At 30.7% G+C, this 57,671-nt stretch carries 55 protein-coding genes and 1 pseudogene (1 of these 56 running past the window's edge); 9 read left to right on the top strand and 47 right to left on the bottom strand.

The genetic code is table 11. From position 1 onward, the window contains the following. A protein-coding gene (locus tag COI44_RS17300) for an AAA family ATPase (RefSeq protein ID WP_098429039.1) crosses the window boundary here: on the bottom strand, window positions 1-484 show its 5' portion. 110 nt of this gene lie to the left of the window's left edge; only the first 484 of its 594 coding nucleotides appear in the window; its start codon is at window positions 482-484; the stop codon falls past the left edge of the window. Between the two features lie 139 nt (window positions 485-623). On the opposite strand from COI44_RS17300, the gene COI44_RS17295 reads away from it, so the two are divergent. Further along, entirely contained in the window at window positions 624-1,325 is a 702-nt protein-coding gene (locus COI44_RS17295; RefSeq protein ID WP_098429038.1) for a polysaccharide deacetylase family protein, read from the top strand. An 84-nt stretch (window positions 1,326-1,409) separates the two neighbouring features. On the opposite strand, the gene COI44_RS17290 is transcribed toward COI44_RS17295, so the two are convergent. The 7 genes from COI44_RS17290 to COI44_RS17260 all read right to left on the bottom strand — a co-directional run bounded on the left by COI44_RS17290 (window position 1,410) and on the right by COI44_RS17260 (window position 7,982). Beyond that, window positions 1,410-2,513, bottom strand: coding sequence for an MGDG synthase family glycosyltransferase (locus tag COI44_RS17290; protein WP_098429037.1), 1,104 nt, complete (start codon window positions 2,511-2,513; stop codon window positions 1,410-1,412). 32 nt (window positions 2,514-2,545) lie between these two features. After that, complete coding sequence (locus COI44_RS17285) at window positions 2,546-3,118, bottom strand: hypothetical protein (protein ID WP_098429036.1); 573 nt, start codon at window positions 3,116-3,118, stop codon at window positions 2,546-2,548. Window positions 3,119-3,254: 136 nt separating this feature from the next. After that, window positions 3,255-3,902, bottom strand: coding sequence for a VTT domain-containing protein (locus tag COI44_RS17280; RefSeq protein ID WP_098429035.1), 648 nt, complete (start codon window positions 3,900-3,902; stop codon window positions 3,255-3,257). Between the two features lie 27 nt (window positions 3,903-3,929). Continuing rightward, complete coding sequence (locus COI44_RS17275) at window positions 3,930-5,285, bottom strand: sensor histidine kinase (RefSeq protein WP_142329276.1); 1,356 nt, start codon at window positions 5,283-5,285, stop codon at window positions 3,930-3,932. After that, complete coding sequence (locus COI44_RS17270) at window positions 5,260-5,934, bottom strand: response regulator transcription factor (RefSeq protein WP_098429033.1); 675 nt, start codon at window positions 5,932-5,934, stop codon at window positions 5,260-5,262. Before COI44_RS17270 ends, COI44_RS17275 begins: the two co-directional genes overlap by 26 nt. A 27-nt stretch (window positions 5,935-5,961) precedes the next feature. Further along, the gene (locus COI44_RS17265) at window positions 5,962-6,546 is read right to left on the bottom strand and encodes an undecaprenyl-diphosphatase (protein WP_179887164.1); all 585 of its coding nucleotides are present in this window, start codon (window positions 6,544-6,546) and stop codon (window positions 5,962-5,964) included. Window positions 6,547-6,761: 215 nt separating this feature from the next. Beyond that, a complete protein-coding gene (locus COI44_RS17260; RefSeq protein WP_098429031.1) occupies window positions 6,762-7,982 on the bottom strand; it encodes a serine hydrolase domain-containing protein in 1,221 nt (406 codons plus the stop codon). Window positions 7,983-8,154: 172 nt separating this feature from the next. On the opposite strand from COI44_RS17260, the gene COI44_RS17255 reads away from it, so the two are divergent. Next, entirely contained in the window at window positions 8,155-8,781 is a 627-nt protein-coding gene (locus tag COI44_RS17255) for a trimeric intracellular cation channel family protein (protein ID WP_098429030.1), read from the top strand. Window positions 8,782-8,845: 64 nt separating this feature from the next. Here the strand turns inward: COI44_RS17255 and COI44_RS17250 are convergent, their stop codons facing one another. Then, the gene (locus COI44_RS17250; RefSeq protein ID WP_069032587.1) at window positions 8,846-9,397 is read right to left on the bottom strand and encodes an NADPH-dependent FMN reductase; all 552 of its coding nucleotides are present in this window, start codon (window positions 9,395-9,397) and stop codon (window positions 8,846-8,848) included. Between the two features lie 917 nt (window positions 9,398-10,314). Between COI44_RS17250 and COI44_RS17245 the strand changes: the two genes are divergently transcribed. Continuing rightward, window positions 10,315-11,229: a DMT family transporter gene (locus COI44_RS17245; protein WP_098429029.1), complete on the top strand. Its 915-nt coding sequence runs from the start codon at window positions 10,315-10,317 to the stop codon at window positions 11,227-11,229. Between the two features lie 663 nt (window positions 11,230-11,892). Here COI44_RS17245 and COI44_RS17240 read toward each other — a convergent pair. Together COI44_RS17240 and COI44_RS17235 are read right to left on the bottom strand one after the other, a co-directional pair. Continuing rightward, on the bottom strand, window positions 11,893-12,474 hold the full coding sequence (locus tag COI44_RS17240) for a MerR family transcriptional regulator (protein ID WP_098429028.1): 582 nt from the start codon (window positions 12,472-12,474) through the stop codon (window positions 11,893-11,895). Between the two features lie 732 nt (window positions 12,475-13,206). Then, window positions 13,207-16,377, bottom strand: a complete 3,171-nt coding sequence (locus COI44_RS17235) for an ATP-binding cassette domain-containing protein (protein WP_098429027.1) — start codon at window positions 16,375-16,377, stop codon at window positions 13,207-13,209. Window positions 16,378-16,690: 313 nt separating this feature from the next. On the opposite strand from COI44_RS17235, the pseudogene COI44_RS17230 reads away from it, so the two are divergent. Next, window positions 16,691-18,293 (top strand): annotated as a pseudogene (locus COI44_RS17230) (glycoside hydrolase family 10-like protein). Between the two features lie 52 nt (window positions 18,294-18,345). On the opposite strand, the gene recQ reads toward COI44_RS17230, so the two are convergent. From recQ to COI44_RS17120, 23 genes are all read right to left on the bottom strand, one after another. Continuing rightward, window positions 18,346-20,457: a DNA helicase RecQ gene (gene recQ / locus COI44_RS17225; RefSeq protein ID WP_098429026.1), complete on the bottom strand. Its 2,112-nt coding sequence runs from the start codon at window positions 20,455-20,457 to the stop codon at window positions 18,346-18,348. Between the two features lie 40 nt (window positions 20,458-20,497). Then, window positions 20,498-20,938 (bottom strand): YaiI/YqxD family protein, encoded by a 441-nt coding sequence (locus COI44_RS17220; protein ID WP_098429025.1) that lies wholly within the window; start codon window positions 20,936-20,938, stop codon window positions 20,498-20,500. Continuing rightward, a complete protein-coding gene (locus COI44_RS17215) occupies window positions 20,922-21,638 on the bottom strand; it encodes a pseudouridine synthase (RefSeq protein ID WP_098429024.1) in 717 nt (238 codons plus the stop codon). The genes COI44_RS17220 and COI44_RS17215 overlap by 17 nt, the downstream gene beginning before the upstream one ends. 82 nt (window positions 21,639-21,720) lie before the next feature. Continuing rightward, complete coding sequence (locus tag COI44_RS17210) at window positions 21,721-22,224, bottom strand: ankyrin repeat domain-containing protein (protein ID WP_098429023.1); 504 nt, start codon at window positions 22,222-22,224, stop codon at window positions 21,721-21,723. Between the two features lie 2 nt (window positions 22,225-22,226). Beyond that, entirely contained in the window at window positions 22,227-23,171 is a 945-nt protein-coding gene (locus COI44_RS17205) for a 5-oxoprolinase subunit C family protein (protein ID WP_098429022.1), read from the bottom strand. A 4-nt stretch (window positions 23,172-23,175) separates the two neighbouring features. Next, window positions 23,176-23,931 carry a 5-oxoprolinase subunit PxpA gene (locus COI44_RS17200; RefSeq protein WP_179887167.1) on the bottom strand — a complete coding sequence of 252 codons (756 nt, stop codon included), beginning with the start codon at window positions 23,929-23,931 and terminating at the stop codon, window positions 23,176-23,178. Next, complete coding sequence (gene pxpB / locus COI44_RS17195) at window positions 23,921-24,664, bottom strand: 5-oxoprolinase subunit PxpB (protein ID WP_098429020.1); 744 nt, start codon at window positions 24,662-24,664, stop codon at window positions 23,921-23,923. Before pxpB ends, COI44_RS17200 begins: the two co-directional genes overlap by 11 nt. Continuing rightward, complete coding sequence (locus COI44_RS17190) at window positions 24,657-25,274, bottom strand: pyroglutamyl-peptidase I (RefSeq protein WP_353616019.1); 618 nt, start codon at window positions 25,272-25,274, stop codon at window positions 24,657-24,659. The genes pxpB and COI44_RS17190 overlap by 8 nt, the downstream gene beginning before the upstream one ends. Window positions 25,275-25,556: 282 nt before the next feature. Further along, window positions 25,557-26,513 (bottom strand): LacI family DNA-binding transcriptional regulator, encoded by a 957-nt coding sequence (locus COI44_RS17185; RefSeq protein WP_098429018.1) that lies wholly within the window; start codon window positions 26,511-26,513, stop codon window positions 25,557-25,559. A 594-nt stretch (window positions 26,514-27,107) separates the two neighbouring features. Beyond that, a complete protein-coding gene (locus COI44_RS17180) occupies window positions 27,108-27,305 on the bottom strand; it encodes a hypothetical protein (RefSeq protein ID WP_098429017.1) in 198 nt (65 codons plus the stop codon). Window positions 27,306-27,490: 185 nt separating this feature from the next. Further along, on the bottom strand, window positions 27,491-27,709 hold the full coding sequence (locus COI44_RS23915; protein ID WP_142329275.1) for a hypothetical protein: 219 nt from the start codon (window positions 27,707-27,709) through the stop codon (window positions 27,491-27,493). An 80-nt stretch (window positions 27,710-27,789) separates the two neighbouring features. Beyond that, window positions 27,790-27,957 carry a hypothetical protein gene (locus COI44_RS24680; protein WP_286163969.1) on the bottom strand — a complete coding sequence of 56 codons (168 nt, stop codon included), beginning with the start codon at window positions 27,955-27,957 and terminating at the stop codon, window positions 27,790-27,792. Window positions 27,958-28,016: 59 nt separating this feature from the next. Continuing rightward, window positions 28,017-28,340, bottom strand: a complete 324-nt coding sequence (locus COI44_RS24675; RefSeq protein WP_286163967.1) for a GNAT family N-acetyltransferase — start codon at window positions 28,338-28,340, stop codon at window positions 28,017-28,019. Window positions 28,341-28,622: 282 nt separating this feature from the next. Continuing rightward, entirely contained in the window at window positions 28,623-29,456 is an 834-nt protein-coding gene (locus COI44_RS17170; protein ID WP_098429016.1) for a protein-glutamine gamma-glutamyltransferase, read from the bottom strand. Window positions 29,457-30,667: 1,211 nt separating this feature from the next. Then, window positions 30,668-31,696, bottom strand: coding sequence for a Gfo/Idh/MocA family protein (locus COI44_RS17165; protein ID WP_098429015.1), 1,029 nt, complete (start codon window positions 31,694-31,696; stop codon window positions 30,668-30,670). Between the two features lie 40 nt (window positions 31,697-31,736). Beyond that, entirely contained in the window at window positions 31,737-32,705 is a 969-nt protein-coding gene (locus COI44_RS17160; RefSeq protein ID WP_098429014.1) for a sugar phosphate isomerase/epimerase family protein, read from the bottom strand. A 24-nt stretch (window positions 32,706-32,729) separates the two neighbouring features. Beyond that, entirely contained in the window at window positions 32,730-33,446 is a 717-nt protein-coding gene (locus COI44_RS17155) for a ThuA domain-containing protein (RefSeq protein WP_098429013.1), read from the bottom strand. A 43-nt stretch (window positions 33,447-33,489) separates the two neighbouring features. After that, window positions 33,490-34,236: a sugar phosphate isomerase/epimerase family protein gene (locus COI44_RS17150; protein WP_098429012.1), complete on the bottom strand. Its 747-nt coding sequence runs from the start codon at window positions 34,234-34,236 to the stop codon at window positions 33,490-33,492. A gap of 20 nt (window positions 34,237-34,256) precedes the next feature. Continuing rightward, the gene (locus COI44_RS17145; protein WP_098429011.1) at window positions 34,257-35,333 is read right to left on the bottom strand and encodes a Gfo/Idh/MocA family protein; all 1,077 of its coding nucleotides are present in this window, start codon (window positions 35,331-35,333) and stop codon (window positions 34,257-34,259) included. Between the two features lie 76 nt (window positions 35,334-35,409). After that, window positions 35,410-36,273: an AraC family transcriptional regulator gene (locus COI44_RS17140; protein ID WP_098429010.1), complete on the bottom strand. Its 864-nt coding sequence runs from the start codon at window positions 36,271-36,273 to the stop codon at window positions 35,410-35,412. Window positions 36,274-36,442: 169 nt separating this feature from the next. Next, on the bottom strand, window positions 36,443-36,817 hold the full coding sequence (locus COI44_RS17135; RefSeq protein WP_098429009.1) for a DnaJ family domain-containing protein: 375 nt from the start codon (window positions 36,815-36,817) through the stop codon (window positions 36,443-36,445). A 233-nt stretch (window positions 36,818-37,050) separates the two neighbouring features. Further along, a complete protein-coding gene (locus COI44_RS17130; protein WP_098429008.1) occupies window positions 37,051-37,734 on the bottom strand; it encodes a hypothetical protein in 684 nt (227 codons plus the stop codon). 425 nt (window positions 37,735-38,159) lie between these two features. Then, on the bottom strand, window positions 38,160-38,648 hold the full coding sequence (locus tag COI44_RS17120) for an AraC family transcriptional regulator (protein ID WP_098429007.1): 489 nt from the start codon (window positions 38,646-38,648) through the stop codon (window positions 38,160-38,162). A 217-nt stretch (window positions 38,649-38,865) separates the two neighbouring features. Here COI44_RS17120 and COI44_RS17115 point away from each other — a divergent pair, with 217 nt between their 5' ends. Beyond that, the gene (locus COI44_RS17115) at window positions 38,866-39,633 is read left to right on the top strand and encodes a HipA family kinase (RefSeq protein WP_098429006.1); all 768 of its coding nucleotides are present in this window, start codon (window positions 38,866-38,868) and stop codon (window positions 39,631-39,633) included. Between the two features lie 65 nt (window positions 39,634-39,698). Here the strand turns inward: COI44_RS17115 and COI44_RS17110 are convergent, their stop codons facing one another. Beyond that, window positions 39,699-40,187, bottom strand: coding sequence for a CcdC protein domain-containing protein (locus tag COI44_RS17110; RefSeq protein WP_098429005.1), 489 nt, complete (start codon window positions 40,185-40,187; stop codon window positions 39,699-39,701). A gap of 238 nt (window positions 40,188-40,425) precedes the next feature. Beyond that, window positions 40,426-40,866: an NUDIX hydrolase gene (locus COI44_RS17105; protein ID WP_098429004.1), complete on the bottom strand. Its 441-nt coding sequence runs from the start codon at window positions 40,864-40,866 to the stop codon at window positions 40,426-40,428. Window positions 40,867-41,091: 225 nt separating this feature from the next. Between COI44_RS17105 and COI44_RS17100 the strand changes: the two genes are divergently transcribed. Beyond that, on the top strand, window positions 41,092-41,556 hold the full coding sequence (locus COI44_RS17100) for an NUDIX hydrolase (RefSeq protein ID WP_098429003.1): 465 nt from the start codon (window positions 41,092-41,094) through the stop codon (window positions 41,554-41,556). Between the two features lie 168 nt (window positions 41,557-41,724). On the opposite strand, the gene COI44_RS17095 is transcribed toward COI44_RS17100, so the two are convergent. The 5 genes from COI44_RS17095 to COI44_RS17075 all read right to left on the bottom strand — a co-directional run bounded on the left by COI44_RS17095 (window position 41,725) and on the right by COI44_RS17075 (window position 45,903). Then, window positions 41,725-42,243 (bottom strand): hypothetical protein, encoded by a 519-nt coding sequence (locus tag COI44_RS17095; protein WP_098429002.1) that lies wholly within the window; start codon window positions 42,241-42,243, stop codon window positions 41,725-41,727. A gap of 788 nt (window positions 42,244-43,031) precedes the next feature. Next, complete coding sequence (locus COI44_RS24670; RefSeq protein WP_286163963.1) at window positions 43,032-43,295, bottom strand: alpha/beta fold hydrolase; 264 nt, start codon at window positions 43,293-43,295, stop codon at window positions 43,032-43,034. Window positions 43,296-43,416: 121 nt separating this feature from the next. Further along, window positions 43,417-44,472 (bottom strand): peptide ABC transporter permease, encoded by a 1,056-nt coding sequence (locus COI44_RS17085; RefSeq protein ID WP_098429001.1) that lies wholly within the window; start codon window positions 44,470-44,472, stop codon window positions 43,417-43,419. Further along, a complete protein-coding gene (locus COI44_RS17080) occupies window positions 44,469-45,347 on the bottom strand; it encodes an ABC transporter permease subunit (protein WP_098429000.1) in 879 nt (292 codons plus the stop codon). The genes COI44_RS17085 and COI44_RS17080 overlap by 4 nt, the downstream gene beginning before the upstream one ends. 34 nt (window positions 45,348-45,381) lie before the next feature. Continuing rightward, the gene (locus COI44_RS17075) at window positions 45,382-45,903 is read right to left on the bottom strand and encodes a hypothetical protein (RefSeq protein WP_098428999.1); all 522 of its coding nucleotides are present in this window, start codon (window positions 45,901-45,903) and stop codon (window positions 45,382-45,384) included. A gap of 219 nt (window positions 45,904-46,122) precedes the next feature. On the opposite strand from COI44_RS17075, the gene pepF reads away from it, so the two are divergent. Next, window positions 46,123-47,934: an oligoendopeptidase F gene (gene pepF, locus COI44_RS17070; RefSeq protein ID WP_098428998.1), complete on the top strand. Its 1,812-nt coding sequence runs from the start codon at window positions 46,123-46,125 to the stop codon at window positions 47,932-47,934. A 52-nt stretch (window positions 47,935-47,986) separates the two neighbouring features. Here the strand turns inward: pepF and COI44_RS17065 are convergent, their stop codons facing one another. The 5 genes from COI44_RS17065 to COI44_RS17045 all read right to left on the bottom strand — a co-directional run bounded on the left by COI44_RS17065 (window position 47,987) and on the right by COI44_RS17045 (window position 55,772). Beyond that, a complete protein-coding gene (locus COI44_RS17065; protein WP_098428997.1) occupies window positions 47,987-49,375 on the bottom strand; it encodes an amino acid permease in 1,389 nt (462 codons plus the stop codon). 252 nt (window positions 49,376-49,627) lie between these two features. Further along, window positions 49,628-50,275, bottom strand: a complete 648-nt coding sequence (locus tag COI44_RS17060) for a nitroreductase family protein (protein WP_098428996.1) — start codon at window positions 50,273-50,275, stop codon at window positions 49,628-49,630. Window positions 50,276-50,286: 11 nt separating this feature from the next. Next, window positions 50,287-52,122, bottom strand: coding sequence for an ABC transporter ATP-binding protein (locus COI44_RS17055; RefSeq protein ID WP_098428995.1), 1,836 nt, complete (start codon window positions 52,120-52,122; stop codon window positions 50,287-50,289). Then, complete coding sequence (locus COI44_RS17050) at window positions 52,103-53,842, bottom strand: ABC transporter ATP-binding protein (protein WP_286163961.1); 1,740 nt, start codon at window positions 53,840-53,842, stop codon at window positions 52,103-52,105. The genes COI44_RS17055 and COI44_RS17050 overlap by 20 nt, the downstream gene beginning before the upstream one ends. A 148-nt stretch (window positions 53,843-53,990) precedes the next feature. Beyond that, window positions 53,991-55,772, bottom strand: coding sequence for a M3 family oligoendopeptidase (locus tag COI44_RS17045; RefSeq protein WP_098428993.1), 1,782 nt, complete (start codon window positions 55,770-55,772; stop codon window positions 53,991-53,993). A 628-nt stretch (window positions 55,773-56,400) separates the two neighbouring features. Here COI44_RS17045 and COI44_RS17040 point away from each other — a divergent pair. Next, on the top strand, window positions 56,401-56,961 hold the full coding sequence (locus COI44_RS17040; protein ID WP_025671360.1) for a 3D domain-containing protein: 561 nt from the start codon (window positions 56,401-56,403) through the stop codon (window positions 56,959-56,961). 12 nt (window positions 56,962-56,973) lie between these two features. Here COI44_RS17040 and COI44_RS17035 read toward each other — a convergent pair whose 3' ends face one another. Further along, on the bottom strand, window positions 56,974-57,348 hold the full coding sequence (locus COI44_RS17035; protein WP_098428992.1) for a hypothetical protein: 375 nt from the start codon (window positions 57,346-57,348) through the stop codon (window positions 56,974-56,976). Window positions 57,349-57,501: 153 nt separating this feature from the next. Here COI44_RS17035 and COI44_RS24665 point away from each other — a divergent pair, with 153 nt between their 5' ends. After that, window positions 57,502-57,636: a hypothetical protein gene (locus COI44_RS24665; protein WP_098428991.1), complete on the top strand. Its 135-nt coding sequence runs from the start codon at window positions 57,502-57,504 to the stop codon at window positions 57,634-57,636. Window positions 57,637-57,671 lie beyond the last annotated feature (35 nt).

Raw genomic sequence — 57,671 nt, 5'->3', positions numbered from 1 at the left:
AATCTTTTTCATATTCATATAATTTCATATTTTGATCAAATGAACTTCTTCTTTTTGTCAAATCATTTTGTTTTCTTCTTTCAAGAGTTTCAAATTCAGTATCTAAATAAATAATTAGATCTGATCTGCATTTTCTAAGTCGATTTAATTCATCTTTTAAATAATATTCTATATCCCATGAATAACCGTTTGCGATAGGAAAAAAGAGCGTATAGAATTCAATATCTTCTGGACCACGATCAAAAAGAATATTTTCATTATAAAAATGATTAAATCGCTTAATTTCTGCTTCAATAAATAATTGCTGATTTTTTATAAACCCCTCTAATGTATGTATATCAAGTTTTAAATTATTCCTACTTTGAACAATTGGATAAGGATTTTCATATATTACTTGAAAATTTTTTAATTGATTTTCTAATCTTTTCGCAAGTGTTGTTTTTCCACCAGCCATTGGGCCTTGGATTGATATAATCTTTCTCATTTTATCACTTACTCTCTTTTCGATAATACAATCTTATTTCATCATAATATTATCTGCATTTAATTACCAACAAAATGTAAAATTGGACTATACTAATGTTATATGATTATTATTATTTAAAGTTAGTTAAGGAGAATATATGCTTAGAATTTTCATCATAATCGGAGGTTTACTATTAATATTATTTATTCTTTATGGTCCAATTCCGAGTTTACTAACACGTTTATTTAAAATTTTTTCAATACATCGAGTTTCTTCTAAAAGTCAAAAACGAATTGCTTTAACTTTTGATGATGGTCCACATCCAGTTTATACGACTTTACTTTTAGATTTACTCCAAAGTCATTCGATTAAAGCAACTTTTTTTGTATTAGGTTCAGCGGCAGAAAAGCATCCTATGATCATTAAAAGAATACATGAAGATGGTCACTTAATTGGAATACACAATTATAAACATAAATGTAATTGGTTTCTCAGTCCAAAACACTTAAAAAATCAAATCGAAAAAACTGCAAGCATTATTAAGAAAATAACGAACAGTGATCCACTTTATTATCGACCACCTTGGGGGTTAGTTTCATTGCCACTCCTATTTCAAAATAAGCTCAAAATTATTTTATGGTCTGTAATGGCAAATGATTGGAGTAGTAAAAACGGAAGCGAAGGCATTTATACTCTTTTGTTAAATCAAACGAAACCAGGATCAATTATATTGTTACATGATAATGGAGATACATTTGGTGCTGATGAGGATGCTCCTATTCATACAATAAAAGCATTAGAGAGATTTATTGAACATTGTTTACAAAACCAATATCAATTTGTAAGGATTGATCATTAGCTATTTAATAAAAACAAACACCACAAGGATTCCCATACCTTGTGGTGTTTTTACGTATTAATAAAGTTTATAGTCATAAAGCTTCTAAGAAATTGAACTAAAAATATCATTGACAATTAATTGAGAACTAAATCCTTTATTTAATGCGGTTAATGATGATTTCATTTGTTCTAAATGATTTGATTTGAAAAGAATTCGATTAATATAAAAAGTTAATTCATTTAACGACTTTACTGTAACTGAAGCACCAGCATTTTCAAATATTCGGGAATTTTCTTTTTCTTGGCCTGGTGTTGGTTTATATAGGATTGTCGGTAAATTACATGCAATACATTCTGATAATGTAATACCACCAGGTTTCGTAATTAAGAGATCAGATTTTTTATACAAATTACGTATATTATTTACGTAGCCAAATACTTGTAGCCGGTCTTTGTATTCTTCATTTAACTTACATAATTTATTATAAAGTATGCGATTATATCCACAAACAACTGCTACATTAAGTTTTGTTTCAGCAAGTAACTGCTTGGCCATTTTTTCTACGTCCTTTAATACTCCAACTGCCCCAGCAACTATTAAGATTTGGTCGTTTGATTTCGAATCAATTGTACCTTCATTCAAAAAATCTACTTCTTTAAATTCTTGGCGAAGAGGTATACCAGATACAAATATTTTCGATAAAGAAACGCCTAAATTCACCATTTGATGTATTAATCCTTCTGTCGCTATATAATAACGATCGATTTCATTATGAATCCATGAACGGTGAATATAATAATCGGTAACAACTGTATATAATTTACAAGGATGTGATGAATATTTTTTCCATTTTGCTACAGACCCAACTGGAAATGTAGTAATGATAATATCAGGCTTCTCTTTTTGAAGAATACTTTTTATATTCTTTCCGCATAATTCTAAAAGCCTGTCAAAAATAACTGTACTGAATAATTTCTCAGTCCCATAGAAGAACCATTTATAAATTGTTTGGGCATGTTGGAATAATTGCAAATGAATATTTTTTGCAAATACATTTATTGTTGGATATGCTTCTTCGTATATATCAATAATTGTTACATCGTTAAAGTTAATATGTTCAAACTCACTTTTTAACGCTTTTGATACTTCTTTATGCCCATTTCCAAAACTCGATGTAACGACAAGTATTTTAGGCTGCAATACCATACTAATCAACCTCTTTTGAATAGACAAATTAATTAAACGAATGTATGAATTAACATTGAGATTACAACTGCAAATGAAAGATAGTAATGCCAGTTTTTATCTTTTCGTTTATATCTTAAAAAACCGAATATGCCTAACGGAACTAGGAGTAAATAAGTTATAACACCTGAAATATAAACAGCATTTGTTTTCCATTCAAAAAAAGTCATAATCACAGAGTGGACTGTAATTAAAGCAAAAGTAATTAACGAAATTGGGACATGTATTAACTTGCACCATTTCAATAATTTACCTAAGTATTTCTTAAATTGCTTTTTGTCATTTAATTTTTTAAATCTAATTAAAAAATAAAGTGGAAAGAGTATAAATGCCGCAAATACACCTATTCTTCCAAGGGAACCTTTATCTTTCGCATACATTTTTAAAGGATTCGTTTTATGAATGCCATGTTGTATTCCATTTTGAATATGAGGTCCAATATTCGTTAATAATTCAGTTCGATGCGAAACTTTCCATCCTGCAATGATGAAAATAATGATCGAAATTACTAATGCTATATAAATTAATTTTCTCTCAGATTTATTTTTTATCCAAATACTAATCATTTTGATATGTTCCTTTCAAGTTTTGAAAAAATATTAGAAAATACATTATCCATTTTCCCCTCCTTTTATCTACAACAAATGTACAAAATGAAAGTGAAAATTTAATGAAAATAGTATTATGATTTAGTGAAAATGATTAATTTTGAGTCAAATTTCTTTTCTTACTTAATTTTTTAAGAAAATCGATTAAAATTGGAATGATTGAAACAAAAATGATCCCAATTGTTAATAGACCAAAATGATTTTTAACAATTGGAATATTTCCAAAAAAGTAACCGATTGACACCATTAGCCCAACCCAAATTGTCGCTCCGAAAATGTTATATGAAATAAATTTTGAATAGTTCATTTCACCGATCCCTGCTACAAATGGTGCAAATGTTCTAACAATCGGAATAAATCTTGCTAATACAATAAATTTAGGACCTTTTTGTTTATAAAAGTTTTCAGTTTCATGAATGTATTTTGTATTTATTTTCTTACTTTTACTAAATTTTCTTCCAAATTTCTTACCTATAAAATAATTTAAAGAATCACCTAAACTAGCTGCTATTATGAAAAGGATTAATAGTCCAAAAAAGTTCAATAAATGCAAGGAAGCAAGTGCACCTGCTGTAAAAATTAATGAATCTCCTGGTAAAAATGGTGTCACAACAAGTCCTGTTTCAAATAAAATAATGAAAAATAAGATGATATAAGTAATTGCCCCATAGTTGTGCACAAAAGTTAATAAATGTTGATCTAAATGCAATATGAGATCAATTAAATTTTTAATAATCTCCATCTAACTCTAACTCCCCCAAAATTTTTTCTATATTTTTGATTTAATTTGAAATAAATTTGATATCGGAATTTTAATTTTAAAACTGCTACCCTTTCCGAATTCGCTATTAACGATAATTTCTCCATTTAAAGACTCAATAATCGATTTTGCGATTGATAACCCGAGTCCAGTATTCCCTTCATCTCTTGACCTATGCTCTTCAATTCGATAAAACCGATTAAATATTTTGTCTTGAAGCTCTTTTGCAATTCCAATACCTTTATCATTTATTTCATAATAGAAATAGTTTGCTTTTTTTTCTGATCTTACGTAGTAATTTAAAGAAATAATACGTTCGTCTTGTGAGTATTTAATCGCATTATCAACAAAGATATTAATCAATTGTTTCAAACTTTCTTGATTTGTTTTTACAATAAATTTCTCATCATTTAATAGCTTTATTAATTGGTTTTTTTCTGATGCTTTATATTGCCATGCTTTTTGAATTTGTTCAGAAAAGACATCGATTCTAAATTCTTCAATATTAACTTTGGCTATTTGTTTATGATCAAGTCTTGCTAGAAACAGTAATTGATGAACTAGATTTCGTGTATCACTTAATTCCTTTTTTAAATCGGATAAGGTTTCTTTTCCAAAATCAGATAGACGATCTTGTTCAACGCTTAATACATCAATACCAGCTTGTAATACAGATAATGGTGTTCTTAGTTCATGTGAAGCATTTTCTACAAATTCTTGTTGTTCTTTATAAGATGCAATAATTGGTTCCATTGCCTGATTTGTAATTTTCTTGCCGAAGTAGTACGCCATAAAACAAAAGATAATTGAGAGTAAAAATGAGATACTGATAAACTGTTTTATTAAATAAATAACTGACGATAAATCTTTACCACTATAGATTGTACCGAGGTAATGATTTGATGAATCATATACCTTTTCTGCAGCAATCATTAAATTTAGTTCTTCTTTATCATTAGGTGCAATTCGTTTAATAACAACTTTATTATGATTTGGATTAATCTGTTTTAAAACTTTTTCTATATCCTTTGTATACCCAGGTGCGGTTTCATCATAGAGTTCAAATCCGTTATTTTTATTTAAAAAATAATTAAAATAAACATTTTTACGTTTATGTTTTTTTTGAGTATTATCATCATTTGGACCTTGAGATGCAGCACTCATTTTTACTTCTTTTATCTCTTGCTTTAATACTGTAATAAGATCACTCTTTTGGTCTAAGTAAATGTAAAACGATAATACAATTCCTACTGAAATATTAAATAAAATAATAAAAATCATTAAAATTCTAAGATTGAAAAATGTTAATCGCTTGCTAATTTGTTGAAATAATGAGATCTCATTTTTCGATTGTATATCCAACACCTCTAACACTCTTTATATAAGTTTTCTGATCTGGTGGATCAATTTTTTTTCTTAGATTTTTTACATACGCTTCAACGGCATTACTTGTTACCTCTGATTCAATTCCCCAAACTCTTTCAAAAATAACTTCTCTAGTTAGCACAATCCCTCTATTTTTTACTAATAAATCAAATAATTGTAATTCTCTTTGCGTTAAAATTATTTGTTCATTGCCTCTACATAAACTAAAGTTTGTCCGATTATATGTTAAGTCTTCAATCGTGATTATTTCATCTTGAAGTGGAGCAAAATTCCTTCGATTAAGTACTTTAATTCTTGCGGCAAGTTCACTAAAATCAAATGGTTTGATTAAATAGTCATCCGCTCCAGCTTCTAATCCTTCAACACGGTGGTTAATACTATCTCTCGCTGTTAACATTAAGATAGGTCCTTTAAATCCATCTCTTCTAAGCATTTTGCATATTTCTAAACCACTAATCTCAGGTAACATCCAGTCCAAAATAAGTAAATCAAAATCATAATGGGTAGCTAACTCCAATGCTTGCTTCCCATTAGTTGTCCATTCGATTTGAAATGGAGTTTGTGTTTTTAACAAATGGGTTGTCATTTTTCCTAGTTTTTGATCGTCTTCAGCAAATAAAATTTTCAATAAATGTCTCCTCTATTAAGTTCTTAATCAGGAACTTAAATTCTTTTTCGTATTAAATGGTAACTTGTTTATTATTCTTTCATAAATTTTTAATAATATTTTCATTAACGGTTCCGTTAATGATGATGTTTTTAAAACAACAATTGCAACTATACCAGCCAAAATAAATGCACCAATTATATCAAAAGGATAATGTACTCCAACAAAGATTCTTGAAATACCAACTAATATCGCCCAAACCAATGAAATCAACCCTAAACGATCTTTTCTAAACAATAAAATAAGCGCAGTAGAAAATACTAATGTCCCGTGATCACTTACAAAAGATGAATCAGATGAATGTGTAATCAGCTTCGTCACATGGTGATTAACGAATGGTCGCGCGTGGTAATAAAATTGATGGATAATAAAGTTACCACCTAGTGCTAATATAAGTGTTAAACCGATATAAAAAGCTGTATACTTACGTTCGCTACCTTTTTGAATCCATAAATAACATAATAGTCCTATTACGATTAAAATGGCAGATTTAGATAAAAATATCATTACATTATCTAATGCAGGCCAAATGCCTGCAAAACTATTTATTAATTTAAATATTAAGTAGTTCATTAAAATTTCCTCCATTTTTTTTGATCGGAAATTATTATATAAAAGTTTTATGAAAAATTGATGAAAATTTAGTTGTGATTTTATATTAAAAATAAAAAAGACCTATTGTAAATAGACCTTTTAACTGATACTACCGTTATTCAAACAATTTAAGTCTAATAGAAAGTATTTTTACTCCACGATCGAACATAAATAAAAAATTGTAGTTTTTTTAATTATTTACCATACTTCGGTTTTAATAAACGTTCTTCAATAACATGTTTATAAATAACTTCTGCTAATTCTTTTTCTACTTCAAATCTTGAATTTTCAGATAAGTCAAACTGACTTCCGTTCAAAATAAAAATTATGCCAAATTGTTCTTCTTCATGCCAATATAAGTTGCTGATTAATCCGTATGCTTCACCCGCATGCCCGATCATTTCTTTGTAACCCTGTAAAAAGTCGTGGCTAATATGAAAACCAATCCCCATTTTACTAAAAAAGTGGTTGTTTTCTACTCTAGACCATTGAATTGATTTCATTAATTTTGACGTTTTTTGTTCAAGAATTAGGTGTCCATTTATAGTCCCATTTAACATATGTGCCCGTAAAAATTTACTTAATTCAACTGCGGATGTCCTTAGTCCACCTTGAGGTTCAAATAATCCTCCATGATTACCAATGATGTATTGATCCCAATGAGTTTTCGAATATCCACTCTGCCTAACATCATCAATTGATACTTTATATTCGTTTGTATCTTTATTTTTTTCATAAATGTTTGCTAGTTCATGGCTTTTATTAAAATTAGAATACGAAAAAGCAACATCCTTCATTTCTAAGGGTTCAAAAATATTTTGATTGATATATTGATCAAATCGTAAATTAGTGATTTTTTCAATAATTGCACCAGATATGATCGCACCAATGTTTGAATACATCCATTGATCTCCTGGTTTCCAATCCCCCCATATTTCTCTCGTAAAATACTTTCCATTTTCATCTAATAATTCTGTAAGTTGTAAAGAAAAATTTGAATGTCCATCTTTAATGTACTTTGCATAAACACTATTTGAAGCATCGTCTGAGTTAAGTGAAGATGTATGAGTTAAAATTTGTCTCAACGTAATATAAGAATTAGGGAATTTAGGATTTCTTACTTTAAAACCTAAATAATGACTAATATCTTGATTTAAATCTATTAATTTTCTTTCGACTAATTGCATGATTGCTGTAGCAGTAAAAAGTTTTGAAATAGAAGCAATTCGAAACATCGTATTTTCTGTAACTAGTTCTTTTGTTTCTAATTTTCGATAACCATAAGCATCAGACCAAATCAGTTTATCTTTTAAAACCGCAGCAGCTTGACACCCGACAATATTAAATTTGTCCATTATTAATTGAATTTCTTTTGAAACAATTTTATTTTTATGTTGTTTAATATCGTTATGCATTTCAACCTCTCCAATCAATAAATTTCAAGTGAATTTTATGTAAAATACTGTAAATTTTTTATGTAAAAAAATTTTTTTAAATGAAGCGTTTTCAAAGTTATTTTAATATTGTAATAGTCCCTACCTGTTGCTAAAATGAATCATAGAAAATGGAATTAAGGGGATAGAATGGATGATTTTGATCGAGGTTTTTGTTTATGCAGGGATTATAGCTGCTAGCATTTCTGGTACTTTGGTTGGTATTCAAAAGAAATTGGACTTATTTGGTGTTGTTTTTTTAGCAGCTTGTACTGCGCTTGGCGGAGGATTAATTCGTGATATTATTTTAGGTCAAACGGTACCTAATGCTTTCGCAAAACCTCAATACTTTATCGTAAGTACAGTCGTTTCAATTGTAACATGGTTATTTTATCAACGAACAATGCAGTTCCAATCAACTTTAATCATAACTGATGCAATTGGCTTAGGTGTTTTTACTGCTGTTGGTTCATATTCAGCAATTGATCACGGTTTAAAAGGTTCTTTTTTAATTATTTCGATGGGTTTAATTACTGGAATTGGTGGTGGAATTATGCGAGATGTATTCGCAAGAGAAATTCCATTTGTATTCCGTAAAGAAATTTATGCAATTGCAGCAATTATTGGCTCTATAACAATTTTGTTTACACATGGTGAATTTACTAAACTGCAATCTTTGTATATTTGTTTTCTAATTACAACTGCAATTAGAATGATCGCTGTACGATACAAAGTAAACTTTCCTATTAGAAAGGTAAATGATAAATCGTTTTTACTATAAGCTTAACAAAAATGTTAAGCTATTTTTAATGGTCCTAACCAATAATTGATTAGGACCATTTTTATTACTTAGAAACACTATTTGATTCTATGTATTCTTTATATAAAATTTCTTTTTGTACATATTCTTTTAATTCATCAATTACTTCAGCTACTTTTGCAAAAGCTTCAGGCTTCACAACTGTATCATTTTCAAAATCAACTGGATCTAAAACTAGTTGTTTTGGTAATGCATTTCCATATACTCCACGAATTACAGTTCTCATACTATTTAAAGCGTTTATACCACCTTTTCCACCACCAGCTACTGCTAATAATGAAATTGGCTTTTTCTTAAATGGCTCAGAGCCTAATAGTTCAACTAGATTTTTTAAAGCTCCACTCATCGCATTATTGTACTCTGGCGTACAAATAACGATTCCATCAGCTTTAACTAGTAATTCTCTAATTGCTTTAACTGCTTCTATTTCTTTTTGTTCAGCTTCCCCGTTATAAAGAGGAACTTGTTCAAATGCTAAATCTAAATTTGTAAAATTATTAGAATCTGCGATTTGTTTTGCTAAGAATCTAGTTCGACCATTTGCTCTAGGTGAACCATTTACTACTACGATATTCATTTAAATTCCCCTCACTATTTAAAATAGTTGTCAAATATTGACAAATTTTTACCAATAATTCATTAAAACTACAAATTATAGTATAAATGAAATCTATTTATTTGCCTATTAATTTAAACAGAATTTAATGAAAACTTCGATTTTGAATCTCTTAAAAGGCGTGGGATTTATTATGAACTTCTTATGAGTAAAGAATTCTTAGCTTTCTGGCTTTTTACTTCCTCATGAGCCCTTTATGAGGAAGTAAATCTCATCTTTTTGCTTTTTTACTTCCTCATGAACCTTTTATGAGGAAGTATATCTCATCTTTTTGCCTTTTTACTTCCTCATGAACCCTTTATGAGGAAGTAAATCTCATCTTTTTGCCTTTTTACTTCCTCATGAACCTTTTATGAGGAAGTATGTCTCATCTTTTTGCCTTTTTACTTCCTCATGAACACTCTATGAGGAAGTTTATCTCATCTTTTTGCCATTTTACTTCCTCATGAACACTCTATGAGGAAGTTTATCTCATCTTTTTGCCTTTTTACTTCCTCATGAACACTCTATGATCAAGTATGTCTCACTTTCTTGCCTTTTTACTTCCTCATGAACCCTTTATGAGGAAGTATGTCTAACTTTCTTGCCTTTTTACTTCCTCATGAACCCTTTATGAGGAAGTTTGTCTCACTTTCTTGCCTTTTTACTTCCTCATGAACCCTTTATGAGGAAGTATGTCTCACTTTCTTGCCTTTTTACTTCCTCATGAACCCCCTATAAGTTAGTAAATCTCTTCTTCCTGACTTTTTCTCTCAAGAATACCCTATGAGAAAGGTATTACCTGATCCATGATTTATTCGATTGATATAACACTAAAGTTTAGTATATACTTATTTGACAGAATATTTAAATTAAACTAGGAATGGACGTGATACATATTGGGGAATTTGGCAGTAAATAAAAAGGCGACAATTAGTATCATTATTGCAATGGCTACTTTTGGCACAGTAGGTTTCGTCGCTCCTAAAACAGGCCTAAAAGCCATTGATTTAGTTTTTATTAGATGTGTTTTTGCAAGTATTTTTTTATTTTCTGTTTGGTATTTTTCAGGGTTAGCTAAAAAAGAAATATTTAATAAAAAAGATATAACTCTTTCATTATTTAGTGGGATCCTATTAGTTTTGAATTGGGTATTTTTATTTAAATCATTTGAGAATTTATCAGTTACAATTTCAGTTTCAATTTATTACTTAGCTCCCGTAATTTTATTCTTATTAGGTAGTTTAATTTATAAAGAAAAAATTACGATAGTACCTTTACTTGGCGTTTTAAGTAGTTTTATCGGCTCAATTCTTTTATCTGGTATTAATAATGATTTTACACTTGATAAATTTCTTTCGTCTGGTGTCATCTGGGCATTTCTTGCGGCAATCTTTTATGGATTATTAATGATTGTGAATAAAGGGATTACACAAACAAGTTCATATTTTACGACTTTACTTCAGACAACATTAGGGTGTCTACTTTTAATTCCTTTTGTTAAATTTGATTCTTTTCAAAACTTGCATCTAGAAAACTGGAGTTTTATTTTGATTATTGGATTTGTTCATACAGGCGTTATTTATGCATTATTCTTTGGGAATATTCGATTTTTACCTTCTAATATGATAGCTGTGTTAACATTTTTAGATCCTGCAGTAGCCATTGTTTTAGATACAGTCATAACAGGATTTAAACCTACACCAACCCAAGTAATTGGAATTTTCATGACATTTTTAGGTATCGCTTTAATACTTTTACTGAATTCACCGAAGAAGGTATTGCAAAATTCAAATGAGAAAATTGCAAATTAACAATTCATTCAGTCAAAAAGAACTTTAACTTCATTGTCAAACTATCCTAAAAGGACTATAATGGAGTCATAATGAATATACTAAAAAGGGATGTGCTGCGAACACATCCCTTCCGAGTAGTAATTGGTAAAGTTGCTTTCCTCGGATCCAGTGAAGAAATAATCACCACAACCATTTCGAGGGGTAGGGTGGTTATTTTTTTTTGCTAATAGAAATGATAATACCGATTATGCTTAAGATTACAGTTGCAGTTATCCCAACACATTGAATAATTAAATTTGCAATCTCATAACCAGTCACATTCTCACCTCCCTTCTTAGCGAAGAAAGGCACCTACCACAACCCTACTCTACCTAATTTTACCATAAGTATATTCAAAATACCAGAATGTATGTTCTGTTTTTGTAATATTTGATTACAAGCCATTTCGTCTATTCATGAAGAGTAACCTTACCTCAACTGCATTTTTTGAACTTAATAAGGGTACTAGAATGATCAATTAAAAACAAGTTTACATAATAATTTGAGATAAATAAAAAGAACACTTGTTTTAAGTGCTCCCTAATTTCTGCTATTAATTATTAAGTGTAAAATTCCGTATAAGATGGCTATTATCATTCCAACGACAAAAGCAACGCGAAATCGCTAGAATGTAATATAAGCTCATATTTCGAAATACCATTTTTTTAATTCTTCTATTTTTTCACTTACTTTCTTTCGTAATGAATTCTTTTCTTGAGTGGCTGCCGTTTCTAATAACAGTTGTTGATCTTGTTTTCTTTGTTCTCTCCATTCTTCTAACAGTAAACTAGTCTGCTTTTCTCGTTGCTTTAATACTTCTTTATGTTGTAGATCCATCTTTTTAGAAAGTCTTTCTTCCATTTCATTCATTAGTTTTCCAATTGTTTGCAACTGTTGTTTATTGTTTATCTGTATTAGGTGCTCTGTTAAGTTTAAAGACTTTTCTTCGACTATCATGTCAGTATGAGGTATTAATCTATTGGTTTGCTCTTTTATCATTCTCGCAGACTTCTCTAACGTCATACCATCATGCTTACTTAATTCAATTAGTTTTTCGAAGATCAAGACATCATAATTTGAATATTGTCGATGTCCTCTACTATTCTTCTTGATTGTATAACCAACATTCTCTAAGATGTCCTGATACTTTCTGAAGGTGCTTGGTTTCAACTCCAACTGCTCTCTAATTTGAGTACTAGTTAATATTACATCTCCGTCTATCATGCCCCTCACACTCCTTACAATGCTTATATTCTATACTGGCATGCTATCTCCTTTTTGCATTGAAAAAGGTTTATCGAATTTAGCATCAGAGTTAATTGAAAGAGAAAGATTTGATGAGCGAATAAATGAATTTGTATAAAAGAGGACCACTACTTAAGTGTGATTCTCTATTTAATTTTTTCTATCGTAATTTATTAAAAGTAACGTATTTATAATAAACAGTTAATTCAATATCAGCAGAGTTGTCTGATTTTTATATTGTGTAAAGGCATTCTTACAGTTCTATTTTAATACGATTGAAATGATATAATAGTTTCTTTATTTATAAAGAAATATAATAAAAAACTCATTTGAATTTTTAACAAATGAGTTTTCAAATCAAATTATTAAGCAAAATACAATATTTTAGTTTAAAAGATATGTCATCAAGAATACTACAAATACTGTTAAACCCGCTGATATTTTTAAGTTCCTACCTAAGTTTAAATGATTCATCATATCTCCTACTTTCAAATATAATATTGTTATTTTAAAAATATATTTTTAGAAAATTCGTTTTTTGCTACAGTTTAATCATACTAAGTATTCTTTTTTATGACCATGTATAAAGTGTGAACATTATTCTATGAAAATTTTTCAACAATTTTAGCTGTTTTATTGACACATATTTTTTTAGCTCCAAAATAAAAAACTCATTTCAAACCGATCTTTGAAAATGAGTTTTTTTTATTGTTAATTATTTTGAATTAAACATTGATAAACTGCCATCATATCATGTTTATTTAGTTCTCTTATGCGATTAAATATCGGTATATCTTTAGCTTCTTCAGTTAGTTGATTTTCAGGAACTATTTCACTTACCTTACCAGTGAGCCATGTTTGAACAGCAATGCCCTCAACAAGTTGTTGGCGTCCACTCTCATTGATTCCACTAGCTAAACAACTAACGCATGGTATTGTTAATTTATATACTCCGTCATGTAAATTATCTTCAGAAATTACTTTCTTTCCTTTACAGAACGGACAAGGGTTACTTGCTTTTACTTTATTAATTAGTGTAACGATTTTTTTATATCCAAATGCTTCGTAAACATAGGTTAGTTTTTTGAATTTACCATTTGTAAAATATTTGTCTATCATATCTTCTCTAGTCTCATATAGATCTTTGAAATCAGTTATCGTTACTAAGTTTTTATAGCTTATTTCTTCAATATTCGTCTTAACATGATCCCAAAACGGTAAAGCATTTTGTAATACTACTTCATATCCAACGAAGCTTGCTTGTTTTATTTCTAGCATTTTTAAAGCAACCTGTTGTTCTCGAGATAGTAATGAAACTTCTATTGTTAATGTTGTTTCTCCACCAACAATCGATTTTATTTCTTCTAGGACTGTTAGCTGACCAACTGTTTTAATTACTTGATCTATAGGTTGATTGATGATTTCACGAATATCAAATTTGCCAAACTTTAATTTTTTGTGGTGGTTTAATATTGTTCCTTCGCAAATAGGACATGTAATTTGCTCTTTGGAAGCCTTCATTTGTTCTTTTATAGCCGATTTTGAAATGGACATATATCGACCGATAATCGTATTAAAGCCTTCCCATAATCTTTGTGTCTTTCCAGCTTTATCATAAAAAGATTTTTCATAGTATCCATATAAAAAAGTATGCATTTCTGCTTCTGACATCTCATTAAAGCTTTTACTAATGTCTTGACCAAGTTCATTTTTTATTTCATCAAATAGGAACTGTATCTTAGGATATTGGAAATATTTTAAAACTTCCATTACATCTGAATGTAATAAACCTTCCCAAAAAGGTACTGTTTTATCTTGTATGACTACATCAATATCAAACTTCTCAATTACTCTACGGCCAGAACAGGATGGACAATGATTTTCTTGGTTATAAAAGTCAAAACTTCTTGTATCCTTATTAGATGGATGTGAAGCAACGATTTGATTGATTAGTCCGCCGATCTCATATAAAAATGTATATTGACTATATAAATGTCTTTCTAAATCAATTGCAATAACAGGAAGAATAGCATCAGATTCATATTCTCCATAAATAAGTCGTGCCATCGAAGATAGACTTTTTAATATTCCACCTTTATATATGTTTTCTGCATTTTTGAAATAATTTATATTATTTTCTTGTAAATATTGAACTCCCTTTTGTACTTTAAGTGAAGATGAAATTTGCGCCTGAGACTTTTCATGACCCTTTTTTATATGATTAAAATAATCGTCATGATTTACAACTTCAAGATGTTCAACTGGAGTAATCTTTCTTTTCCCAAAATCAACAATATAATCCGAACTTTCTAACATGTAAGCATTATGTTCAATCATCATAATAGAAATTGATTCATCTTTTAGAATTTCTCGAACACTATCTATAAATTGATTTAATATATTTTGTGATAATCCTTTTGAAGGTTCATCAAAAATGAAAAGTGTATGCGGGTTTCTTGCATTAGAAAATAGTTCAGAAACTAAATGTACACATTGAAATTCTCCAGTTGATAGTGTTTGTGTTTTTCTTTCTAGCGTAAGATAGCCAAGACCAAGTTTGATTAACAAGCTTAATCGTTTATGAGCAATGTCTTCTTTTGGTAGTTCTTCAATGATATCCTCGATTGAACGCAGGAAAATATCATCTATTTCTTCACTATATTTTGTTAACTTTCTTTTTATATCTAAGAATGTAGCAACTGTTGATCGGCTTGTAATCGATTGGTTTCGATCCTGACCTACCATCACTAATTTATCTTTTGGGTATCGTTTTAAGAAGTCTTTTGACATACATTCATTTACTAGAGTAGATTTACCACATCCAGATTCTCCAGTAAATGTTACTAGTCTATTTTTAGGAATTTGAATTTCTTGAATTTGGATATTACGACAATGAAGATCTTTAAACTCATAGAACTCATTTGATAAAGTCTCGTTTCTTTCCCAATAAATCGGTTTAGGTCGTGGAGATTCTTCAACAATTTTCCCGCCATATTTACCACTTCCAGGTCCGAAAAACACTTGATCATCTGTTGCATCTAGCACAGTATCGGAATGGTCAATTAACCATATTTGATTTTTAAATCCTAATTCTTTTATCTCGTCTAATATTCTATTTAAAGTATCATGGTCAAGACCAACTGAAATTTCATCGATGATAATAACAGTATTTTCACTAGTTGCCATAAATTCGGCTAAATAAAGTCGAGTTATTTCTCCACCGGATAATGTTCCTGTTATTCGATTTAAGGATAAATAGCCAATATTCATTTTGGTTATATTGTTTAGCAAATGCTGTTTCGCCTCACTAATTTGTAATTCTTCTGCTAGTGATAAAATTGTCTCTACACTTAAGTTATTAATATCTGAAATAGAATGTGGACGATCAAATAACTCAATTGTATATTCTTCAATTTTTTGATTATAGCGGTTTCCTTTACACTTTTTACATTCGATATTTTTTGTAATTCCACGACCTTTACAATCCGGACACCAGCCTAATTCATTATTAAACGAAAAAACTTCTGGAGAAAGATTAAACTTTTCTGCAAGACGTACACGAATGTCCTTAAAAACACCTGTATGTGTTCCAAGTGTTGAACGTGGATTCGTAGAAATGGATGATTTGCCAAGAAACAGTACTAATGGCATTTCTTCCATCTTAATCGCACTAAAATTTGTTTCCATTATGTTTGGGAATAAATATTGATATTCAGCTTTTGGAAGTAAAGACATCAGACGTTTCTTTGACTCCTCACCAATTGTTTGACAAAAAGTTGTTTTACCAGAACCAGATAATCCAGCAATTCCCAATGACTGATTCTCAGGTAAAATTGCATCTAATTTATTAATATTATTTGCAATTAATTGACTAATTTTCAAATTCTTATCCTCTCTTCTCTCGTGAAATTTGAATAAATTATGTATGCTCTTTCCTTATATGACCTTTAATTTCTGCAATTTTACTTACAATCAATATTTTATCAATTTAAGACAATCCAAGCTATAGAACGTGGATGATAAAATTTTATATTTGAGGGATTTCACAAAACTATCAAAAACCGAAATTTAATTTCTTGATTTTTTAGATTTTTTTGAAATTTTATTTCAAAAATTATAGACAATACTTTCCATTTTTGGTAGTTTTATATTATGTAAGCGCTATTAATTTAATAGAAGGTAAGGTGGAACACTTATGAAGAAAAGAAAACTTGGAAAATATGCGATTGCTGCTACAGTAGGTGCATCTCTATTATTTCAACAAATTCAAAATGTTCATGCTGAAACTACTTCACAGTATTCAGTCCCGCCTAAGCATGAGCTACGAGCAGCTTGGATTGCTTCAGTAGTAAACATAGATTGGCCATCAGCTACTGGCTTGTCTGAAATGCAACAAAAATCGGAGTTTATTAAACTATTAGATGATGTGGAAAAGATGGGAATGAACTCAGTTGTTGTCCAAATTAAGCCAACCGCTGATGCTTTTTATCCGTCTGATTATGGTCCGTGGTCTAAATACTTAACTGGTACACAAGGTAAGGATCCAGGCTATGACCCACTTGCATTTATGGTTGAAGAAGCACATAAACGTAATATTGAATTTCATGCTTGGTTTAATCCGTATCGTATTACAATGCCACGAACAGCACCAGGTGATGCTACTTTAGAGGATTTAAATACTTTAGCAGAAAACCATCCTGCAAGAAAACATCCTGGATGGGTAATCCCTTATGGCAAGCAATTATATTTTGACCCAGGTAATCCTGATGCACGTCAATTTATTATTGATGGGATTATGGAGGTTGTAAAAAAATATGATATCGATGCAGTACATTTGGATGATTATTTTTATCCATATCGTATTGCAGGTCAAGAATTTCCAGATCAATCCTCGTACGAAAAATATGGTAAACAAAAGTTTGCTAATATTGAAGATTGGCGACGAGACAATGTAAATCAGTTCGTAAAAATTCTTCATAATTCAATTAAAAAAGAAAAAATCTTATGTTAAATTTGGAATTAGTCCTTTTGGAGTTTGGCGAAATATCGTAAAAGACCCTACTGGTTCAAATACTACTGCTGGTCAAACAAATTATGATGATTTATTTGCTGACACAAGAGAATGGATTAATAAAGAATATCTAGATTATATTACTCCGCAAATCTATTGGAATATAGGATTTGAACCTGCTGCGTATGATATACTTGCAAATTGGTGGACGAAGGAAGTAAAAGGTAAGAATATTGATTTATATATTGGACAAGCTGATTACAAAATTAACGATAACAATGCAGCTTGGGCTTTACCTAATGAATTACCAAAACAAATTGCCTTAAATCGTACAATTCCTGAAATCAAAGGTAGTATGCATTTTTCAATTTCGGACTTAAATCGAAATCCACTTGGTATTAAGGATCGTTTAAGCCAGGAATTATATAGAACAAAGGCATTAATTCCTTCAATGCCATGGTTAGATGACAAAGCTCCAAAGAAACCAAAATTCGAAAACGCTCTTCGTACAAAAGATGGAATCCAACTAACAATGAATACTCACCCTAATGATCAAGATGTTTCATATTATGTTGTCTACCGTTTTGATGGATTACATAAAGATAGCATTGATGATCCAAGGAACATTTTAACTACAGTTCGTAAATCAGAAAATGGTAAAACAACATTTATAGATACAACAGCAAATATCGATAAAGACTACACGTATGAAATAACTGCTGTCGATCGACTTCATAATGAAAGTAAAGAAAGTAATCAAATAAAGGTTAAGGCTAGTAAGAAATAGATAAAATAAAGAGCTTCCTATATTGAATGGGAAGCTCTTTATATTTTTAGTGCTATGTTGCAGATTTCATAATTACTGCCTTAATCATGAAATAACTAATTTCAGAAGGTAACTCATCTTTTATAGGGCGAAGTTTTTCGCTTCCAACTGTATTAATTACTTCTTTAATTTGTTTTTCAATATCAAAAGGTACTACTTCATCCCAATCAAACTGATCATCTTCCATTGCACTTTGCAGAATATGATTTTCAACAGTAGTTGTATTTAATCCTCTCTCTTTTGCAATTTCAGAAATAGTAAGTCCGTTTTGATAAGATTCGTATGATATTTTGTGTGAAGGTACTTTATTAACAGTTGTCGCTTTTGGTTTTGTTGTCTCTAATTCAATATTGTTTTCTTCTTTATACTTCTTGATTACTTCTATAAATTGCTTACCAAATTTTTGTTGTTTTTGCAATCCGACACCTTTTGCATGTAAGAATTCTTCATCAGTTGTAGGGAGTAATTTACATAAATCTCGTAAAGTACTATCTGAAAATACGACAAAAGGTGGTACTCCAAGTTCAGTAGCAATTTCTTTACGTAAACTTCGTAGTTGATCGAATAAATTATTATCAACGTGTGTAATTTCAGTAACTTGGATTTCTTCTTTTTTCATTACGTTTATTTTATTTAAAAGTACTTCTCTTCCTCTATTTGTTACAGTTAACAATGGGAATTTACCGCTAGTAACGCCAATAAATTGTTCCGATGTTAAATAATCAATTAAATCGCCGACACTTTTTAATGTACGGGTTTTGAATAAACCGTATGTCGTTAAAGTATGAAAATTTAATTCTATTAATTTTTTATTCATTGATCCTGTTAGAACTGACGCAACCATCGTTTTACCAAATCTTTCGCCCATTCGAATAATGCATGATAAAACGATTTGAGCATCAGTTGTAATGTCTATTGAAGTTCTTTGATCAATACAATTACTACATTTACCACAGGAGTGGTCAGTTTCATCCCCAAAGTATTTTAAAATGAATGCCTGTAAACATGTTTCGCAATAACTATAATCCTTCATTGATTGTAGTTTTGAAATTTCTTGTTTTAGACGATTATGTTCAAAAGTAGATTGTTCAATTAAAAATCTTTGTATTTGAACATCTTGTGCAGTAAAAAGTAAAATACATTCACTTTCTAATCCATCTCGTCCTGCTCTTCCAGCCTCTTGATAATAGCTTTCCATATTTTTAGGCATTTGGTAATGGATTACGTATCTAACATTGCTTTTGTCAATTCCCATTCCAAATGCATTCGTAGCGACCATAACATTAATATTATCTTGTAAAAATGCATCCTGTTGTTTTGAACGTTCTGCATCGCTTAAGCCTGCATGATATTTACCGACAGAGATACCAAGATTTTTTAATTTATTCGTAACATTATCTACTTCTTTTCTAGTTGCGGCGTAAATAATCCCTGATTCATTTTTATTTTGTTTTATGTAATTACAAATATAATCTAATCGATTTTGACCTCTAATGACTTTAAATGACAAATTCTCTCTTTCAAAGCCTGTAATGATTGTCGTTTCCTCGATTATTCCTAATTGATTACATATATCAGATTTAACTTGAGGAGTTGCCGTCGCAGTAAGTGCCAATATTGTTGGGTTAGTAGGCAGTTCTTGTATTAAGTTTTTAATACGTAAGTAACTTGGTCTAAAATCATGTCCCCATGACGATATACAGTGTGCTTCATCTACTGCTACAAGTAAGATCGGCAATCTTTTTAATTCATTAATAAAGCTTTCTGATTCTAATCGTTCAGGTGCAACATATAGAATTTTGTATTCACCATAACTTAAATCCATCATTCTTTCATTTACTTCATTATAAGAAAGTGAACTATTAATAAATGTGGAAGGAATACCTACTTGATGCAATGCATCTACCTGGTCTTTCATTAAAGAGATTAATGGAGAAATGACGAGGGTAACACCTTGGAGAATTGTCGCTGGAATTTGATAACAGATCGACTTTCCACCACCTGTAGGCATGATACCAGCTGTGTGCTTTCCTGATAAAACTCGTTCAATAATTTGTTCTTGTCCAGCTCTAAAATTTTCATATCCAAAATACTTTTTTAAGTTTTCTCTTGCAAGTGTTAACATGCTTGCCTCCTTTTTATTTTATTTGTACAATTCTATTTTACTATAAAGAAATTGAAGAAAGTAATTTTCTTAAGCCGATTTCGAAATTTGTATTATCAAGCTTCTGACGTTTTTTTGGTCCCTTTACTCGTCCACCTGCATTTCGAATTTTCTTTGAAACATATCTAGTATGTAAAAGTGAATCAATATTTTCATTTGTATATTGAAAACCGTTTTGATTTAATACATAAGCTTGCTTTGATAAAACCATTGCAGCAAGACCATAATCTTGAGTAATGACGAGATCTCCGTTTACAACTCGATTGACTAAAGCAAAATCAACTGCATCCGCACCTTGTGAAACAACGATTGTTTCAGCGCCCTCTCTTTGCATTATATGAGCAGTATCACATAATAAAAGAACATTTATCTTAAATTCTGCTGCAATTTTAATTGTTTCTGAAACTACTGGACAGCCATCTGCATCAATTAAAATTTTCATTTGATTCTTCCTCTTTCAATTGTTCTTTTAAATTAATTAATTCGTTATCTGTTAATTTTCTCCATTTACCTATTTCTAGATTTTCCATATGGATATTCATAATTCGAATTCTCTTTAATTTAATCACTTTAAATCCAAATTTTTTTGCCATCTTCCGAATTTGACGATTTAAGCCTTGCGTTAAAATAATTCGAAATGTATATTCATCTATTTTTTCAACTTTACATTTTTTAGTTAAAACTGTTCCTATAAGTACCCCATTTGACATGCCATTAATAAAATCAGCATCAATTGGCTGATCGACTGTTACAATATACTCTTTTTCATGTCCATGTTCACTATGTAAAATTTTATGTGCAATAGGTCCGTCGTTTGTAAGGATGATTAATCCTTCAGAATCTTTATCTAATCTACCAATTGGAAAAATCCTCTTTGGATAATTGACAAAATCAATTATATTTCCTTCTACAGTTTGTAATCCTGTACAAGTAATTCCTACTGGTTTATTTAGAATGATATAGTCTTTTTCACTCGTTAAGTAAATAGCTTCATCATTTACTTGTACAAGATCGTCTTCTTCTACTATGCTGTTTTTTTCAGCAGTTAGTCCGCTAATTTTAACCTGTCCTGAAGCAACCAATCGTTCTGCTGCTCTTCTAGAACAATATCCTGATGCGCTAATATAAACATTAATTCTCAATACTTATTCCTCTTTTACTAGTCTTTCTTTTATCATAACAAAAAGTGCTGTGACATAACAGTCATCACAACACTACAGATAATCATAAAGTTACTTCTTTTATAAAATTGATAAACTCTGTATTACCACGCTCTTCAGCAATTTCAATTGGAGTTTTACCAGAATTATTCGTATTAATTTCAGCACCGTTTTTTAACAAAAGTTCAGCAATAAACGTATTTCCTTCAAATGCTGCGATATGTAATGGAGTGTGACCCTCACTGTCGTTAATATTAGGATTTGCTCCGTTAGTTAAAAGAAAATCGATGACTTCAATTGATTTAGCACCTGCGATTGCTGCATGGAGTGCAGTGTTTTGCGGTATGAATGAAAGCTTTGAGTGAGAAAGTGCATTGATCTGAGCACCATTTTTTACTAAAGTTTTTACAACTTCATATTGACCGTAATGTGATGCGATTCCAAGTAATGTTAACCCATGCTCATTTTCTTCGTGAATCAAATTTGGCTGCTCATTTATTAACTCCATTACAATTTCATTTTTGCCTTTTTCCGTCGCATCAAATAATTTTGCAAGTAAACTTTCCATATTTATCTCTCCTTATTTCTACATTCAATTTGTAAATAGTTTAAAAATAAATGAAGCTTTTTATTTAAAACTCTCGCCTCATCTAGATCTACTGGTATTAATTGAATTGTATTTCCTTGTTGCATTTGTACAAGTTTCCAAAGGTCTGAATAAATTATTGTACCTAATGTTGCATATCCGCCTGTAGTTTGAGAGTCTGCTAGTAATATAATTGGTTGGCCAGTTGGTAGTACTTGGATCGTTCCAAAAGTAGTGCCTTCTGATAGAATATTTGAATCAAACGGTTCTAAATTAGATTTTTTTGAACTTAAATACATTCCCATTCGATTAAACGTAACAATTGTAAGAGGTTCAGATAAAATTTGTGATTTTATCTGGTGAGGTATTTTCTCAAAATGACTACTTTTTATAAAATGAACCAAATTATGCTTAGGATAGATTGGAATATACTCATGTTTTAGTCCATTTTTCACTAGTTTATAAGAAGAGCTTGAGCCATAAATTATGGTACCTTTTTTAGGAATTAATCCAAGAGAAGCAGGCTCATACGATGACTGACTTTCGAAATGAGATTCACTTTTAATTCCGCCGGGTACCGATATATATGAATAAACACCAGTATTTCCCCCCTTAAAAGTCAAAATCTCTCCTTTTGCTATGTCGATTATTTTATTCATCCCAACTAATTTACCATTAATTGTAGGATTCAAATTTCCACCTGTAATGACGATTGAAAATTGATTTATTGCTTTTAGGACTGTACCACCAATCGCAAGTTCAATACTAGCTGCGTTTAATTTATTTCCTATTAATAGATTTCCAATTTGATAAGCTAATTTGTCCATAGCACCAGAAACAGGTATACCTAAATGTCTAAATCCAGTCCTACCATTATCTTGAATGGAAATAGATGCACCTTTTTGTAATACTTCAAAAAGCTCTTTCAAAGTATTACGCTCCTATAGACTTAACAAGTATATTATTTTCACTAAATACCTTACGTAATTCGCTCGCTAATTTAATCGAAATTTCTGAATCACTATGTATACAAATTGTATCAGCTTGAATTGGAATATCTTTACCTGAAATTGTCGATACGGTTTTGGTTGTTACAATTTGAAGAGCCTGATTAATGGCATCTTTCGTATTATGATGAACCGAGTTTAATTGAATACGAGGTACCAATAAACCATCATCACCATATACTCGATCTGCAAAAACTTCCGAAGAAATAGGAATATTCATTTCAATTGCTGCTTCTATTAATTTGCTATTTGCAAGTCCATATAAGGTTAACGAAGAATCGAAGTCTTTCATAGCTTTTGTAATCGCTAAAGCGAGTTTCAAATTTGTAGCTGCCATATTATAAAGTGCACCATGGGGTTTTAAATGACGAAGTTCAACTCGGTTTACTTTACATACCGAATAAAGTGCACCAATCTGATAAAGAACTAATTTATATATTTCTTCTTCATTGAAATTCATTTCTCTTCTACCAAAACCAAGTAAATCCGGAAAACTTGGATGCGCTCCAATTGATAAATTATACTGTTTTGCTAATTTTACTGTTTCATATATGACAAACGGATCTCCTGCATGAAATCCGCAAGCGATATTGGCTGAAGTAATATGTGGCATAATTTGCTCATCATTTATTTTGTAATTCCCAAAACTTTCACCTAAGTCACAGTTCAAATCAATGTGAATCAATAACACGCACTTCCTTTTTAATTGAATAGTTGTCCTCTTTCACTAGCTGTTCAATCTGATTAAATGCTTCGATATTAATCTCAAAAAATTTCACTAAATCTCCAGGTTTAAAGTTTTCTGTGCCATTATTTTTCGTTGAAAATATTGAAATTGGAGTACGTCCAATAATATTCCACCCACCTGGAGATTCAAATGGATAAATACCTGTTTGATTTCCAGCAATCCCAACCGACCCCTTTAAAACTGTTTTTGGCTTTATTAGTCTTGGAGTTGATAATTTAGGATTTAATCCGCCTAGATATGGAAACCCAGGTATAAAACCAATCATGTAAATGGGATACATTTTTTCTAGATAAAGTCGAACTACGTCTTCAGTTTTTAGCTTATTATACTCCGCTACATTTTGAAGTTCTGTCCCAAAAGTGGAACTAAAACAAATGGGAATTTCATAAATTGTATGCTCTCTGTTAGTTTTTGAACGATTATAACGTTTAAAATGACACTTTATTTCTTGGTTTATTTCCGCGTATGAAAAGTAAATTGAATCATAAAAAATCGTAATGGAATGATAAGATGGTACGACTGCTGTTATTTTCGTCATTAATTTAATTTTTAGATATTCTGAGAAAGCATGTACTAGATTACTTGTTTCAATTGAAATCGAATCACCTAAATAACATACTAAGCCAGAGCAACCTAATGGAAAAATATCTAATTTGGTGCTAGTCATTTAGACTAATCACTTCGATTGCAAGCTTTATAGCATTCGTCAAATCCGTTTGCGACCAGCTTGGCAACTTCTGATCAATTACGGCCATTTCATGTGACGCTGGAATATGAATAAAGCCACTCGGTATTTGCTTGTTAATTTTTTTTAATTCATTAAGCATTTGATACATTACGTTATTACACAAATATGAACCTGCAGAATTGGATATATCAGCTGGAAATTTGTGATTGTTTAATTCATTAACAATCTTTTGAATTGGAAGTGTTGTAAATAGTCCATCCGGACCTTCTGGATCAATTAAAACCCCTGCATATTTATTCCCTTTATTATCCGCTGCACCATCATTGCAATTAATGGCGATCCGTTCTGGTGTTATTTTAAATCTACCACCTGCTAATCCTAATGATATAACCGCGGATGGATTATACGTATAAAACAATTTTATTAACTCTTTACCTGCTGTACTGAAATCAACAGGTAAAACTGCCCCGATAATTTGAAACCCTCCAATCTCTTGATTATTTAACTCTTTCACAATTTCTTCTGTAGGATTAATTGTAAAGTTTAGAAAAGGTTCAAAACCTGTTAACAATAATGTGTTCAAAAGCACTCAGTCCTTTGGTAGAATTTATATAGTTCAATATTTCGACATGGTCCGCTTAATTTCCTGTCATATTAGTAAAAGAGGTTGAATTCCAAAGTATGTTCTTTTTAAATTAAGTTTTCTGTTCAATATTGACTATTAAAAACTGTTTTTATCTTATTTTTGCCCATTTATTACGGTATGTGAAATTTTTGGGGTTTAACATAAAAAAAGAAACTTAAACCTCTCTTTTTAAGAGAAATTTAAGTCACTTTAAGTAAAACTTAAATTTTAGATATCATTTTCTACTTAAGAAGAACCACCAACAGTTAATGAAACTTCAATTTTATTATTCTCAACAACTTCGTTAGATATGAGTTTCAATAAATTTTTAGCTGCTAATGAACCCCAATCAAATGTAGAATAAGATACTGTACTTAATCTTGGTGAAACATATTGTGATAATTCAATATTATCAAATCCTACAATAAAAACATCTTTACCTACTTTATAATCTGTATCTTGTAGATAGTTATAGATCCCAATTGCCATTTCATCATTTAAACAGAAAATTGCACTTGGTTCAGTATAATTTGAAAAGATTTGTTTTGCTGCTAACTCTCCTGAATCTTTCATGAAATTTCCATCGATTTCAATTAACTCAATTTCAGGATAATTTGCTAATTCTTCTCGAACACCTTCCATACGTTTACTTGAATCGTATGATCCTTCTGGCCCTGTTACAGCATATACTTTTTTGACATCATTTTTAAGAAGTTCTTTAATCGCTAACTTAGCTCCGCCATTATTCTCTAATAGAACTCCTTTAATATTGTTGTGCTGTAATTCTCGATCCATCACTACCATTTTATAATTTTTTTCAGCATAATCTAAAAGTTCTTCATCTGAAAAGGCCTGATCTAAAATGATTCCACCGTCAATTACTTTTTCAAGTAGAAGTCGATGTGATTGCACACCAGAACAAGCAATTAATTCATACCCTTTGTCATTTAAAGCTTCTCTCATTCCTCTTAAAAGTGGTCCGTAAAAATAACCTCCATAATCAGCTAAAAAAAACCCAATAATTTTTGTTTCTTTAACCTTTAACATTCTTGCCGCTGCATTAGGAACATAACCTAAACTATTTGCGATCTTTATGATTCTGCTTCTAGTTTCTTCTGTTACTTTTGGGCTACCATTCAATGCATATGACACCGTTGAAATGGAAACACCAGCTTCTTTGGCAATATCTTTTATTCCCGCCATCCCATATCCTCCATTCTATGTATACCAAAAAGCCAATTTTTTCTATTTTTCACTTTAATTATGTTTAGATTAAATGTAGATGAAATATAATGCATATTTTAATTTTATCAAAATTAAGTAAAATTTCTCTACATTTTTTTCACCCTTTGTACCTAAATGAGAAAAGTTATATTTTTACTTATAAAAAGTGAGCACTGAAGTATTTTGAACTTCCATTGCCCACTTTTACACCTCAGATAAATTTAGGAAGTAATTAAGTTATTGCGTTTCCAACCTAATATTTTAGCTCCATTCTTTACGTATTCGTTTTTCATGTATAAATCCCAATTTAATCCTGTTTCATAGTTTTCAATCATCTGTAATGTCGCACCTTAGTTTTATTGAAATAAAAAAAGCCATATCTATGAGATGACTTTTAAAGACTTTCAAATAAGGTGTTTCTTTCAAACGACTCTCGTATCCATTAGTTGAATAAGCTCATTCTATTTAACATTTTTCAAATACGGACCAAAATTCATTATCTTTAAGAAGTTGAAGTACAATATCTGTTATAGTTTCCCGACTTATATCCTCTATCAATAACATATCACTTGCTCAAAAATAGTTCCCACTCAGACACTCGCCCGTAGCTTGATTTTTTTCTCTTAAACTCATAATATTTTTATTTGTAATAAAAGTTGCAACCGCTTCTGTTCCATTTTCAAATATTACTTTAACATCTGTATTTTCATCATATATATCATATTCGTTTGACCACTGTTCGGCTTCAATCCAAATTTCTTCATAATACACCTATTTCTGAACTAGTTTATTTTTTATTAATGCATACACCAGTTGAACTAGTATTTTCATGCCCAAATGTAGCTTTTCTACTGACATATTCTACTTCATCAAGTATATATTTTTGCAAGGGTATTTTAACCTCTATTACATTATCAGTAGTTTCTCCTAGTCCAAATGCAATTTACCATCTAGCCCTAAAAATCATTGAATAATAATGAGTGTTTAGCTAATTCAATCAGTTGAATAGGATGATCAATTAACTGGTCTATAATGTTCTCACACTCATAATCTCTTGCTAAAATAAATAAAAATTTATTAACTGAATCAGTACTCCAATTTTTAATTGGTATTTCTTCAATTAAGTTAATTGTAGATTTGTATATTCGATCCCAATGAAGATAATCGGTCTCCAATTTTCCGTTTGATTTTTCATAAGGAAAAGATTTTTAATCTATTTTGTTCAATATTGATGATTGATCAGGCAAATTCGTTTCTAAATACTCCTGTTGGAGAATCCCATAGATTCCACAATCCTTGTATTGATTATTTTTTCGAACCATATGGCGAATAATTCCTTCACTTTCATCCCCACTTTTACCATAATTTTACCAGATGTAGGGTTATCGATAGTATGTGTTGCCGATATTTTATGAATATTCATAAAACGGAATGCAAATTCAACAACTGTATATAATGCTTCTGTTCCATAGCCTTGATTCCTCAACTAAATCCGATGTCGTATCCAACCTCACAGTTTTCGGTATCTTCATTGATATTATATAGGTCAATCGTTCCAATTAATTCACCACATTCTTTTACTCCTATACCCCAATAACAAAACTTATCGCTCTCATATTGGCTAGTAATTTCAGTCAATCGATTGATTGTTTCGGAAGTCGATTTATGTGGTCCTTTGATTAAATTATCCATTACACGATGATCTGAGAATATGTAATCAAACATTCTATTTGCATCATTCATTTCCATTTTTCTTAAATTAAGTCTTTTAGTTTCAATCATTGGTGTACCTTTATAAATAATCATTCAATCACCTTCATTTTCTGCAATTTATTTCATAAAGAAATTTTGGATACACTAAAAAATTATTTCTTTTACAGTAGATTTATTCATCATTTGACTTTCCTTTTTTGAAACAAGAAATCGATTATATAACCGATTAATTTTTATTTTAAATAGATTAAGTAGTAAAAGGAATATTGGGACTTATATTAATGGAAATATTATAAAAATAGTGAGGTTTAGGCAAAAAAATCAGCCAAGACCTCACTTTGGTTTTGTTTAAGTATTAACTATAACTATTGAATATCACATTAAGTAATTTAACAAATACAGATAAATATCAAATGAAATCGAACTTTGGTTATGATGTAAGACTATATTCTTATTTTTATTAATTGAATAGTCTCGTTGCCAACTTGATAATTCTGCCAAATGTTTAAAATTCGGTCTAGTAACAGAATTAGAAAGATAGGCAGACCGATATGCACCTGGCCATCTCATTTTATTTAGTGAAAAAATCATTTGTTCGGCTGTCATTATCCCTAATCCATGTCCAAAATACGTACCATCACCTAGAACAACTGCATTTTCTCCTCTCCACTCAGGGGTTAGTGGATTAAATTCTGGATTATTAAAATATACGATATCTCCAGGTAAAATTCGGTCAGAATACTGGGCACCTATTCCTAAGTCAGGATCAGTATGCCAGCCGTATAAATAGATGTTTTGAAAAATTTGATTAAATAGGTTTTCACCAATCAGATTTAGGACCGCATGGTAATAGATAATGACCATTGCCGTTGCACATTCAAACGCATATAACGAACTATTAAAGTAAATATCATTAATCGCGTCAGATGGTCTTACACCTTGCCTTAATAGGAATCCTCCTGTTCTCATTAATTGCCAGTACATTGGATTACATCGTGATCTTGCAAATACTGCAAAGCTTAATCTATTTTGAAACATAGCTCTAGCACTTAAAGTGATATTATTTCGCAACATACCTTCAAACTCATCAATCGATCGATATTCATGAACCGTCGGATTTTCATTCATCTGTTGAATTTGTATTCTTTTAACACTGTCAGACGCCTCTGTGTCATTTTGTTGAACTGGCATCCTCGATAAATGATTCATAATATACCTCTTTTCAAAAAAAAGTATTATTTTCCATATATACCCATCATATTCAAACACCGCTTTGAAGTGTATATTCGACGAAGACCTTTATTAGTGGCTCTTTTTTGGTTTACATAAATTTAAATATGAACTGAAGATGTAAAGTAAGATTAGACTTTTAAATCACTATTTAAATAAAGTTGGTATTCCTATCTCAAACGCACACTTGCAAGATATAAATGAATACAAATTTGGATGGATTTGTGAACATAACTAAATTTCTCATTGTAAAATTTTAGCAAGAAATAAATAGGAACTTTGAAGTACCATAAGCACAAAAAAGTACCGTATATACCCTTAATATTGCTAAAGGTATAATATATCTATCTTAATTTATATAGCTAATTTAATATTAGTTTGCTAGAAAAGTAAGTTTGTGAAATAACGTATTTTTCAGCTTTGTTGTAATAGTACCAATTAACAATACATAAGAATACGTGTAGAAATATAATATTCGGATAATGATATCCACAACAACTATTCTCATAGGGATATATCAATTTTTGAAATTGATAAGAAGTACATGGATGATTTACTGAACGTAGTCCAAATATCAGAGACAGAGGATAAGGCAAAACAGAAAATGATGCAACTCTATCCTGACTGGCAGAACACCGAGTTCCTATTAACTGAGAGTATTAAGAATCAGATAGAATTATCTCGTAAGTAACCCTATCATATTAGTTATTTTATGCCTAATTGTGGTGGTTTAAATGAAGGATAGAAAAGCAGATATGGTATCTGCTATTTCTATCCTATTTTTGTACTTTTTTGTAGTTTAATCTAAATGTACTACGTTCGGTAAATGAAATTTCTTCAGTTAATATACTAAAATCCTTTGTTGCTAAAAGATACTCGCTTAAAGCGAATTCATTTAAGTTGATTGGGAAATAGAAGAGGAGATTGTACATCGAATTAGTCTATTAAATACAATAAAAACAACTATCGAAACGTTTCACCTGATTATATTTAAAATTATATGCGTTTTCATTAGTAGGGTCAACCAAGTTTATCTATTAAAAAATAGTAAAATTAAAAACTTTTAATATAACGGTAATGCCTTTAAAAAATAAAAAAAGCAAACAACGTGAACAAAACAGTCCACAAAAACAGTCCACATCATTTGCTTTTTCTCGTCAAACGATTATATTTTGAGGGATTAAAATAATTTATAAATAAATTCTCTCTTTTTTCTTACCTGATTCATAGATTGCACAAATCATTTTTTGCGTTTTCATCGCTTCTTCACCAGTAATATGTAACTGGGAATGATAATCCAATGATTCATAAAAATTATTAATCTGTTTTACATGACTAACGCCCCAATATCCTTTTGCACCATTGCCGTAATCAAAGGTTTCATTAGGATTGTTATCGGCAACGAACTCTCTTCCATCTTTTAAAGAGACTACTCCACGATCAGCAACCATTTTAGCAATTCCATTTTCACAATGCAGTTCAATCGTAACTGGTGCATCATATGAATAATAGTTTATCGTATGAAATGCCGTAACTACTCCGTTTCTATACTTGATAACTCCTTCTGCACAATCCTCAACTTCAATCATTTCATGTGCTCTATTACTAATTGTCGCGTCGACATATTCAATCTCATCATCAACGAACCATCGCATTAAATCCATCGTATGAATAGCTTGGTCAATGACCACCCCTCCACCTTCTTTTTCCCAAGTCCCTTTCCAATCACTAGTTAAATAGTACTCGTCAGAACGGTCCCATGTTACTGATAGTTTTCCAGATTTTATTTTGCCTAAAGTACCATTTTGTAGCATTTCTTTAATTAGAACTGAACCTGGATTATACCTATTTTGAAAAATGACACCTAATGTTACTCCATTATTTTTTGCTGTTTCTACCATTTCTTGTGCATCAGAATAATGAATAGACATTGGCTTTTCAGTAAGAACATGGATTTTTCGTTTTGCGGCTTCAATTGCAACCGGCGCATGTAAATAATGTGGTAAGCAAATATGAATAACATCTAAATTTTCTTTCTCAAAAAGCTCCAGATAGTTTGTATAATAAGCACATTTGAATTGTCCAGCTTTCTCTTTTGCTCGCTCTTCTTTAATATCACAAACCGCTATCAATTCTACATTTTTTCTTATAAAAGCTGGTTGTGCATGCATTAAAAAAATATTTCCACAACCAATTATCGCAACTCTTAATTTTTCCATTTTCACACCAACTTTTTTTGGATTGGTTACCTATCTTTTATCAAGTCCACCACATTTGTGATGGCTCTTCATTTATTAATACGGACTGTAAGTTTTTAACGGCACGAGAAAAACCTTCTTCAATCGACATGATCGGGTCCTCATGTTCAATACTAACAACATAATCATATCCGAAAGTACGTAGTGCACTCATCATATCGGACCAATCTTTCAAGCTATGTCCACAGCCTACTGATCGGAATGTCCAAGCTCTAGTTTGAACTTCACCATAAGGTTGCATATCAGTTAAACCATACATATTTACATTATCTTGGTCGATATAGGTATCTTTTGCATGGAAATGATGAATCGCATTTTCTTTTCCAAGTATTTTAATCGCTGCTACAGGATCAATCCCTTGCCACCAAAGATGACTAGGATCCAAGTTAGCACCAATTGCATCGCTAGTTTCTTTGCGCAATTTTAATAATGTATATGGAGTATGAACTAAAAAGCCACCATGCAGTTCTAGCCCAATTTTTACTTGATGATCTTCCGTAAATTTGCCCATTTCTTTCCAATAAGGAATTAACTTTTCTTCCCATTGCCAATTTAGTACATCTCTATATTCATTTGGCCAAGCAGTTACAGGCCAGCTTGGATACTTTGCTTCTTCATGGTCACCACTTGTTCCAGAAAAGCAATTTACAACTGGTACACTTAATAGCGAAGCAAGTTTAATCGTTTTAGCAAGTACTTCATGGGATTCCTTCGCAAACTCATTATCAGGTGATAATGGATTACCATGACAACTAAAAGCGCTAATCGTTAATCCACGTTTTTCAACTTTTTCAATATATTCCTTTCTGAGTTGCTCACTTTCTAATAAATCATTTAACGGACAATGTGCATTCCCAGGGTAACAACCAGTTCCTATTTCAACAGCCTTTAGTCCGGAGTGTGCAACTTTATCAAGCATTTCTTCAAATGATAAATTCGCAAATAATACCGTAAATACACCTAATTTCATCTTTTTCTCGCTCCAATCCATTATTTACGATAATGCTTCTATGGCCTCTTTATGTCCATATGAAGGATAATTTCTTTTTGATTTATTCGCCCAATTTACTGCATTAATGATAATTTTTTGAACTTCTTTATGATGATAAGTTGGATAGGTTTCATGACCTGGTCTGAAATAAAAGATTTTCCCATTCCCTCTTTTAAATGTACAACCACTTCTAAATACTTCCCCACCCTTAAACCAGCTAACTAAAACTAGCTCATCTGGGGTTGGAATATCAAAATGTTCGCCATACATTTCTTCTTTGTCAATCTCGATATATTCGCCAATACCATCTACGATTGGATGAGACGGATCGACAACCCATAGTCTTTCCGTTTCCGCTGCTTCACGCCATTTTAAATCGCAGCTAGTACCCATTAATTTTTTAAAAATCTTAGAAAAATGTCCAGAATGTAGGACAATTAACCCCATTCCTTGCAATACTTTATCATAAACTTTTTGAACAATTTGATCTCCCACATCATTATGAGCAATATGTCCCCACCAAATTAATACATCAGTATTTTCAAGCACTTTATCTGTCAAACCATGTTCAGGTTGCTCTAATGTAGCCGTCGTAGTATCGTACCCTGCTTCATTTAAGAAAGTAGCTATGGTTGTGTGTATTCCGCTTGGATAAATGCTTTTTACATCTGGATTAATTTGTTCATGTCGATTTTCATTCCATATCGTTACCTTTACCATATAACTCACCCATCTCTATTTTTTTACATAGTTTAATAGCTTCTTAAGCTTCAGTTAAAATCATTTTTAAGTTATTCAATCCAATTTCAACACTTTCTAATTGTGGTTTAGTAAACGCTTCTTGCTCAACTATTAACCATTCGACTGAATTTAGCTTTGCTTGTTGTACAATTCCTTTTATATTCATAATTCCATTTCCTACTTCAGTACTTTCTTCTTTAGACGGAGCCATATCCTTCACATGAATTAATGGAGCCCTTCCTTTATACTTACTCATAAATTCAACCGCATCTACACCAGCAAATTCTAACCAATAAGTATCCAACTCTGCTATTAAGAGATTAGTAGGAACTGAGTTGAATAAAATATCTAGTATATATTCGCTTTCTAAACTAACTAATTCATGAGCATGATTGTGATAAACTAGAGATATTCCTGCTTCAGCCAGCTTTTTTCCTGACTCTTGTAAATGTTCTGCAAATTCTTTCCATTCTTCTAAACTAGTAAAATTTGCCCAAGGGCATACTACGTATTTGTTTCCTAATTCTTTTTCGAAAGCAATAACGTCATCAATGTGATGAATAATTTGATCTGCACTTACATGGGCTCCTGCTATCTTTAACCCTAGTTTGTTTAACACAGATTTTATTTCCGATGCATTTTTACCATAGTATCCCGCGAACTCAACACCGTCATAACCCATTTGCGCTACTTTTTCTAAAGTGCCGAAAAAGTCGATTGCTGCGTCCTCTTTTACACTCCATAATTGTAAGGCAATTGGTAGTGTCATTTATTCCATCTCCTATACTCTTAGTTAAAATATACTGGTTTCTTTGATTTTGAAGATTCGTAGATTGCCTCTAAAATTTGAGTTACAACTAATGCTTGTTCAGGTTTAACGGTTGGCTCTGTATCATTAATAATACTGTCAATCCATTGTCTCGCTTCTAATACTTCAGCGGAATCGGTTGCACCTTCATAAAAAGCTACGCCACCAGTTTGAATATCAATTTTTTTATCGTAAAGTCGCCCATATGCTTCCCCATTAATTCGGAGACCATCTCTCATATCAGCTCCACCTTCAGTACCACAAAGTGTAGTTTGAGCTTCTCCTATTTCAAGAGTGTTTAAAGCCCAGCTCGATTCTAGGATAACGGTTGCACCATTTTCCATCGTAATAAAACCAAATGCAGAATCTTCTACTTTAAATTCCTTTGGATCCCATGGTCCAAAAGCATTTGCAGCGTTTTTTTTATGTGATAATTCATGGTAAACGTTTCCAACTACAAATTTAGGTTTATAATTATCCATCAGCCATAATGTTAAATCCAAAGCATGAGTACCAATATCAATTAATGGTCCTCCACCTTGCTCTTCTTCATTTAAAAATACGCCCCAAGTAGGTACCGCTCTTCTTCTAATCGCATGAGCTTTTGCAAAATAAATTTCACCTAATTCATTATTTTTACAAACTTCCCTTAAATATTGTGAATCGTTTCGAAAACGGTTTTGATACCCAATCGTTAATTTTTTTCCTGTACGTTTAAACGCTTCTACCATTGCTTTTGCTTCTGCTGAAGTTTTTGCCATTGGCTTTTCACACATAACGTGTTTACCTGCTTCTAAAGAATCAATCGTAATAAATGAATGTGATTTATTTGGCGTACAAACGTGAATTACATCAATTGATTCGTCTTCTAATAATTCCTTGTAATCTGTATATGTCTTTGCTTCTTCAACACCAAATTGTGCCTTCGCTTTAATCGCGCGTTCTTCAATAATGTCACAAAAAGCAACCATTTCTACTTGATCTAATGCTGCTAAGCTAGGCATATGTTTACCATTAGCTATTCCGCCACAACCGATTATTCCTACTTTTAATTTCATTATGAAAACCTCCGAAAATGTTTTTTACATTTCCAGTTTATAGAAATAATTCATTTGTGTCTTCCTTTCACCTTGCCTAAAACTTCTCAAATATTGTCTTTTTTTTATATTGGGTTGGGGATAAACCAACCTCATTTTTAAATAATCTGTTAAACGTTTTCACATTAATGAATCCAACATTATAAGCAATTTCTGTAATTGGCAGATCTTCATTAAATAAATACCATTGAGCCTTCGTTATTCTGTATTGATTTACAAAATGACAAAATGTAGAACCAGTGTATTTTTTAAAAAACTTTGCAAAATATGTATTCGTAAAGCCGATATAATTCGCAACATCATTTAATGTAATATCATTCATATAATTCTCTTCTATAAAATGAAATATTTTTTCTAATTTTAAAAGACTAGCCTTCCTATTAGGATAGTTAAGCTTATTATTTTCTGTATGAGGTAGATCTCGATAGATCAGTAGTAAAATATCATATAATCTAGCTCTAATCGCCAATTCGTAACCTTCTTTTTTATCAATATATTCACTTTCAAGTTCTTTTAAATAGGTAATCATTTTCTGTTTAACTTTTAAATTCCATAAAACACTAGATTTTTGAATACAATTAAACAATTCAATTAGTTCCATATTATTTTTTTTCAAAAACTGTACATCTTCGAAAATAGTAAAATCAAATTGCACGACCAACCTCATACTATTTGGTGAAGATAGAAAATAATGAATGTCACCACTATTAATGATATAAAATTCTCCTTCTTCTAAATGAAGTAACTCATCATTTACCCCAATCTTTAAAATGCCTTTTTGTACATAAATGATTTCGACGAGTTTATGCCAATGATGACCAACTAACGTCAATCCATCATTTGAAAATAAACAAAATGGAAAATTCCGATCTAGTCTCCTTACTTCAAGAGTTGCGCTCATTCCAATTCCCCCTGTACAACTATTCTGACTATGTATTTATTTTACATTAACATTAATAATAGACTTTTTCATAGAATTACCATTTTTATAGTTAGAAAATAAAAAGATGCTTATACCGACTAAAAAGTATAAACATCCATATAGTTAAATCGTTCATTTTTTCACAAACTTATTTCCAATAAATCAACTGATTCTCAAGATTTTCCTTATTTACATAATTTCTTTGCATTGGAAAAGGACAGCCTAAGTTATATTTCTTAATTTCATCATTTACTTCCGAGATCATTTTGGCTATTTCTTTACTATTTCCATCAGAATTTAACTTCTGCAAAATCGTTTCAAGCTTCTGAAATATTTTCTTTTGTTGTAATACCCAATCTGGTTTAAAGCCCGACTTCTTAATGACTGTTGTTAATAAATCATCTTTTAAAAGCTCCTTAGGTAATGGTTTACCTAATCCAGGTAGATCTTCAAATCCACCTTCTTTTTCATGACGCTTAACAATTTCACTTAACCAATCTACATATTTTCCATTATTCGTCATCGTTTTAACCACCTTTTTGGTTAGTCCTATATTATAAGTATTCGTTACTTTTTAACTATTTCCTTTCTATATATTATGCAAACGAATGTTTTAAGTAAGTTTCTAACTTTGTACAAATAATGAACTTTTTTTGAATAAACAGCAAAAAGAGAAACTAATCATTCTAGTTCCTCTTAGATTTAATATGTATTTTTTAAACCAAAATTCATCTTTAAATTAGGTTTAATGAAAATTTATCCACGATGTCTTTGAATAAACACATTCTCTTTATAATTTTTTAATAAGCCTCTTTCTCTCAAATATTCCTTAAAATATAAGTTCGCTTCTTTTCGCTCATCATAAGGATTCTTAGAAAGTACAAACCCTAACTTATCTTCCTTTTGAAGTTCAACACCTGACATATATAAATGAATTTTATTTTGATGATAAATTTCCTTTAACGGTTCCATGAAATTAATAGCGAAAGCAGAAAGCAATTTAATTTCTGTATCGAATGTAAACCTTGTAATATAAGATAAATCCACAAAAATTACGCCTATAAATCCGGTATTTGAAATTTCAGCCCTTATTGTTTTATTATTATTTAAGTGACCAATCTCACGAAGATATTCTATAAAATAACGAATCCCTTCTTCTTTTTCGAATGGCTTTTTTGATAAAATTAAGCCTATTTTCTTTTCATCTCGTAAATATTCACATGCAATATATGCTGGGATATTTTGTTTCTGAAATAATGCACATGCAGCTTGTAATAGACCATTTAATACTTCATGTATAATTAAAGGATGTTTCCTTGTGAAATAATATTGATTTTCTTGCAATTCTTCCAGATCAATGAAACTTGCTCCGATAAAACCTGTATTGGATATAATAGGTGTTTTTGAATTCCTTTTAGTTGCTCCATTTCTTTTCATCATGCAAGTTCCTTTCCTTCTAAAATCTATATACAGAACATTAGTTCGCTTTTTATATTTTTATCATACACAATAAATTTTAAAATGTAAATCTTAAAAATGAAAAAAGGATACGAAAATTTTTCGCATCCTTGAAATAACTCTTATTAAGATCGATTGCTTAAGAAACAGTTTCTTCCTCAATGTCTACATAGCAATCCATTGTATGTACTTCTTTGTCTTCATGATTTCCAAAGTAAATAGTGAAATTCATAGTCTAACACCCTTTCACAAAGGATATAATTTTAATTTAAATTCTATTTAATTATATTATTATTTCCAAGAAATAACAATACTTACATCATATATGAAAGAAGTTGTTATAGGTTAGTAGATTATCATTTTAATTTATTACTAAATTTGTCTAATAATATACTATAAAAACATAGTTAGTAAGATGTTCGCTTTTTAACTGGCACAAATAAATGAACTTTAGCTTTTCCATCTGGGTCTTCGGGTGGATTATTCATACTAAATTCTAAGTTATAACGGTCGTAATCAGGTTCAAAATCACTACTTGGTAACCGTTGTTCATATATAAATTTATAACCGTTATTTAACATACTAGGAGAATCATAATATTGATACAAAGCGTATTGCCCACCATCTAATTTCCTAAATTCTATATTTACATGTTTTTCCTTATCAAAACCATCAGGTATGGTAACACATGCATCATGACGACAATTATGACTTTCTACTAAATCTGGATTATCTAAGGAAATTCCTATGAAAGATTGTTGAGGTGGAAAAAGTCCATTATTTATTGCCCAATTTAATAGCTTACCCCAATGTTCTCCATTTGGTTCAAAATATGATCCATAACGCCTGAAATACGCAACTTCATATTCAGGTAGTTCTTTAACTAAAATATTCATTTTCACAACTCCTAATTAGAATAAGTCCTTTATTCTCTATCTATTATTAAAATTCCTTTTCTTATAAAAGTTAAATGAGAGCAGATAAATGACCGAACGTGAACTAATAAGAAATCAACAAAATCTTCTAGGTCATTAATTCTTATGTCCAATACCCTTCTACTAATATGGAATATATTATTATGTTCTACTTAAAAAAGGAGGATGAGCTATAAAATTGAATGTACAAATAAAATATTTAGAAACATTACCAGGTAAGGCTGCACATTTATTTTTGTTTAGTAATGGTAATCGTTATGCAGTTAAATGTAAAAATAATTTCCATGGAACACGGGAGCTCGTAAACGAATACGTAGTCGCTAGATTAGGTCAGTTATTGAATTTGCCTGTTGTCCCATTTGAAATTGTAAATATGTCCGAAAAGCAAATTCAGCAAATACCAAAAAAATTTTCTTCTAATTACCAAGCAGGCAACCAGTTTGCTAGCCTTTTTATAGATAACTGTACTGGTCTTGCGAAAAAACCTCCTCGCCCTACTTTAAATGAAATAAATAATCCCCATGTTTTAGCCGGAATTCTTGTTTTCGATTTTTGGGTGCACGATGCAGACCGAACTAAAAGCAATATTCTTTTGAAACAACTCCCAGATGGACAGTACGACATATTTATGATTGATCATGGGAAATGTTTTCCAGGAGGATACAAATGGAATGCAGAAACGCTTCAAAAATCCAAAAAGTTTAAAAAAGATTCAGTCGTTCATATTTGGACGCTAGACATATTAAATGACTTAAACATAATAACGACATATATTGAAAAAATTCTGGCATTATCAGAAGCTTCAGTCCAAGAAGTGATTCAGGAGATCCCAGTAGACTGGAATGTTTCAAACGAAGACAAAGAAGCACTTTTTATCTATCTGAAAGAACGAAAAAAAACACTTGCTGATTCAGTTTATACATTTGTAAAAAGATATTTGAACTAAGGTACGCCGGAGAAAAATCTATAAATCTTTATGGAGTGAATATATTTTTGAAACCAAAATACCCTTCAGATATTTTTCTGAAGGGATTCTTTATTTTTATATATTCTCCGAAACTTGAGAAATGAAACAATTCTCCAAGGGCAAATATATCCGATTGCTACGGTAATAAACAGTGCTGCCTCAGTCTCATTGCCGAGCCACCTTAAATAATCGCGAAGTAGAAATCGGATTATAAAGATAATAACAAAGACGACGATGAAACTTCTGTTCTTTGTAGCGTAGATATATTGATCGGATCGGAGTTCATAGTTAGTCGTCCAAATAAGTGGAATAGATAAAATAAATCCAAAGAAAAGTGCACAAATCCATTCCCAACTAGCAGCATGAGCCTTCGGATTCAAAATAATGGGAATACTAGGTATCAGCAAAAATAGTATTGGAAGGAGAAGGCGAACCCCGCTTCCTTTAATTGGGTGATACATAGCTCTTGTTCTTCGCCATAATACTAATGCAGCAATCACAATAACAATCATATAAAAAGAAGAAACGTTCATAAATTCCCCCATAATTGATAAATTTTAACTAGATAGAAGTCATGTACATTTAAGTAGTGGCCTCAGTTATGAGATTTCAAAAACAATAAACTTTTTTATGTATATTCCTAGGGTATAGAGTTAAGAAGTGAAAACGAAATTGATAAAATTCTTATGGTAATTCAAATATTAAAGAGAAAAATAGATTTTTGAAAATGATATTGTCATATTTTATATATGTGTTATTTGAACAAGGATACTAAAACTCTATATAAAAGGGATGCATGTTTTCATTCAAACAATATTCAATTCTCTGTTTGAAATTTTTCCAAGTTACCATCGCCAAAGCTTCCTTAATAGGAAAAAATCCCACTTCTAAACTTTCTGAAGAAGTTGTCAGGCTTCCCCCGATTGGTTTAGCTAAAAATAAAGTGTTACAAATTGAACCTCTAACATTTTGAAATACTCCACAAAATTTCAAAATTTCAATATCAATTCCACTTTCCTCTTTTGTTTCCCTAATTGCAGCTTCTTTCAATGATTCTCCTTCTTCAACTTGCCCACCTGGCATTTCCCAACCTCTTTGCGGACCCTTAATTAATAAAATTTCATTTTGTTCATTAATGACAATTGTCGCAGCTGAAATAATATGTTTGGGTGGCAAAGAATTATTTTCTGTATTTTTTTTCTTAGATAACATAGGAAATCCCCTTTCTACTTCTAACTCCTAAATAATACTTTTTATATATTCTTTTAAAACTTAGAAAGACCCTTCTTATTAAACAATACGGATTTTTTATAGTAACTATATCTCTATGGATGAAAATATCAATTATTCCGTTTAAATGGCAGTTAGCAAAATAGAAGGAAAATTTATCATCTCTGTCGAATTTTGAAGAATTAATACGATAAAGGAGATTTTCACATGGATTATATTAAAAATATGAGGAAATATATTGGTAACGAAACCCTATTCACTGTAGGTTGTGGAATAATTATAGAGGATAATGAACAAATATTATTGCAACACCGAACAGACGAAGACAATTGGTGCATTCCAGGTGGAATTATGGAAATTGGAGAAACTTTTGAGGAAGCAGCAAAAAGGGAATCTCTTGAAGAAACGGGACTTACTGTAACGGGCTTAGAGTTGTTTGGTATATATTCAGGTGAAAAATGCTTTGTTCAGTACCCTAATGGAGATAAAGCTTTCAGTGTTCAAATAATTTTTATATCCAAACAATTTACTGGAGAATTAAAACAAATGGATATTGAAAGCAGAGAACATCGATTTTTCAGTAAGACAGACCTTCCTGCTAACTTAAATCCACGCCAAAAACCATTTATAATTGATTGGGTAGAAGGTAAAAGACATCCAATTATTAAATAATTAACTTAACTTAGGCTTTTATAGAATTTATAAAGAGTGAAGGAACCAGAATAATTTTGATCTGGTTCTTTCACTCTTTGAATATAATGCTATATGCATATTTCACTTAACATTATCTTTCACTGCAGCTATTTCGCACAACTCCTACATACTCACAAATTATACTTCTTAATCGTTGAAGCATTTGCCAGAATAAATTGTATTAAATATTTGCGTGTATATATCCTTAATGTTACTTTCGTTTACTTTGTTATTATATAGTCCATAACCACAGAAATGATTTTCACCCAAAATACCCGTGGCATAGGATTGGTCGACAATATCAGGTGCGTCTTCGTATGATATTTCTCCATTTATAATTACAATATAATCTTTTTTGGAATCAATAAAAAAAAATGGAAGACCTAATTGTTTATAAATAGCTAGATATTTACGATTGGCGGCTTCCGAAAGATGCTCTTTTTTAATGAATATGGCATCAAATTCAGACGAAAGATTTTTACTTTCTTCCATTTTATCAAAATTAATATGTTTGAATTTCACATTCTCTTCTCTTACTTTCGGAAAATTACCTATCACACCAATAATTAATTTTTTTCCATTATAAAGAGGTGTGTAAATAGTATCAGAGTTACAACCAGTAAATATGACTGATAATAGTAATAAAACTGGAATTAATTTTTTCATAAAATTAGACTCCTGTTATGTAAGTAGTTGATTAGTTAGAAGCTCCTCAAAAGTAATTATACATTCAATATCCACTCTTGTAATTTGGGGGAATTTCGTCTTTTTCCACGAAATTAAATCATTCTAATGCAACTAATAAGCATTTTAGTGCAATAAAAAGAACGCCGAAGCAGTCAAACCCCATTAAAACAAGCATTTTATAGATTCATATGTTTATCTAACCAGTTAATTATTATATTTGATACTATATCGGGTTCGTCCCATTGAATCATATGGTTAGCATGATCAATTCCAATAACACTTATATCTTTTATAGTATGATTTAATTGTGAAATTCCAACCTCTCTCGCAAGATCAAGATTAGTCGGTAATGTTGCATGAATTAATATTACTGGTACCTTTATAAATGGATATGTTTTCGAAAATGGTTCTTTAAAAAATGCTTTTATAATTGATAAGACCGTAAATTTTGAAGTGATGAGTTCAAATTGATTTTGCTTATTTTTTTTAAAAAGCGAGGCGACATACTGTTCAATGTCTCTGCTCCATCTTTTTGTATAATTTTTATATTCTTGTATAACCTCTTCTCAATTATTATAAATTGATTTATCCATGTATTCACACCAACCAGAATAGGCTTTTTCAAATGTCATATCACTTTGATTTTCTGGAAATGTAAATCCGCCATCTAATAATATTCCTAGTACATTTTTAGGATGCATCTTTGTGAAATGGAGTACAGTATCTGCATCCCCAAGAGTGGCCCATTAGAAAAAATGGTTTAGTGATTACTTGCTCAAGAACGTTGTTATACCAAGATGACAAATTAGTAAATAAACATCCTCATTATCAAAGGCTTCCGTTTTGCCATGTCCAGGATGATCGAACACAATCAAATGAAATTTCTTTGCTAGAATTTTTGCTAATTCTTCAAAACTATACATTGCATTTCCAGCAAGACCGTGAAAACAAACGATAGTTGGATTTTCTTTATTACCATATTCGTAATAACTAACTTTTTTATTTTCTATGCTTAAGATAATATTTTGCAATGCTCGTACCCTCCAATTAAATAGATAAAATTATACTTCTATACTATTTTTGAGTTTTCCTCTATAGTCAAAAATAAAAACCCTTATTCTCTATTTAGAACAAAGGTTTTCTATTACTTTATTATCTAGTTACAAGCTGTCCACTTACTTTAGGTTCGTCCTCCACGATCGTACTATCATCATTTAATTTTTCCTTATTCACAAAATCAAAATCATTTAATCCATGATATAAACCTTCATTTTTCATAGGTTGCTTCTTTTTTTGCCCTGTTTGGCTTTCCATTAAACGCTCAATGCCCAATTTAATAAGATTAAAAGCAAATATCGAAACAATAAAAGCTATACTTGGTCCAATGATTACCCATGAATCAATCGATAACTCGATGTAATTTGCACCAATTATTGCAGACCATTCATTAGCTTGTGACATCGGTCGATCGACTCCAAGATCTAAGTAAAGAACTTTAACACCACCAATAAATAGTTTGAAAACTCCTAATTGGGTTAGTAAAAATAATGTTTGTATAGTCTGTTGTACAAATAATAAAAGGATACGGCTTCGTAAATATGGTATTACATGTTTACGGCGGATCCAACCATTACGTGCACCTATGACTCTAGAGCTAGTAATGAAATCATTTTTTAAAAAATCTCTTACTTCTTCACCAATTGAATTCATCAATACTGGTATCGAAATAATAATTAGTAATGATATTTGAATTGCTATTGTTTTTTCTTTTGCAGCTTCTGGAACATCATTTAACCTTTCAAAAAAAGGAAATATAATGATAACAGCTGGCACAAAACGAAATGCATTCAAAATTGGTTCAATAATTTTTAATAATCTTTGATTCATGAATCCAAAAATTGTGCCAAATAAACCGCCAAATATAACTCTCATTAGACCTACAACTATGGCAATGGATAAAGTGTATTTAGCACCATCAATTACCATCCAAAATACATCTCTTCCAAATCGGTCGACACCAAAAAGATATTTCCAACTTGGAGGATAACCATATGTATCTGTTAATTTACCTTCTGCATTATATAACAAAGCTGGGGCCGGTTTTATCGTATCCTTAATAAAGTAAGTATAAATAAAACTAAAGGTGATTAAGCCAAGTATGATAAAGCTACCTATTATAATTGGTAAATACTTTCTAATTTTTATCATATAGCTTGTCCCCCTTTCATTCTATTTACAATTTGTTTAAACAAAATCTCTAACAAAAAGAACGGGATAAATAGTAAAACTAGCGCCATAAAAAAGATTTCAGGCGATCTGCTGTTATTAAATAGAAATGAAAAGTAGCCCTTCATATTAAAGAACTTTTCTACAATTAATAGATTTGAAATCATCATCCAGAATATTAACTTACTATTACTTAATAAAGTAATCGCAACATTACTGAATATATGACGGATAATAATCCAAGAATTAGAAAGTCCCTTTGCTTTTGCATACTCTACATAATCTCTAATTTTTTCTTCCTGAATTGCCAGAAATAACATCTGGAAAAGTTGGATCGTAGGAATGATCGATACAAGGATGATTGGTAATGCGTAAGCTTTTGATTCAAAGCCACTTATTGGATCGACAATTTTAACACCGGTTTTATTAAAAATCCAGAAAAAGAAAATTTGAAATGTGCAAATCATTACTACGTCTGGTATAGATTGTAAGAAAAATAGGATACTATTCATTATTTTTCTAAATGATTTTAGACCTATATTTAGTATATAAGCAATCAATAATGCGACGAAAATTGAAAGTAAAAACGCGGAAAAAAGAATCGTAAAAGAATAAACGTATGGCTCTAAAAATACAGAAGAAAAAGGAACATATTGAAATTCTTTTAAGTAAACTTCTAAATTATCAAAGTAAAAAAAACTCCAAAAAAAGATTTGTAGTTGATTCCAAAACTCAACCAATCGCTCTCCTTTTGGTAAAAATAGAGTAAAAGAAGTAGCCGTAATTAAACCAATTCCGAATATAGTTAAACAAAACTGAAGAAGATATTTAGATATAATTCTACTTGTTTGTATCATGATACATACACAATCTAGTTCGTCTAATCGTGTATTATTTCCCCTCCTTTTCTTGCTTTATCTTATCTTTACCAAATACTAGAAAACCTCCATCACTTAATTTACCGAATTTCCAAAATGTACCGTACTGTTTAATATACATATATTTTTGGTTATGCTTTTTCCCTACTCTATAACCTATTGTAGTTGATCGAATGTTTTCACCATATTTGCCGAATTTGTCTTGAATGTTTTTTGGTTGCTCATCAGGCTTAAAAAATAATAAACCGGTTAAGTTTTTATTTTTTGTATCTAATAAAATTTTCTTATTTGCAGTACCATTTTCATCTGTTTTAATAGTAGTTTCGTAGATTACTTTCTTTGTATCATCATCTTTAAACAGAAGATTAAATTTAGCATTTTTAGGAAGTGATGATTCCACTTTAATCCCAACAGTTTTTAAATCATAAGTACCTTGTGGTTTAATAGCTAAATTTTGTGGAGGTTTTTTAATTGTACATGCTGTAAGTGCAACAGTTGCCAAAGATAGTAAACAGATCATTTTAAATTTTTTCATTCGTTCTTAAAAAACTCCTTTCTATGTAATAAAATTTATTTCCATAATTATTTCTGAAAGTTGGAATTTTTAACCAAATTCAATTAATTTTATCAAAATAATGAAGGCTTGTGCAGTAAAATTGTTATAATTTTCAATTTTATCGAATTATTTCACCTTTAAAATGTTTTTATACAGTATAATAGACTCGTACCAACTACTACTAAAGGAGGCAATTTGATGGAAAAAATGTTAGTAAAACGTTTAACACGTGCAGAGGTTCCAACAGAAATGACATGGAAATTAGAGGATTTATATCCGACTCGTGCAGAGTGGCTAGTTGCTTTAGAACTAATTGAAAATGATTTAGTAGAGGCGAAGTCATTAAAAGGTTCTGTTCTTAAGTCTGCTGAATCTTTAAAAAAGGCATTATTAACTTATGAATCTATTATGCTTCAATTAATTCGTTGTGGTACATATGTAAGCTTACGTCAGTCTGGAGATGGTTCAGATTCTCAAAATCAATCTGATAGTTTACAATTTTCTAGCTTAAGTACCAGAGCAAATACAACTTTAACGTTTATTCAGTCAGAGCTTTTACATTTAAATAATGAAATGTTAGAGGTATTTATTAAGGAAGAAAATGAAATTGAGGTTTTTAAATTATTATTAGAAGAAATTATTGCATCTAAAAAACATAGATTACTCCCTGAAACTGAAGAGGCTTTAGCTGCACTTGGTGAAGTTACTTCTGCCCCATATCGAATTTACCAAACTAGTAAGGCCGCTGATTTAAAATTCGATTCCTTTGAAGATGAAAATGGAAAAGAATTAGAAAATTCGTTTGCCATGTTTGAAAACTTATATGAATTCTCTCCGAATCATACAGTGCGTAAACAGGCGTATGAATCTTTTACTAAAACTCTTACCCAATACAAAAATACATATGCTTCGATCTATGCTACTCAAGTAAAAAAGGAAGTCGCTTTAAGTAAATTACGTAATTATGACTCAGTTACGCAAATGCTACTTGAAGATCATAAAGTATCTTTAGAAATGTATCATAATCAATTAAATATCATCTTTAAGGAACTAGCACCACATATGCGTAGACTAGCTAACTTAAAGAAAAAACAACTTGGACTTGAGTCGATTCATTTCTATGACTTAAAAGCTCCACTAGATCCAGATTTCAACCCAAGCACTACTTATGAAGAAGCAAAAGAAACGATTTTAAAATCACTAGAAATTATGGGGCCTGACTATGTTTCGATTATGGAAAAAGCGTTTGATGAGCGCTGGATTGATTATTCCGATAATGTTGGAAAATCAACAGGTGCATTTTGCTCTAGTCCATATGGAGTGCATCCATATATTTTAATTAGCTGGCAGGATACTATGAGAAATGCATTTGTACTTGCTCATGAGCTTGGACATGCTGGTCATTTCTATTATGCAAACAAATATCAACGCGTTGTAAATACTCGTCCTTCTATGTATTTTGTTGAAGCTCCATCGACTTTTAACGAGATGTTATTAGGCCAATATTTATTAAAACAAACGAATGATTCAAAAATGAAGCGTTGGGTCATCCTTCAATTACTAGGTACTTATTATCATAATTTTGTAACTCATTTACTTGAAGGTGAGTTCCAAAGAAGAGTTTATGAACTGGCTGAAAAAGGTACGCCTCTTACAGCGACAACATTCTGTGAAGTTAAAGGTAATGTACTAAAAGAATTTTGGGGAGATTCTGTTGAAATAGATGAAGGTGCAAGTTTAACTTGGATGCGCCAGCCTCATTATTATATGGGACTTTATCCATATACTTATTCTGCTGGATTGACTGCATCTACTGCAATTTCACGAAGAATTGAATCAGAGGGTCAATCAGTTATTGATTCTTGGATTGAAGTATTAAAAACAGGTGGATCGAAAAAACCTGTTGAACTTTTAAAAATGGCTGGCGTTGATCTAACAACAAGTGCACCGATCAAAGAAGCTGTTGAGTATGTTGGCTCTTTAGTGACTGAATTAGAGTCTCTTTTCTAAAAATATCAAAAAAACCTAAATTATTTTAATATAAATAATTTAGGTTTTTTTATTAGTTTTTCATTTGTTTCTTTTTACCTTTTGTTCCATTACTGTAAAGAATAAATCCAATACATCCGAATAAAATCGGTCCAAGTACGATTGGTAAATATTCTAATAATGTAGTATCTGGAGCTGGAATAAGTGTTAATCCAATTGTTCCAACTACTGAAATCATTCCAATGAGTGCAACGAACATAGCTAGTGAATTGCTTTTAATTTTAAACGGTCTGTTTATTTTTTTATCAGTCATACGAAGTTTAAGATATGCACTAATTAGAAATACATAAGGAATAAAAAATGCCAATGTCGACATTAAGATTAGCATATTTAATGCCTTTGAGACACTTGGTACAAAAGCAGAAAGAATTAAAATGAATGTAACTGCAACTGCTTGACCTAATACTAAAATTGATGGCATACCATCTTTATTTTCTTTTAATAAATTTTTAGGAAGAACATCCTTTGCACTTTCAGCAATCATCACACTAGGATTCAAAATTAAAAATGAAAGAGATCCTACAAATGCTAATAAAAAGCAGATTCCTAAAATTTGAGAAAGTGAAAAATTCAGTCCAAATTGTGAAGTTATTTTATCCGCAAATAAGTATAGTGCAGTCGCAGTTTGATCAGATGAAATTGTAATGACAAACTGGAAAGCAACTGTTGCCAGTATATAGACTAATGCAATAATAATTGATGTAATAAAAATTGCTCTCGGAAATGTTTTTTGTGGGTTTCTTACATTTCCCGCAATCGTTCCTAGCATTTCTGCCCCTGAAAAACCAAACATTAATGTTGATAAAAACATAATCGTTCCAAAAGACAAATTATTTGGCATGATCGTACTTTGTGTAAAGTGAGTAGCGCTTGGTTGACCGCTAAACATACTATAAAATCCGAAACCAAATATTAAAATTGCTGGAACTAATACGCCAAGTGGTGCGCCGATCGACGCAAGCCTTCCGCTCATTTTAGTACCTTTTAATGTAAGTAAAGTAACAATCCAAAATATAACACTAGATATAATAGCTGTTTTCATAGGATGACTTGCCATTTGTGGCTGGTTAATTCCATATGCAATCGCAATTGTAGTAGTTAATAAAAGTGATGGATAATACGTAAAATTAGCAATCCAAAAAAACCACGAACATAAAAATGAAGCTTTTTCTCCAAAAGCTTTTCGAACCCAAACACCCATACCGCCTTGATTTGGATAGGTTGTAGATAATTCAGCTACAATCAATCCGATTGGAATAAAATAAATTAACGCTGCAACAATCCAATAAAATATAGCTGAAGGACCAATTGTTGAAGCAAAAGCAATATTACGTAATCCTAAAATAGCATTTATACTTAAAAATGATAAACCCATAACACCTAATTTTTTAGTAGAATCCATGATGATACTGCACCTTTCAATAAAAAAATCTTCTATTTAATAATCACTTGAGTAATTATACAAATATATTAATATAAATTCAAACGTTATTTTATACTAGTATAATTTTTTGAATTAATGTAAAATTTCATCTTTAACGGATGGGTTATTGATAAAGTTTAGAACTCCGTTAAAAGAGTCAATATCTAATTGATTCTTCTATTAAAACACAAAAAAACCCACGAGTAATTTCCTCGTGGGCTACTTAATTTTTCAATCAACGTAACGAATAATTTCTGCAACTTCTTTACGTGCAAGTTTTTTCGCTGGTTCTGATGGATATCCAAGTGAAATGACCATGTTAATTTCGCGGTTTTCCTGGATATCTAAATACGTTCTGAGTTTATCTTGAGCTAATAGTACCGGACCTGTCATTGGACATGTTCCTAAGCCTAATGCATGTGCAGCTAACATTAAGTTTTGTGATGCTAAGCAGCTACTCTTAATTCCTTCTTCTTTCCAAACTTCATTTTCAACAAAACCAATTGGATCAAATATTTTAGTTCTGAATTTTGATTCATAAGGTGTTGCTAAACAAATAATTAAAACAGGTGCTTCTCTAAATGCTGTTGCATAAGGACCAAAAGAACGAACTAATAGTTTCCCTTCTTTTTCTAATCCTTTTTCCTTTGCTTTTTCAGCAACTTCATGTAGTGAATCCCAAGTCATCTCTTCAATTTTTTTAATTTTGTCAGTGTTTTTAATAATGATAAACTCCCAAGTTTGTGAGTTTGTATCACTTGGAGCATAACGTGCGCAGTCAATAATTTCTTCAATTATTTCATTTGATACTGCTTGATCAGTAAATTTTCGAATACTTCTTCTTCCGTGAATAATTTCTTTAAACGAATTGTAATCCATGCTTCCACCCTTTATTGTATATGCTGATCTTCATTCATCCCTTGATGTTTTACTAATTCATAGTAAAAACCTTGTTTATCAATTAATTCTTCATGTGAACCTCTCTCTATACACATTCCATTTTTCAAAACAAGTATTTGATTAGCATTTTTAATTGTATTAAGTCGATGAGCTATAACAAAGCTTGTTCGGCCTTGCATTAGTCTTTGTAAAGCTTCTTGAATTTTAATTTCCGTAATTGTATCAATACTACTTGTTGCTTCATCTAAAATTAAAATTGCAGGATTTGCTAGAATAGCTCGAGCAATTGAGAGAAGTTGCTTTTGACCTTGACTAATTTGCTGATCATCTTGTTGTAAAATTGTATCATATCCTTTTGAAGATTTCATAATAAAACTATGTGCATTGGCAAGCTTTGCTGCCTCTTCTACTTCTTCATCTGTTGCATCTAAACGACCATATCGAATATTTTCTCGAATTGTTCCTTTAAATAAAAATGAATCTTGTAAAACAAATGCCATTTGCTGTCTCAAGTTTTTTCTAGAATATTCACCAATACTTACACCATCTATGAGTATATCACCACTATTGATTTGATAAAAGCGTGAAAGTAAATTTACTACTGTAGTTTTACCTGCACCAGTTGGTCCGATTAAGGCAATTGTCTCACCTTGTGATACTTTGAATGAAACATCTGTTAATGTATTTGAATCCTTCCCATAAGAAAAATTAACATTTTTATATTCAACTTCACCTTGAATAACTTTTTGATCGTTAATAATATGGGATTCATCAATCGCTTCAATATCCTCATCGATGATGGAGAATACTCTTTCAGCACCAGCGATCGCAGAAAGTAATGTATTAAACTGATTTGATAAATCGTTTAAGGGGCGAGTAAATTGTCTTGAATACTCAGTAAAAACAACGATTGTTCCTATCGAGATATGACCCTTATAGGCAAAATAGCCACCAATACCTGCAATGATTGCAAAGCTCACATTATTTAATACATTCATGAATTTAGGAATAAATCCGGCAAAGATAAATGCCCAAAATCCTGAGTTTTTCAATTTTTCATTTTTAGTTAAAAAATCTCGAATCATTTTATCTTCTTGAGAGAAAGTCTTAATGATTCTTTGACCGGAAACTGTTTCTTCAATAAATCCATTTAACTCACCTAAGTTACGTTGTTGGATTTTATAAAGTTGGCCAGTACGGTGCGTTATCCATTTTATACCAATTATTAAAATTGGAACAATTGATAAAGTCAATAAAGTTAAGATTGGACTATACCAAAGCATAACTGAAACAGTACCGACTAAAGTTAAAACACTTGAAAATACTTGAATTACTGAAGTATTTAAAGTCGAACTAACATTTTCCAAGTCATTCGTTACACGGCTCATTAACTCTCCGTGTTGTCTTTTTTCAAAAAATGACATTGGTAATTTATGAAACATATTAAATAGTTCTGTTCTCATTTTTGTTACAGTGTTTTGAGCAATATCAATCATCCAAAAATTTTGTAAAAACAAAGATGCTGAATAACCTAAGTAAATAAACACTAAAGCAACGATTAACCAACTTAAACCACTTAAATTATCTTTTAGAATATAATGGTCGATTGAATAGCCAACTAATACAGGTCCTAATAAACCGAGTACAGAGCTTACTAAAACCATAGAAAGTACGACAACTAATTTACCTTTCATTAATGCTAGGTAAGACCATATTCTTTTTAATGTTGAGGAAACGTTATCTGCTCGAGAAGCTTCCTTTTTCTTCTTTTCCTTTGATAATTGTAAGTGTTTATATTGGAAAGGTTTAGTTAGCTCCTTTAACATTATGAATTTCCTCCCTTCCATATTGTGAATAGTAGATTGCTTTATATAATTTTGAACTTTTTAATAGAGATTCGTGTGTACCCTCTTCTACAAGTTCACCTTCATCAATAATTAGTATTTTATCTGCATTTTTTGCTGTGCTGATTTTTTGAGTGATGATTAATGTCGTACACTCGTAATTTTTTAAGGCTTCAATCAAGCTAGCTTCGGTTTTTAAATCTAATGCACTAGTACTATCATCAAGTAATAAGATACTAGGTTTACGAAGAATTGCTCTTGCAATCGAAAGTCTTTGTTTTTGCCCACCTGAAAGGTTAACTCCTTTTTGACCAATTAAACTTTCATATCCATTTGGGAAAGTCAAAATTGAATCGTGAATTTGCGCATGTTTAGCAGCTAAATAAACTTCTTCATCTGATGCACTTTCTCTTCCCATTAGTAAATTTTCTTTGATTGTTCCTGTAAATAGTAGAGCTTCTTGTGGTACATATCCAATTTGTCCTCTTAGTTGCTTACTGTTTATTTTACGTATATCTTGATCATCAATTAAAATTGTTCCAGAATTAACATCATATAAGCGAGGGATTAATTGGAATAAAGATGTTTTTCCAGAACCTGTTGAACCCAATATTGCAATTGTTTGTTCGGGGTATGCAACAAATGAAATATTTTTTAGCACTTCTTTTTCAGAATTTGGATAACTAAAAGAAACTTGATGGAATTGAATTTTTCCTTCTAAACGATTTGCTAGTTGGTTCCCTTCATTCTTTTCTACAAAGTCTTCTTCAATCGTTAATATTTCATCGATTCGTTCAGAAGAAGCTCTCATTCTTGAAAACGCACTAATAATAAATGAAAAGACAGTAAATGATGAAGTAATACGGGAAATATAGTTTACGATTGCAACAATATCTCCAATATTCGTTTCGTGTGAATGAACTTTACTATTTCCAAACCACAATACAATCAAAATGGAAGCATTCATAAATAGAAGCATGACTGGCATCGTAATTTCCATTGTTCGTAATGCAACAGAGGTTTTTTGTTTTAAATTTTGATTTATATGTTGAAATCGATTATTTTCATGGTCATTTCGTACAAAGGCTTTAATTAATTTCATTCCAACTAAATTTTCTCTTAGCACACTATTTACAATATCCACATTATCTTGAACATTTTTAAATAGCCTTCTACCTTTTTTAACCATCCAATTTAGGAATATAAATAAGAAAGGTAAAATTAAAAATAGTATAAATGAAAGCTTCCAATTCAAAATTAATGCCATTACGACACTACCAGTTACGATTAATGGTGCTCTCAAAATAATTCTTAAGCTCATAAAAACTGCACTTTGTAATTGTGATACGTCATTTGTCAATCTAGTAATGATTGATGAAGTTGGTAAATAACTAAACGTCGTAAATGAAAAGGTTTGTACTTTCTCAAATAATGTTTTCCTTAACGTAAATGAATAGCTTTGAGCAATATGAGTTGCATAAAAAGTATTTAATACTCCTCCAATAAAAGCAACGATCGATAACACGATCATGACGATTCCCCATTTTGTAACATAAGCCATGTCTTTGTGAACTATTCCATTGTTAATGATATTAGATAAAATATATGGTTGAAATAATTCAACTACTAACTCTAAAAGTAAAAAGACGATTGCTGCAAAAATAGATATTTTATATGGTTTTAAAAATTTAAAACTATTCACTTTAGTCACTCCCCTACTAAAGAGGTAATGATTAAAAACCCCTCCGTATTTTCTTATCTCTTTTTAATAAATATACAAAAATTTTAATAAAGGCATTTAAAACAGGAAAAGAACTCGTAATTAAACGAGTCCTCCTCATAAAAAGTTATCATTCAGTGATCGATAAAAATTCTTCAACGTCTTTTAGAGATAGTTTTACTGCCTTCTCCCAGAAATCACGTTTTGTTAAATCAACACCTAAATGTTTTTGAGCTAATTCTTCAACTGTCATAGAAGCAGTATCCTTTAAAAGAGCAATATATTTCTGTTCATAGCTCTTGCCTTCTTCTAATGCTTTTGCATAAATTCCTAATGAGAATAAGTATCCAAAAGTGTATGGGAAGTTATAAAACGGCACACCTGTAATATAAAAGTGTAGTTTTGATGCCCAGAAATGTGGATGATACTCTTCTAAAGCTCCACAATACGCTTCTTTTTGAGCTTCTTCCATTAGTTCATTTATTTTATTTTTACTTACGACACCATTTTTACGTTCTTCATAAAAACGCGTTTCAAACAGGAAGCGAGCATGAATATTCATATAAAATGCTACACTCCGTTGAATTTTATCTTCTAAAAGAGCTAAACGCTCCTGATCGGAACTCGCATTTTTAACAGCTGCATCAGCTACGATCATTTCTGCAAATGTTGAAGCTGTTTCAGCAACATTCATCGCATAATATTTATTAAGTGTATGAACATCTTTCATCGCAAATGAATGGAAAGCATGACCTAATTCATGTGCTAATGTCGAAACATTCGAAGGTGTACCTGAATAAGTCATGAAAATACGAGATTGGCTACTTTCAGGAAATCCTGTACAAAAACCTCCTGGACGTTTGCCCGCACGATCCTCTGCTTCAATCCAAGAGTCTTCAAACGCCATCTTTGTAAAACTAGTTAATTCATCACCAAACTTACCAAATTGATCCAATATAAATTCTGCACCTTCAGAATATGAAACGGTAGAATCAATATCAGCCACAGGTGCATCTAAATCATACCAACTTAATTTCTTTACGCCTAGTAATTTAGCTTTTCTTTCTAAATATTCAACAAATGGAGCTTTATTGTCGATTATCGCACCCCACATTGAATCAAGTGTTTCTTGACTCATACGATTAATTGATAATGGTTCTTTTAATACATTATTCCATCCACGTTGTCCATACACACTTAAACGGAAACCTGCAAGATGGTTTAATATTTTTGCGAAATAATCTGACTCTTCACCCCATGTTTCTTCCCATTTTTCAAAAATGTCTTTACGCACATTGCGTTCCTTAGAAGAAAATAGATTTGATGCTTGACCAACAGATAAAAGTTTATCATCATGTTCGATCTGCATTTTTCCAACAACAGTATCGTACATTTGGCCCCAACCATGATATCCGTCAACTGAAAGGGCAGTAATTAATGCCTCTTGTTCAACTGATAATAATTCACTAGCATTTTGACGACGCTCATTTAATGCGAAAGAAATTTCCTTAAACTCATCAGTTTCTAAAATATCTTTCCAAACAGAATCTTCAATTTTAGTTAATTGACTATGGAATTTTGTTAAAGAAGTAGAAAATGTTGCATAAAGCTGTGTTAAAGTTCCTCTTAATAAATTAGCCTTTTGATCAGCCATATTTTGAGCTTGTAAACAGCTAACAAATCCACCAGCTTGCGATAATTTCTTACCTATTACTTCAATATTACTTATGATATCAGCTAATTCCTCAACTTCATCACTACTTTTAGGAGCAGAAAACAAAGAAACCTGTCTTTCAATTCTTTCTACTAAATTAATAATTTCTTTTATGTATGAAGCGAATGCAGGAGATTCACTGCCTCCTTTAAAGAAAACATCTAAATCCCATGTAAGTGAATATGTATTTGTTGACATACGACCCCACCTTTTGGTTTTATAAGTACATTTGTTATTATACATTATTCAAAATATTTAGTCTAATCACACTACTTTTTACCAATTTTAAATCCTACACAAGCTTGTTGAATTTTGGTGTAATCGTACATTTTGTCTATTTATAATAGTAAGTAATGTTTAGCATGATTCATTCTGAAGGTAGTTTTTAGTAAACTTTAGTAGATTTTGAACTAAAATTCAGGATCTATTAAACCTTAAATATGATGTAAATATTACAAAACCTCACTAATTGTTACATAGTTTTTAATTCTAAATTAATAAAAACCATTTCAATTGTACTAAAAAAGTCTGTTTTTCTAGACTATTTAATACTTTATTGAAAAGTTTTTACTATTTAACTTTCTCCCTATTATCTTTTCAATTCAACGCTTCAGCCCTTTAAAATCAAGCACCTTGGCCCATAAATCAGCGATGAACATTCTTAAATGGGAACTATGTCGAATTAGCCTGTAACTATTTTACAGAATTTATAGAAAATTATAAAAAAAGGTAATATATTTGTAATATAAAATAAAACTACTGAAATCTTACTGTCACATTCCCATGGTAAAGTATTATACATAGAAGATGGACAGGAGCGGGAAATATGAAAAAATTAATGACATGTTTTGTTACTACTGTTATTCTAACAATGGGATTTACGACAAATACATACGCAGCAACTTACAAAGTTAAATCTGGAGATACCTTATCTGCTATAGCAAAAAAACAAAAGGTAACAGTTTCTCAGATTAAATCTTGGAACCATTTAAAATCAGACCTAATTAAAGTAAATCAAGTATTGCAAATTAAACCTGCAACTAAGAAAAAAACGACAACAACTAAAAAAACAACAGCTAAAGCTGCTACACCTTATAAAGTAATTAAAATGAAAGCTACAGCTTACACTGGTAGCTGTAAAGGATGTAGTGGTAAAACAGCTACTGGCATAGATTTAAAAAAGAATCCAAAAGCAAAAGTTATTTCTGTGGATCCAAAAGTAATTCCATTAGGTTCTAAAGTATATGTAGAAGGTTACGGCTATGCAATTGCTGGAGATACTGGCGGTTCACTAAAAGGAAATAAAATTGATGTATTTATCCCAAGTCAGAAAAATGCCCAAAAATGGGGAGTTAAAACAGTTACTGTAAAAGTTTATAAAAAATAAGAAAACGAGCCCTTAATTCGGGCTCGTTTTTCTATTTCTAATTCCATTCGGATTTAAGTCAAATAATCGCCGATCTAATTCATATAAGAATTCATTTCTCTTTTCCTCATTTGATCGAATCTCTAGCATCTCTAATTTTACGATTAATTTTCGAATACTTTTTCTTTGAGAAATTTCCAATGCATAGATTTTGTATGGTTCAAACCAAGGTTCCTTTTTTAATAAGTAAATTTTCCCTTGAATTAATTCATCATCTTTCTCATTAAAAGGATAACCAAAAAACTTTTTTGGCAAATAATCAAAGATCCAGTCAACAACTACTTGCATGATTAATTGAAACAATATTCGAAAAATAAAAAATAAAATTTTCAATACAACCTCGTGCATGGTTTTATCCCCTATTCCTTCTATTACCAATAATTTTATCATTTCTTTAGTTTAATAAAAATAACGATTTAATGACATAATCTTTTTAAAGCATATTTTCTGTCCTACAAATAAATAATAAAATTAAATATTTTGTTTTGGAGATGAAACCACTTGAAAGATAAACGTTTTACGATAACTGGAACCGACATTAACGAAGTGAAAAGAAAAAATGCACATTCTGGTTTAACTTATAATCAAGTTAAACAATTACTTGCAGAAAAATATATGAAAGAACGGGAAAAATAAAGAATTATTGATTCCTTGCATGTAGACTAAAAAAC

The organism is Bacillus sp. AFS088145, from assembly GCF_002564465.1.
In the GTDB taxonomy this organism is placed as follows: Bacteria; Bacillota; Bacilli; order Bacillales; family Bacillaceae_G; genus Gottfriedia.
Note: the sequence above shows the minus strand (reverse complement) of the source record. Positions and strands in the feature narration are given on the sequence as shown.

Coding starts and splice junctions, on each gene's coding strand:
- COI44_RS17260 (WP_098429031.1), bottom strand. CDS start 7,982: ATGCATAACGATATTAAACAACATAAAAATAAAATTGTTTCAAAAGAA.
- COI44_RS17065 (WP_098428997.1), bottom strand. CDS start 49,375: ATGGATTCTACTAAAAAATTAGGTGTTATGGGTTTATCATTTTTAAGT.
- COI44_RS17170 (WP_098429016.1), bottom strand. CDS start 29,456: ATGAATCATTTATCGAGGATGCCAGTTCAACAAAATGACACAGAGGCG.
- COI44_RS17130 (WP_098429008.1), bottom strand. CDS start 37,734: ATGATGAAAAGAAATGGAGCAACTAAAAGGAATTCAAAAACACCTATT.
- COI44_RS17035 (WP_098428992.1), bottom strand. CDS start 57,348: ATGCACGAGGTTGTATTGAAAATTTTATTTTTTATTTTTCGAATATTG.
- COI44_RS17040 (WP_025671360.1), top strand. CDS start 56,401: ATGAAAAAATTAATGACATGTTTTGTTACTACTGTTATTCTAACAATG.
- COI44_RS17075 (WP_098428999.1), bottom strand. CDS start 45,903: ATGAAAAAATTTAAAATGATCTGTTTACTATCTTTGGCAACTGTTGCA.
- COI44_RS17160 (WP_098429014.1), bottom strand. CDS start 32,705: ATGAAATTAGGTGTATTTACGGTATTATTTGCGAATTTATCATTTGAA.
- COI44_RS24680 (WP_286163969.1), bottom strand. CDS start 27,957: ATGAATATTCATAAAATATCGGCAACACATACTATCGATAACCCTACA.
- COI44_RS17295 (WP_098429038.1), top strand. CDS start 624: ATGCTTAGAATTTTCATCATAATCGGAGGTTTACTATTAATATTATTT.
- COI44_RS17165 (WP_098429015.1), bottom strand. CDS start 31,696: ATGGAAAAATTAAGAGTTGCGATAATTGGTTGTGGAAATATTTTTTTA.
- pepF (WP_098428998.1), top strand. CDS start 46,123: ATGGAAAAAATGTTAGTAAAACGTTTAACACGTGCAGAGGTTCCAACA.
- COI44_RS17110 (WP_098429005.1), bottom strand. CDS start 40,187: ATGAACGTTTCTTCTTTTTATATGATTGTTATTGTGATTGCTGCATTA.
- COI44_RS17265 (WP_179887164.1), bottom strand. CDS start 6,546: ATGAACTACTTAATATTTAAATTAATAAATAGTTTTGCAGGCATTTGG.
- COI44_RS17255 (WP_098429030.1), top strand. CDS start 8,155: ATGATTTTGATCGAGGTTTTTGTTTATGCAGGGATTATAGCTGCTAGC.
- COI44_RS17240 (WP_098429028.1), bottom strand. CDS start 12,474: ATGATAGACGGAGATGTAATATTAACTAGTACTCAAATTAGAGAGCAG.
- COI44_RS17285 (WP_098429036.1), bottom strand. CDS start 3,118: ATGATTAGTATTTGGATAAAAAATAAATCTGAGAGAAAATTAATTTAT.
- COI44_RS17155 (WP_098429013.1), bottom strand. CDS start 33,446: ATGGTAAAGGTAACGATATGGAATGAAAATCGACATGAACAAATTAAT.
- COI44_RS17045 (WP_098428993.1), bottom strand. CDS start 55,772: ATGTCAACAAATACATATTCACTTACATGGGATTTAGATGTTTTCTTT.
- COI44_RS17060 (WP_098428996.1), bottom strand. CDS start 50,275: ATGGATTACAATTCGTTTAAAGAAATTATTCACGGAAGAAGAAGTATT.
- COI44_RS17290 (WP_098429037.1), bottom strand. CDS start 2,513: ATGGTATTGCAGCCTAAAATACTTGTCGTTACATCGAGTTTTGGAAAT.
- COI44_RS17185 (WP_098429018.1), bottom strand. CDS start 26,513: ATGGCGGGAATAAAAGATATTGCCAAAGAAGCTGGTGTTTCCATTTCA.
- COI44_RS17100 (WP_098429003.1), top strand. CDS start 41,092: ATGGATTATATTAAAAATATGAGGAAATATATTGGTAACGAAACCCTA.
- COI44_RS17145 (WP_098429011.1), bottom strand. CDS start 35,333: ATGAAATTAAAAGTAGGAATAATCGGTTGTGGCGGAATAGCTAATGGT.
- COI44_RS17095 (WP_098429002.1), bottom strand. CDS start 42,243: ATGAAAAAATTAATTCCAGTTTTATTACTATTATCAGTCATATTTACT.
- COI44_RS17085 (WP_098429001.1), bottom strand. CDS start 44,472: ATGATAAAAATTAGAAAGTATTTACCAATTATAATAGGTAGCTTTATC.
- COI44_RS17105 (WP_098429004.1), bottom strand. CDS start 40,866: ATGTTATCTAAGAAAAAAAATACAGAAAATAATTCTTTGCCACCCAAA.
- pxpB (WP_098429020.1), bottom strand. CDS start 24,664: ATGACTAGCACCAAATTAGATATTTTTCCATTAGGTTGCTCTGGCTTA.
- COI44_RS17250 (WP_069032587.1), bottom strand. CDS start 9,397: ATGAATATCGTAGTAGTAAATGGTTCACCTAGAGCAAATGGTCGAACT.
- COI44_RS17135 (WP_098429009.1), bottom strand. CDS start 36,817: ATGACGAATAATGGAAAATATGTAGATTGGTTAAGTGAAATTGTTAAG.
- COI44_RS17120 (WP_098429007.1), bottom strand. CDS start 38,648: ATGAATATTTTAGTTAAAGAACTACCTGAATATGAAGTTGCGTATTTC.
- recQ (WP_098429026.1), bottom strand. CDS start 20,457: ATGTTAACACTTGCAAGAGAAAACTTAAAAAAGTATTTTGGATATGAA.
- COI44_RS17150 (WP_098429012.1), bottom strand. CDS start 34,236: ATGACACTACCAATTGCCTTACAATTATGGAGTGTAAAAGAGGACGCA.
- COI44_RS17140 (WP_098429010.1), bottom strand. CDS start 36,273: ATGAGCGCAACTCTTGAAGTAAGGAGACTAGATCGGAATTTTCCATTT.
- COI44_RS17220 (WP_098429025.1), bottom strand. CDS start 20,938: ATGAAAATTTTAATTGATGCAGATGGCTGTCCAGTAGTTTCAGAAACA.
- COI44_RS17055 (WP_098428995.1), bottom strand. CDS start 52,122: ATGTTAAAGGAGCTAACTAAACCTTTCCAATATAAACACTTACAATTA.
- COI44_RS24675 (WP_286163967.1), bottom strand. CDS start 28,340: ATGATTATTTATAAAGGTACACCAATGATTGAAACTAAAAGACTTAAT.
- COI44_RS17210 (WP_098429023.1), bottom strand. CDS start 22,224: ATGGAAAGTTTACTTGCAAAATTATTTGATGCGACGGAAAAAGGCAAA.
- COI44_RS17080 (WP_098429000.1), bottom strand. CDS start 45,347: ATGATACAAACAAGTAGAATTATATCTAAATATCTTCTTCAGTTTTGT.
- COI44_RS17280 (WP_098429035.1), bottom strand. CDS start 3,902: ATGGAGATTATTAAAAATTTAATTGATCTCATATTGCATTTAGATCAA.